Below are 56189 nucleotides of genomic sequence, written 5' to 3'. Positions count from 1 at the left end.
TCGTCCGGCCGCACCGGAACCACCGGGCCGATCGGCCCGCGCACCACGGGGGCGCCGTCGACGCGCGTGATCTCGTCGACCGCCGCGTCCAGGAAGGCCCGGTCCACCGGGAACCGGTCCGCCACCACGTCGGCGAGGTGCGCCGCCTTGCGCCGGTCGACGGCCAGCAGACTCGTGAGCGGGAGGAACAGCGCGAGCCGCAGACACGCCAGCGCGTACCGGTCCACGGCCGTGCCTCGTCGGTCACGAGGCGCCACGAACCCCGGGTTCGCCACGGTCTGACGCCCCGGTTCGTCGACGTGGTGGGCCGCCTCGAAGTCCAGGAGGGCGATGCTGTCGTCGTCCCGGATCATGATGTTGAACAGGTGCAGGTCGTTGAAGACCACGCCCCGGGCGTGGACGTCCGCGACGGCGCGCTCCACGCGAGCGTGGACGTCGAGGGCCCAGGCGGTGTACTCGGCCAGGGTCCGCTCACTCGGGTCGGCCTCGATGAGCGGGTGCCGGCGGGCGAAGAAGGTGTTGAGCGGCTTGCCGTCGATGTACTCCAGGACGAGGAAATGGTGTTCCCCGATGGTGAGGTGGTCGAGCACCTCGGGCGTGCAGTCGAGGCCCGACAGCGTCTCCAGTGCCCGGCGTTCACGGTGCAGCCGGGTCACGGCGTCGGCACCGTCGGCCGCCAGCCCGGCGTGCGGACGTGCCTCCTTGAGGACGACCTGCTCGCCGGTGTTGTCGTCGCGGGCGAGGTAGACGCCACCGCCGTTGGAGAAGTGCAGGGCCGACTCGACGGTGTAGGGCATGCCGGCCACGGTCACGGCCGAACGGGCGTCGAGGTGCGGGCGCAGGAAAGCAGGCGGATCCACCCAGTCCGGCAGGCGGAAGACCGGACCACGAAGGTCGGGCACCAGCACGCCGTCGGGACCGGTCACGGCCGGCCGCAACTCCCCTTCCGCGTCATAGCAGTTGCGGCGGGTGAAGCCGCCGTAGCGGACGTGGACGGGGCCGTCGCCGATTCTCAGGTCGCTGAGGATGTGCGGTCCCGTCTCACCGGCCAGCAGTTCGGACAACTCCCTCACGAGCCGTTCGAACTCCGCCTCGTCCGCCGGGTACACGGTGATGAACTTGCCACTGCCGGCCCGGTCCGCGTACTTGGCGTTCCGCTGGTGCAACAGGTAGCGACTGGGTACGAACTTGAAGGCCGTGCCGTCGGCGACGCAGTACCGCCACACACGGTCGAGTACGGACTCCGCGTTGTCGAGACAGGCGGAGACGTGGATCTTCCACCCCTGAACGGGCAGTTCGGCGTCGACCGGACGCAGAGCGAGCCAGTCCCCGCTCTCGTTGCGCTGCCATCCCTGCGGTACGGGCGAGGAGGCCGTGGCGTACCGGGACCGACCGGCCCCGCTCCGGGAGGCCGTGCGGTGCGGAGCGTCGTAGAAGTACGGATCCGCATCGCAGTACACGGCATAACCCTTGTTCATGCCATCTCCCTCGCCCCGTTCGCCGACGAGAACGACGCTGTCACGCGGGCCACGGCCCTGCACAGTTGCCGCTGTCATCACTCCGATGTGCGGAACGCATGGGTAACTTGGCGACCGTCCACTCGGAGCAGCACCTGGCTGCGCGTCGCTGTTGATGGCCCCACCGGGGATGACTACGACCGGTTGGCCGGAGGTTCGATCGCTCGGGGGCCGGGCCCACCGGATTCGAGTGCGCGGCGTTCCGGGGCCTGGGACTTCACCTCGTCCAGGACCTGCTCCAGAGTGACGCGCTGCACTGTGTGTGCCATGTTCTCGCTCGCGAGCACCCTCGTGAGTTCCGCGACAGCCCGTCTCTGGTTGACGCGACCGAGGAAACGGGCGGCATCCATCCGCCTGCTGTCCGGGGCGAAGCGATCGCGGACCAGCTTGACCAGCGCCTTCTCCCCGGCTCGGCGGTCGAGTTTGGACAACGTGTACGCGTAGTGCGCCGGTGTGTGCATGCTGTCTCGGTCCAACTCGCGACGGAGCGCCTTCTCGGCCCTCCGGGGACTCAGTTCCACCAGGGTGTCGACCAGGACGGGTGCCGTGCCCAACGACTCCTCTCTGATCCGCTTCGCCAGGGCACGCGTGGCGCGGCCGCTGTCCAGCTCCGCCAGCAGCAGGGCGACCTGGACGACGTGGGGGTCGTGGTTCAACTCGTCCTCGCCGATCAGCTTTTCCAGAGTGGCCCGGGATCGCCACGCGTTGTGCAGGACCAGGGCGTGAGCGACGGTCACCCGCTCTTCTCCCGAACGGGTCCGGTCCAGCGCCCACTTGATCAGCGGCCGGGCCGGATCCCAGCGGTTCTCGGCTCTGGCGACCTCGACGAGGAACTCAGGGCCCCGGAGCTCGGCCACGTCTCGTCCCGCGACGAACGGCGGAGCCGGGAGGGTCCGCAGCTCCGGCAGCAGTTCGGACAGATACACGGCCGCCCTGAGGCGGTCGCCCCACGACATGGACTCGTCGGACGCGAGGGAGGTGAACGCCTCCACGCCCAGGGCGTGGTCCAGCAGGCCGAGGGTCGAGGCCGCGTCGAACCGGGAGCTGACGACAGCCTGGGCCGCGGGCACGGGATAGAGGTACGTGGTGGTGTCGCACACCTCACGCCACTGCGTGGTGCTGTCGGCAAAGGTCATGCCGGTCGCCACGGCTTCCCGGAGCAGCGTGACCGCCCGGTCGCGGTCCCAGGCGGCCAACTCCCATACGGCTGCCAGGCGTTCGTGCACCGCGAGCCACCCCGAGGCCGCCATCTCCTCCAGCAGCGCGAGGCCGTCGGCCCGATCGGCGTAGACGAGAGCACCGGCGGCCCAGGCGCAGCCGTGTCTCAGCGCGGTGGTATGGAGCCGGGTGAGGATCTTCGGCCGGACACGGTCGGGAAGAGAGCCCTTGTCGTGCAGCAGGCGAGCAACCAGCCCGGTCGCCCGACCCGGTCCATGCGATTGCGCAGAGGTATCCGTGAACCCGGCCACGTGCGGTGCCGTCCCGTTCCGCGCCTGCCATGCGGACCCCCGCATGCGCTGCGGACCGCTCGGCTCGAACAGGCTCAGCACCAGGTCGCCCGCGTCCTTGCCGAGTTTCGCCCACAGCCCGAACACGAACTCCACATAGGCGTTCTCCTCGGGAAGGCCGTACACCAGCCGGCTCTCGCTCATCCCCGACACCACGTCGCGGCCCTCGCGCGTGTTCGGCTCCGCGGTGCGTGCCGTGACCCGGGCCGCCAGGAACTCCTCCACTGTCTGGTGCAGGAATCTCAGGTCGTCGCCCTCGTCGATCACCAGGCCGGTGCCCCGCAGCAGTTCGCGCAGTACCTCTCGCCACTCGTCCGCCGGCAGATGCCCGGGCCGCAGTCCGGTGGTCCCGTGGACGGCCAGCTCCAGCACTGGTTCGGGCATGATGCCGGTCCGGCGTTCCCACGCGACCTGCTCCATCAACCCCCGTACGCCCTTGACGAGTTCGCTCACCGCTTCTGGGGCGTCCGGATAGCCCTCGACACGGGCCCGCAGCCCTTGGAGGGCCAGGGTGGGCCGCCGGTGCATCTTCTCCAGGAGACGGTCGATGAACCGCTCGTACAACTCTATCCGGCCACGCGGCAGTGGACTGTCGGGGCTCTCGGCGAAGATCACCACGAGCATCGTCGCCAGCAGGGGGATGCCGGCCAGGTGCAGCATGTGGCTGCGTTCCGTCGCTTGGAGGAACCGGTCGGCAAGCGCCTCCGCCTCCGGCAGCCGCAGACTGTGGAACCACTGGTTCGCGAACTCGCGCAACGCGTTCAGTCCGAAGGGCTGGATACGGAAGACGGGTACCTCCTCCCCGAGCAGGGGCTCGAGTTCGTCCCGGGGCAAGGGCCGCGTGGTGACCAGGACGCGGAAGTCCGGTGTCCGGCAGAGCGACGCGGCGGCGCCGAGCACGGCCCTGCGCAGCTCGGGGTCGAGCACCTCGTCCACCCCGTCGACCAGCACCAGCCACGGCACTCCCGGCAGTGGCGGGCCTTCGAACAGATCGGCGGGCAGCGGTGTCCTCAAACGCATGGCCGGATCTCGTTCCACGGCGCCGCGCAGCAGGTGGGAGAGGTATCCGGGCTGTGCGAGCGCGTCGGCCCGGATGCGAATCGGCACCACAGGCGGCTGTCCGCCGGCCAGCCAGGCGTCCGCGAGCCGCACGGTGAGCCGCCGGGCAAGGCTGGACTTCCCCGCGCCGGGGCCGCCCAGCAGCACTACGCTCCGGTGCTCCGTGAGCAGCGACTCGGCCGGCAGCAGCGGTATGTCACCGAGATCCGCGTGCGGTTCGACCTCCGCCCGGAGGGAGACATGCTGGCTGACGTAGACGTCCGCCAGCGGCGGCGTCCCGGCGCCCGGCACCCGGACCGCGTACGGATGGTCGTCGGCCGCCGCCCCGGCGGCCGACAGGTATGCGCGCAACGCCGGGCCCGCGTACCTCCAGCCGCCCGCGCGCAGTTGAGCATCGTCCAGCAGCTCCAGCCAGGCACAGCGGGCAGGGGTCACGGCGACGGGCTCGTCGAGGAAGTCGTAGGTGTCGAGGATCGTGCGTACGGGGACGAGCCGCGCGCCGGGCACACCGCGCTCCAGCGAGTGCGCGAAGCGGAGGACGCCGCACACGGCCCCGGTGCGCCAGTTGAGGACCGGGGCGCCGCTGAAACCGGGGGCGGCGCGGCCGTGCGTCGCGTGGTACAGGGCCACCGATTCGCCTCTGTGCACCCGATGCGAGGGCCCTTGGGCGCTGAAGGAGACGGAGTCGCCTTCCCGGTAGGCCCCTTGAGGGTGTCCGTACGACCACAGGTCGTCCCCCGGCTCGATCGCCTCGGCCAGGCAGGCGACCCGATGGTCGAACTCCTCGGGTACCCGCAGCAGTGCCAGGTCGGCGCCCGATCCGTCCGCACCCGCCGGCCGAAACCACTCCGGCACCGCTCGCAGCGACACCTCCCGGCCTTGCCGGCGCGCGACGACCGGCGCGTCGACGGAACCCACCACATGAGCGCAGGTGAGCACCAGCCCTGGCGCCACGAAGAAGCCGGAGCCCTCGGCGCCGTCCGCGCCCGTGAGCGCGAGTACGACATCGGACAGCGCATCCACGAGATCGGACCTTGTCACGTGCCGATTGTGACCGCGAACGTCCCGTCACGCACCTAATATGCGGGCATACACCAGGAGTTGGGGGAGCCCATGACGGACGAGATGATTCCGGTGTCGCTCCCGGACGGGAGCAGACTGCTGGTTCGGGCCGAACGGACCGAACAGGCGGCCGGGGGCGGGGACGACGAGCGTGAGATCGCCGCACGCCCGCCGAGCATCGACCAGGTCACCGCAGCGGTCGGCGGCTTCGCCGAACGTATCGGCGACGCCCTCAGGAACTCCGGGCCCACGCGATTCACCGTCGAGTTCGAATGCGAGATCGGCTTCGACACCGGGGGGCTCTTCGCGATCCTCGGCAAAGGCAGCGCGAAGAGCGCCTTCCGTGTCGTCATGGAGTGGGACCAGAAGGACCAGAAGGACCAAGTGGATCAGCGGAGTTAGGGCTCGTCGCCACGATGTCGATCGCGACACGAAGCGGTGTCTCCGCGTGTCCTAGCAGTTCCCGGGTGATCACTATCGCCTCGATGGTGCCCACACCCCGCTCGGCCAGCAAGGTCTGGACAGCCTCCATGCCCTCGCCCTCGAGGACCGGTCGGGACTCCTCGACCAGCGCGGTCCAGCGTGCGGCCTGCTCGGGGCGTAGTCCCGTGATGTGGTCGAACATGACCTCATCTTCCCGCTCCGCGTCGATGGGGTGCGGTGGGGGTGGGGGAAGGGAACGGGAGCGCGGCCACCCGAGACGTCACCCCGCCGTCATACGCAGCCTGATCGTCCGGGATTCAGGGCGCAACGCGAACTCGGGCCACACGTCCGGCCCGCAGGCCCGCGAGCCGAGCCCGTGCTGGGCCGCGTCGATGATCAGGTGACTGCTCGTCGACTCGGGCAGTTCGAAGGGGTGTTGGGCCCGGGCGATCTCCTGCGGTGTGTGACGGCTGAGCGTGAAGCCGGGGCGCCGCCCCTGCGTGTCGGGGATCGCCACGACGCGCAGCACCACGCCGGCGCCGCTGGCCAGTGTCAGCTCGCGCAGTTGGGAACGGTGCCCGGTCTCCTGCGGGCGCGGGTAGTCGACGGCGAGGTCGCCGATGCCGTCGGAAAAGTGACCCGTACGTGCCGCGCGGAGACTGTCGGGATAGGACTCCAGCGGACCCAGGCCGAACCACGCGGCACGGTCCACGGGCGCCGCCCCGTCGGGCAGTTCGAAGCGGACCCCGATTCGGGGCCACACCGTACGCCAGCCGCTGGACGGCGAGATCTCCACCCGCAGTTCCAACTCCCCGTCGTCCAGCGTCCAGTTGGACTCCACGGTCACCGACAGGGCGGTGTTCGCGGCGGAGACCTTGTCGACGGTGCGCAGCGCGTCCGCGGTCTGCTCCACGCTGACGCGCCGTGTGGTCAGCCGGTCGAGGCCGTCGGCACGCCAGAGGTCGGCGTTGGACACCCCGGCGATGCTGGCGTCACTGTTCTCGACCCCGTCGGACGGGCTCTCGTCGTTGTCGGTCGGCGCGCGGAACAGCTCAAGGCGCGGGCCGGTCACGGCACGACCGGCGAGACGGGTGAGGGATCCGTCGACGAACTCGGCGATCCCGAGCGAGAGCGTGCCATCTCCCGGCCGCCAGCCGGTTCGTGGCCGGACGGCCGGGACGGGACGGCGTATCGAGCAGTCGAGTTGAGTGGTCGCGACCACATGCCCGGCCGGCGCCCAGGCGGTGTCCGTGGCCAGCACCGCGTCGACCGTGAGCCAGGTCTCCGCGTCCGAGGCCACCGCGATCCGCGGCATCGCCACCCACCCCGCCTCACCGGCCGTGACGACGGGCACGTCCAACTCGCCGGAATCCACCGGCGTTCCGTCGTGCTCGACGGACCAACGGAAGTGCAGATCCGCCGTGTCGGCCGAGTGCCGCAGGTTGGTGATCGCGAGCTTGTCGCCGTCGAAGGCGAAACGGACCGGCTGCACGACGGCCTTGTACTCGTGGAGGCTGGGCGAGGGCACGTCGTCGCTCAACAGCATGCCGTCCATCACGAAGTTGCCGTCGTGGACGACCTCGCCGAAGTCACCGCCGTAGGCGTAGTACGGAGTTCCGTCCGGGGCGGTGGCCAGGATGCCGTGATCGCGCCACTCCCAGACGAAACCGCCGTGCAGCCGCGGATACTCGTGCACGAGCGCCTCGTACTGGTCGAACGCGCCCGGCCCGTTGCCCATCGCGTGCGCGTACTCGCACAGCAGGAACGGCTTGGTGCGCTGCCGGGCACCCTGCGCGGGGGTGCAGCCGAGCAGCGGGGCGCGCGAACCGTCGGTGCCGATCTGCTCGGCCTCCGGCACGGAGGCGTACATGCGCGAGTACACGTCGGTGTACTCGCCCGTGTAGTCACCCTCGTAGTGCACGGGGCGTTCGGCGTCGCGGGCGTGGACCCAGGCCGACATGGCGGCGAGATTGGCGCCGGTGCCCGCCTCGTTGCCGAGCGACCAGATCACGATGCTGGGGTGGTTCTTGTCGCGTTCGACGGTGCGCTCGATGCGGTCGAGGTAGGCGGCGCGCCAGGTCGGGTCGTCGCTCGGGTTGCCGACCCAGCCGACCTTGTCGAAGCCGTGTGTCTCCAGGTCGCATTCGAGGACGACCCAGAAGCCGAGTTCGTCGGCGAGGTCGAGCAGCCGTGGGTGCGGCGGGTAGTGGCTGGTGCGGATGGCGTTCACGTTGAACCGCTTCATCCGGGCCAGGTCCTCGCGGGCGTGCTCCTCGTCGAAGACCCGGCCGCGCTCGGGGTGGGCCTCGTGACGGTTCACTCCGTGGAACACGACCCGGCGGCCGTTGACCAGGAACTGGTCACCGCGGATCTCGACCGTGCGGAAACCGACGCGCAGTGCGATGCTCTCCGCGGCCGTGGACACGGTCGCGTCGTACAGGCGGGGCCGCTCGGCGGACCAGGGCTCCACGAAGGCGATGTCCAGGGCGGCCACCTCGGCCGGCGTCGCCCAGACCTGTTCGACGCCGAGCTCGGGGATGCGCAGGGTGACCGGGAACGCCGACGCGTCGGCGGTGACCTCCGCCTCGACTCGCCCGCGCCCGTCGTCGAAGCCGGTCCGCAGCCAGACGTCCTCGATGCCCCCGGCCGGCCGGGCGAGCAGGGTGACGTCGCGGAAGATGCCCGGCAGCCACCACTGGTCCTGGTCCTCGACATAGCTGGCGGCGGACCACTGGTGCACGCGGACGGCGACGATGTTGTCGCCCGTGCGCACGGCGGTCGTCACGTCGAACTCGTGGGCCAGCCGGCTGCCGCTGGCACTGCCGATCTCCACGCCGTTCACCCACACCCTGAACAGCGACTCGACCCCGTCGAAGCGCAGCACGACCCGCTCGGCGTCCGACCAGTCGGCGGGCATGTCGAAGTGGCGCCGGTAGTCGCCGGTGGGGTTCTCGTCCGGGACGTGCGGCGGGTCGATCGGGAACGGGAACTGGATGTTCGTATAGATCGGACGGCCGTAGGCGCCGTCTCCCTCGAGCACCCAGTGGGAGGGCACGGGGAGGTGGCCCCAGCCGTGGTCGGCGAAGCCTTCGGCTGCGAAGTCCTCCGCCGCCGACGCCGTGGGTGACAGACGGAAGCGCCAGGGCCCGTTCAGCGAGAGCGAGGGGGCGTCGGAGTGCAGCCACGAGCGCGCCGGGCGCAGTGCGCCACGCGCCGGTGCGGTGTCCGAAACATGGGGGGAGAGCTCGGGGAGCAAGAGGTCACGACACTTTCTTCGTTGCACGATGCGGAGCGAGATTCGGGGTCATGGCCGGCTACCGGAGCACGACGGTGCGGATCTCCCATGGCCCCAGGGCGAGTTCGAGCTCGTCCGTGGCCTGGGTGCGGGAGATCGGGCGGCCGAGCAGATCGACGGTGGTGGCCTCGGTGAAGGCGCCCGACACGCGGACGGTCGTCGCGTCGTCGCTCATCGCGGTCAGCCGGACCTCCGTACCGGGCCCGTGCTGCGCGTCGGTGACGCGGCGGATGCTCGACACGAAGACGTCCTTGCCGTCGACCCGTACACCGGTCTCGTCGGGGGGCAGTTGGCCTCCGGCGTCCCCGGTGCCTCGGGTCACGAGGACGTCGTTGCGGAACCGCTCGGCGAGAGCGACCGCGTCGGCGCCCTGCCAGCCGGTTGCCGAGGGGACGACGGCGAAGCGGTTCTCGACGCGCATGCCGAGATCCTGCGCACCGGGTACGGGGATCTCGCTCGCCGCCGGTTCGTCGCGGAGGGGATGGATGTTGACGCTGATCGAGCCGATCGCGCGCAGCAGGGTGACGGCGAGTTCGGAGCCGCCGTCGACGAGTTCGTACTCACTGGAGTGGTCGAGCAGGACGTTGGCCGGTCCTGCCGACACGAACGAACTGGCCGGGAAGGTCGGCAGCGGGTACTCGCCCCAGCCGCCCTCGGCGGTCAGCCCGCGCTCGGTGACCGCGAACTGCCCTGCGGACGCCGAGGAGTTGACGGGTTCGGGCAGCGGCACGTGGAAGCGCAGCCGGTGGTCGGCGGACTGGTTCAGGAAGGACGTGGACACGCGTACGAACGGCTCGCCCGCGCGGACCTCAACGACCGTCTCCACCGGTGTCGCCACGCTCCGCTCGCCGCGCAGGTCGCGGTCGGAGGAGAGGGCGGTCGGCCAGTCGTAGACGCGGGTCACGCGCAACCGCGCACGCAGGGGGCCGGTCTCGAGGAGGTCGACGCTGACCTCCGACGGCTCCGACACGAGGAAGTCGCGCGCCGGGGGAGCGTAGTTGTAACTGTCGCCGCGGTCCCCGCCGTCGACGAGTCGGCCGACACCGCGCAGCACGGTGCCGTCGGACCCGGCCAGGTCGAGGGTGCCGTCGGCGGCGACCGCGACCTCGACCAGCCCGTTCGCCAGCCGCAGATCGGTCGCCGTGGCGGGCGCGTACGGCAGCAGCGCGCCGGAGGCGTCCGCGCTCGGCGTGACCCGGAAGGCGGCCAGGCCGGAGGCGGGAACGCTCACGGGCACGAGCGCGGTGGCCCGCGCCTCCTCCAGCGTCAGCACCCGCCACTCACCGGGATGCGCGGCCGCCGCGGCGGCGACCTCGCGGCGCAGGATCAGCAGGTCGAACGGTCCGCTGGTCGGCACCTCGGCGAGGTGGAACACGAGCGAGTTCGGGGTGAGTTCGTAGTGGTCGATCAGCCGCCCGAACAGCTCACGCCGGTGGATGCGGCGCAGCACCCGCTCCAGCTGCGAGGCGTCCATGCGCTCGTCACTGAGGACGGTCGGCGCCTCGGAGACCAACTGCACGGGATACGTCGATCCGTCGGCGTCCGTCGCGATCAGCGCGGTGCCCTCCGGCGGCGCCACGACGTCCACCTCGACCAGAGCCGTACGCGCCGACGGCAGCGGATTGGCGACCAGATGACCGTCGCTCGGCACCAGGGCGGCGGGCTCGGTGAGGGCCGCGTCCCGGACGGCACGCGCCGTCTGCGCGGCCTCGGCGAGCCTTGCGGCGACCTGGTCGCAGGTCTCGTCGGTGCCGGAGCCGACCACCGAGTCATGGGCCGTCGACTCGATGATCTTGTGCCAGGCGAGGGAGAGGAACGGCGAGTCGTCGCGCCCGGACCACAGCGCGTTCATCCGCTCGGCGTGGTCGATGACGCGCTCGGCGGCGGCCATCCGCTGCTTGAGCCCGAGCCGTACGGACAGCACGCCGGGGAGGATGTTGCCTCGCACGTGACTGCGCAGTTCACCTGTCACGGTGGCCGTCACCTCGTCCCGCACATGCTTGCGGATGTACTCGTCGAGCGTCGCCACCGTGATGGGAATTCCTTCCCCGGAAGCGGTCCGCAGCCACGACACCAACCGCGGGTCGGGCGCGTTGTGGTCGGTGCCGGCCATCGCCAACACCGGGTCCGTGCCCCAGCGTTCGGCGGTCATCTCGGCGTACTCGCCGAGCGCGCGACCGATCTGGTCGGGCACCAGCAGCACGTCGAGGCCGTTGTCGTAGCCGTCGAAGAGGAACTCGGTACGCACCTCGGAACCGTCGGGAGCGCGCCAGCGGAAGGCGTGGCCGTCGACGGAGCCGGGCACCCCGCGCCACAGCGCCGCGTGCTCGATCCCGGCCCGCGCCAGGATCTGCGGCATCTGCGCGACGTGGCCGAACATGTCCGGCAGATAGCCGATGGGCATGGCGCCGCCGAGGCGCTCCGCGGCCGCCCAGCCCATCTGGAGGTTGCGCACGATGGTCTCGCCGGAGCAGAGGAACTCGTCGAGCAGGATCAGCCACGGCCCGACGGCGAGCCGGCCCTCGCCGACCAGGGCCACGACACGGTCGCGGTGCTCCGGTCGCATCTCCAGGTAGTCCTCGACCGCGGCCATCTGCCCGTCGACGGTGAACCGGAAGTCAGGGTTCGACTCGGCTGTCTCCAGCACGGTGTCGAGGGCGGTGACCAGTCGGTGCCGGAAGACCTGGAAGGGCTCGTACCATTCCCGGTCCCAGTGGAAGTGGGGAACGAAGACAGCCGAGTTGGGCATGGCGTGGGACACCTTCTGTGTGGGGGTCACTTGAGTGAGCCGGCGGCGAGGCCGGTGCGCCAGAACCGCTGCAGGAGCATGAACAGGATGATCACCGGCACGATCGACACCAGCGAACCGGTGATCACGGACTCCTGGAGGAGCGGCGACCGGGCGGTCTGCCCGTTCCAGGTGAAGAGGCCGAGCGTGATCGGGAACAGCGATTCCTTCTGGAGCATCACCATCGGAAGGAAGAAGTTGTTCCAGATGCCGACGAACTGGAACAGGAAGATGGTCACCAGCGCCGGCGACATCAGCTTGAAGGACACCGAGAAGAACGTGCGGAACTCCCCGGCGCCGTCGAGGCGCGCGGCCTCGAGGAGTTCCTGCGGCACGGCGGCGTTCGCGAAGATTCTCGCGAGATAGACGCCGAACGGGCTGACGATGCTGGGCAGGAAGACCGCGAAATAGGTGTTGACGAGTCCGGTCTCGGAGAACAGCAGGAACAGCGGCAGCGCCAGCGCGGTGGAGGGGACCAGCACACCGCCGAGAATGACCGAGAACAGGAACTCACGGCCGCGGAAATGGAACTTGGCGAGCGCGTAGCCGCACAGCGCCGAGATCAGGGTGCCCACGGCCGCGCCCAGCACCGCGTAGATGACGGTGTTGAGGATCCACCGGCCGAAGATGCCGTTGTTGAAGGAGAACAGGTTGCGCAGGTTCTCGAACAGGTTGAAGTGCGAGAACACCAGGCCGTTGGTGGAGGCCAGGTCGCCCTGCGGTTTGGTCGCCGCGACGATCAGGAAGTACAGCGGCAGCAGGAAGTAGATCGCCAGCAGGAACATCAGGGCCATGACGGCCGGACGGCTCACGCGGCTGTCTTTGACAGCGGGTCGGTTGCTCACAGTCCCGCCCTCTTGGAGGTCAGTCGCATGAACCCGAAGCTCAAGACGAATGTGATGACCGCGATGACCACCGAAATGGCTGCGGCCTGCTGGTAGTTGTTCCCGACCGCCACGGTGTACGCCAGCATGTTCGGGGTGAACGTGCTGGAGATGTTCGAGGAGATCTGCCGCAGCACCGCGGGCTCGGAGTACAGCTGCAGCGTCCCGATGATCGAGAACACCGTGGTCATGACGATCGACGGGGCGATGATCGGGACCTTGATGCGCCAGGCGATGGCCCAGTTGCCGGCCCCGTCGATCCGCGCGGCCTCGTAGAGCTCCTGCGGGATGGACTGCAGGGCCGCGAACATGATCAGCATGTTGTAGCCGGTCCACAGCCAGGTCGAGATGTTGGCCGCCGACCACAGCACGGCACTCGGGCCGAGGAAGTCGGGGTGCAGACCGAGGTTGTTCAACAGGTCGACGACCGGGCTGAGTTGCGGCGAGTAGAGATACGACCACATGATCGCCGCGATGACGCCGGGCACCGCGTACGGCATGAACGCGGTGATGCGGAAGAAGCTCTTCAGCTTCAGCAGGGGAGCGTCCAGCAGCAGCGCCATGATCAGCGCGAGGAACAGCATGACGGGCACCTGCACGATGCCGAACAGCCCGATGCGGCCGATGCTGGACCAGAACTCGTCGTTCTGGAACACCTGCGCGTACTGATGAAAGCCGCCGAACGTCGTGTACGAGGTGCCGTACTGGCCGCCGGAGCGGCGCACCACGCGGAAGCTCTGCCACAGCGCGTAGCCGACGGGCACCAGGTAGAACAGGATGAACGGCAGGAAGAAGGGCGTGAGGAACGCGACGATGGTGCCGGCCCGGGGGCCGCCGACGTCCAGACGTGGACGTCGGCGGCCCCCGGACGGTGCTGACACCGCGTCGGCGGGACGGGTGGTGATCTCGGTCATTCCGGCGTCACTTGCCCGCCGTGGCCGGGATCGCCAGGTCCTTCATGGACTTCAGCGCGGCGGCCTGGGCGGTCGCGAGCGCGTCGGACAGGGTGCCGTCACCGCCCGCCGCCTTGGCGATCGCGTCCTGGAGCGCCAGGTTCACCGTCTTCTGCGTGGGACCCCAGGAGAAGTCGGTGTCGATCTTCTTGGACGAGTCCGCGAAGACGTCGAAGATCTTCTGGTTGTTGTAGTACGGCACACCCTTGGACAGCGCCGGGAGCTTCAGCCCGTCGTTGGCCGCCGGGTACAGACCGCCCAGCTCGTTCTCCATCGCGAGCGCCGCGGGGTCGGTGTTGAGCCAGTTGTTGAACTCGGCCGACTCGTAGAGGTGCTTGCTGCCCTTCATGAACGCGACGGTGGAGCCGCCCCAGTCGCCGGACGTACCGTTCGATCCCCAGGTCGGCATCGGCACGATCGACCACTTGCCGGCCTGCTTGGGCAGGTTGTCCCGCAGGCCCGTGTAGCCCCAGGCGGCCCCGATCTGGGTGGCGATCTGGTTGTCCTGGTAGGCGGCGTACATCTGCGTCGACCCGTTGGCGACGTCGGTGCGCACGAGCTTGTCGGAGATCAGCTTCTGCCAGTAGTCGGCGACCTGCTTGCTCTTGTCCGACTCCACGGTGACGTGCCACTTGTCCCCGGAGTAGCTGTACATGTTCGCGTTGTTCTGCCAGAGGAGCCCGTTGAACCACTCGGCGTTGTTCGGGTCGAAGAACGTGATGGTGAGCTTCGGGTCCGCCTTGTGCAGCTTCTGGGCGGCGGTGAGGTACTCGTCCCAGGTCGTCGGGACCGCGACGTCGTACTTCTTGAAGAGGTCCGTGCGTACGTACATGGCCATCGGACCGGTGTCCTGCGGGAGGGCGAACACCCCGGTGTCACCGAAGCTGGCCTGCGACCAGGTCCACGGGACGAACTTCGACTTCGCGGCGGCGGCCGTCTTGCAGGCCGAAGCGTCCACGAAGGCGTCCTGGGAGCGCAGGGTGGGCAGCTCGTCGTAGCCGACCTGGGCGAGGTCGGGCGCCTTGCCGGCCTTCAGCGCGTTGCCGATGGCGCCGTACTGGTCGTTGGAGATGTTCTTCGTCTGGACCTGGATGTTCGGGTGTGACTTGTTCCAGAGGTCGACGACCTTGTCCATGCCGTTGACGGTGTTCCAGTACTGGAGGGTGACCTTGCCCTTCGCGGGCTCGCAGGAGGCCGCGGACGACTTGTCCGACGAATCGTCGGAGGACGAACATCCGGCGAGAAGGACGATGCTTGCGCCCGCGGCGACGACGGCGAGGCGGGTACGTGTGATTGTGGTGCTCATATCTTCCGTTCCAGAGAACGACTAGCGACGGTGCTAGGCGGGTCGACGTTGACACCTCAGGCGGATGCCTTCTGGTTGGAATCCTGTTGGAATCAGGGACCGTGAGCGGTAACGTGAGCGCTCACGGGAGCGGTAACGGGAGCGTTCACGAAGCACTTGTTCTGAATTGATTGGGAGTGTGCGCTTCGGTACCACCGAGTGTCAAGACTCTGGAGTGACACGGGCGCCCGTACACACGGTCGCACCACAACTTGAGCCCGGGGCATACTCGGTGCCCCTGCCGAGGCACGCGCGTCGGCAACAAGCGGAGGTGAGAGATGGCGTCGTCGGGGAGTGGACCCCGCAGGGTCACGATCGACGATGTGGCCCGGAGCGCCGGAGTCTCCCGGCAGACCGTGTCACGGGCACTCAACGACAAGGACGAGATCGGCGTCTCCACCAAGCAGCGCGTCCTGGACGCCGCCCTCGCGCTGGGATACCGCCCGAGCCGCTTCGCCCGCGGCCTCGTCCGCCAGGACACGATCAGTGTCGGACTCGTCATCCCCGACCTGCTCAACCCCTTCTTCACCGAGGTCGCCGCCGCCGCACTGGACGCGGCACGGGCGCGCGAGTGGCACGTCGTCGTCTACGACACCGGCGACCGCGTGGAGGAGGAGCGCGGCACCCTCGAAGTGATCGCCTCGCAGGTGGACGCCGTGGTCGGCTACCTCAGCCTGCCGGAGGACGAGATCGACAAGCTGACCCGAGGGCTGCCCGTGGTGCTCATCGACCGCGAACACCGCACCGAACGCTTCAGCTCGATCCGGATCGAAGGCGAGGACGGCGTCCACGCCGCGATCAGGCATCTCGTCAAGACCGGGCACCGGCGCATCGGCATGCTCGATCACGCCGAGCGGTCCAAGCCGAGCATCCGGCACCACTGGTTCGACGCCGCGATGTCCGCCTGCGGACTGGACGCCGACGCGGTGAGCCGCGCGGACCAGAGCGTCGAGGGAGGCGAGGCCGCCCTGCGCGAACTCCTCGCCGCCCACCCCGACGTCACCGCCGTGTTCACCTTCAACGACATCATCGCCATCGGTGCCCTGCGTGCCGCCCGCCGTCTCGGCCGGGAGGTACCCCGGGACCTGGCCGTGATCGGCTTCGACGGCCTCCGCCTCGGCTCACTCGTCGAACCGCCCCTGACGACCGTCGCCCTGGACACCCGCGGCCTCGGCGCCCTGGCTGTCGAACAGGCGGCCCGGCTGCTGACCGGAAGCGGTCCGCTCAGTCATGACGAACTAGCGGTGGGGGCGGAGCTGCGGCTGCGCGAGTCGGCGTAGCCGGCTCGCGCGCCCTCGCTACTTCAGGAAATCCCGCAGGACAGCGACCATCTCTTCGGCGGCTTCGAAAGGCCAGAAGTGGCCGGAGTCGAAGAGATGGACACCGCTTCCCGGCGGGAGCATCGCCGCGATGTGCGGATCCGTGTAGAACTCGCGGGGCTGCAGCGGGTCGTCCGCTCCCTGGAGCAGCAGGACGGGGCACGTCCACCGGGGAATGAGCCGGGTGCGCCGCTCGATCCATTCCTGGCGGAACGACGAGGAGTTGAAGTACCGGGGGACGGCGGTGCTGATGCCGTCGTAGCCGAACTCCTGCACGGTCCGGACCAGGTCCGATGTCTTCACCGCGCGCTCGGCGAGCAGGGAGTAGGCGGTGACCACGAACCGACGGGCATCGGCGAGGGTGGCCGGAGCCTCGGGCGAGGTGAAGACCGCCTGCTGCGGGTGGAGGTCGGGGTGGAGATGCCAGAGGTGCTGCTGTCCCCGGCCGTAGCGGACGACGCGGTGACCCGCCCGCGCCACGAGATGGTCGCCCACCGGAGTTCCCCGGTCGTGCGTGACCAGGCTGAACCGACCGATCCCGAGCTGGTCCAGCAGGGCTTCGAGCTGGCCGGCGACTCCCTCCTGCCGGAAGTCCCCGGTGCCCTTCTCCGACTGGCCGTAGCCCTTCAGGTCGATGGCCAGGCAGCGGTGGTCGGCGCCCAGGGCCTCAAGGGCGTAGTGCCACTGCCACCAGGAGTCGGGCACGCCGTGGAGTAGGACGACCACGGGGGCATCCGCGGGGCCGGCTTCGACGAAGTGCCAGCGCACGGTCTCGCCGTCACCGGGAGCGTCGACGAAGCGGTGAGTGACGGTGACGTCTCCCAGTCGCTCTTCGCGGCCGTCCTCGTCGGGCACGCGTGGCGGAGTCTCGGGTAGTTCGGCCACGAGTTCGTCCACCTTGGACAGTCTGCCGACCGCCTCGTCCATCACCGTACGGATACGGGCCGGCGGCGCTGTGTAGTCGTACGGAATCGCGTCTTTCGACATCGCGAAGCCCTCCAGAGTGATCCGGCTCGGGTGGCTGCCCGGCCAAGGCCGCAGCTCCTGAACGAAGCGAGCAGGGCAGGCGTGGGCTCCGAGCGCCCGTCCCTGAGCACTCGAATTGACCACTGGATCAAAGTTGATAGAAACATCAGAGTGGTGCGGCGTCAAGAGGTCATAGTTGCCCGTCGGTGTGCAATTATCGGACTGTGCTCCTCGCTGCCGCGCCCTGCCGGCGGCCCGAATTCCGACCCTCCGTGGAGAAGCGCAGTGAACCTCGGCGAATCAGACGACCTGACCATTCCCCACCAGGGACACCCGACGGCCCTCCTCGGCGGCCGGTACGAACTGCGCTTTCTCCTCGGCTCCGGCGGTATGGCCGAGGTGCATCTCGCACACGACCTCCGGCTCGACCGTGGCGTGGCCGTGAAGACCCTGCGCGGCGACCTGGCCCACGAACCGGTCCTCCAGGAGCGGTTCCGGAGGGAGGCGCAGTCCACCGCGTCGCTCAACCACCCGTCCATCGCGGCGGTGTACGACACCGGCGAGGACATGACGCTGGGCGGTCAACTGCCGTACCTCGTCATGGAGTATGTCGACGGGACCACCCTGCGGGAGACCCTGTACTCAGGGCCTTCGCCGACCGTCGAGCGGGCCCTGGAGATCACGGCCGGGGTCCTGCGGGCCCTCGACCACTCCCACCGGCACGGCATCGTGCACCGGGACATCAAGCCGGCCAACGTGATGCTGACCTGGGCCGGAGAGGTCAAGGTGATGGACTTCGGGATCGCCCGGGACGAACGGGACGTCGGCATGACACAGACGTCCGCCGTGATCGGCACCGCCCTGTACCTCTCGCCGGAACAGGCGATGGGGCGGGAGACCGACGCGCGCTGCGACCTGTACTCCACCGGCTGCCTGTTGTACGAACTCCTCACTCTGCGGCCGCCGTTCACCGGCGAGACGCCGATGGCGGTGATGTACCAGCACATCCAGGAGGTCCCGAGCGCGCCGAGCCTGTACAACCCCGGCATCGGCCCGCAGGTGGACGCGATCGTGCTGCGCGCCCTGGAGAAGGATGCCGCGAGCCGCTACCAGTCGGCCGAGCACATGCTCGCCGACATAGAGGCCTACCTCGGATCGGGACCGTCCGCGGCGGGTATCGGACTCCCGCAGCCGGCGAACGACCTGCCGGACGTCGATGCCGACCGGGAGGAGCGCCGACGTCGCAAGGGAAGCCTCCCGCTGATCTCGGCGGGCGCGATCGTCGTCGTACTGGCCCTGATACTGGGCTGGTTCATGTTCGGACAGGGCGCGCCCGCCGACGGCAAGGCCGATGTGCCCGACCTGGTGGGCCGGACGCTGGAGGAGGCCCGGCGCACGGCGGCCAACGTCGACCTCACGGTCACCGTCGACAGACGGGAGCCCTGTGCCGACCAGCCGAAGGGCCACATCTGCGAACAGAGCCCGAAGGACGGGGAGCTCACCAAGGGCGAGGCGGTCGCGGTCACCGTCTCCACCGGAGCGCCCAAGGTCGAGGTGCCGGACGTGACGGACAAGGACAAGGGCGACGCGTCACGGATCCTGGAGGACAAGGGCTTCGCCGTGAAGCTGCGGTACGTCGAGTCCCAGGACGATCCCGGAACGGTCCTCACGCAGAGCCCGGGCGGGGGCGAGCGGGCCGAGAAGGGGACCGAGGTGGTCCTCCGGGTGGCGAGAGAGGCGGAGCGGGCCACCGTCCCCGACCTGTCCGGCGCGACCGTGGACGAGGCCAGGAAGCTGCTGGCCGAGCAGAACCTGAAACTGGGCAGCACGACCGAGGTGGAGAGCGGAGCGGAGTCCGGGACCGTGGTCGGACAGAGCGTCGCCTCGGGCGAGGAGGTCGAGCCGGACACGTCGGTCGACGTCAAGATCGCCAAGTCGGTGCAGACGGTCGAGATACCGGCCGACATCACCGGCAAGACCCTCGCCGAAGTCCGGGACGAACTGGGCGCACTCGGCCTCCAGGTCGCCGTCGCCACCGGCTACTCCCAGGCGGACGACGCGGTGGTGACGTCGAGCACCCCGCAGGCGGGCAGTGAGGTGGAGGCCGGCAGCACCGTGGTCCTCTCCACGCAGGACCCCGACACCGGCGACTCGGACGAGGGCACGACGACGGGCGGCGCCACCGGGGGTGCCACGGAAACGGCGACCCCTCAGTTGCTGCCGCCGCTTCCGCTGCCGAGGTGAGGTGAGCCTGTGACCGACAGCGTGGCCCGTACGGCACTGCCGTACGGGCCACGCTGTCGGTTCGCGGGGGTCAACAGGCCGCCGACAAACCGACGTTCGCCCCCGCCACGACCATCAGAACCGTGGCGGGCAGGGCTCGCACCAGAGGGTCCCCGTGACGCAGGTGCGCCACGGCGGCGGCGCCCATGAGCAGCGCGAGTCCCGTCGCGGCGGCAGCGCCCAGCGGGGCCCGGACCAGCCCCACCAACAACCCGCCGGCCCCCGCTACTTCCAACGTGCCGACGACACGGTAGAAACCCGGAGACAGCCCGAGGTGAGCCGCCGCCTGGCGCATGGCGCGTACGGCCGCGATCTTCGCCACCCCCAGGGGCAGGAAGACCAGGGCCAGTACGGCGGCGGTGATGATCTGTGCCGTTCTCATCCCGCGGTGCCTCTGCGACTGCGGCGCTCGGCTCCCAGCCGGGCGTAGTAGTCGATGAGACCGGGGTCGTCGATCGCGGCGGGGTTGACGACATCCTCGGCGGAGGCGCCCTGGAGGAGGCGTTTGACCGGGACTTCGAGCTTCTTGCCGGTCCGGGTGTGCGGCACGGCGGGGACTTCGAGGATCTCGTCGGGGACGTGACGGGGTGAGGCGCCGGCCCGGATCGCTTCCTTGATCTTCGCGCGGAGGGCGTCGTCGAGGGACACTCCGGCCGCGAGGACCACGAACAACGGCATCCAGTAGCCGCCGTCGGGTTCCTCTGCGCCGATGATCAGCGCCTCATTGATCTCGGGGAGGCGTTCCACGACGTCGTGGATGTCGGCGCTGCCGAGGCGTACGCCGTTGCGGTTCAGGGTGGAGTCCGAACGGCCGTGCACGATCACCGAGTTGTGCCCCGTGACGGTGATCCAGTCGCCGTGCCGCCACACGCCGGGATACGTCGAGAAGTAGGCGTCGTGATAGCGCTCGCCGTCGGGGTCGTTCCAGAAGGACAGCGGCATCGACGGCATGGGGCGGGTGACGACCAGCTCGCCGACCTGGTCGACGACCGCGCGGCCCTCGGCGTCGTACGCGGCCAGTGCCACACCCAGATTCGGGGCCGAGAGTTCCCCCGCCCACACGGGAGTAGTGGGTGCGCTGCCGGCGAAGCCGGCGACGATGTCGGTGCCGCCGCTGGTGGAGGCGAGCAGGACGTGCGTGCCGACGTGGTCGCGGACCCACGGGTAGGCGGAGGCGGGCAGGGCGGACCCGGTGCAGCCGACCACCCGGATCGCCGACAGGTCGTGCACGGACGGGTCGATGCCGAACTTGGCCATCCCCAGCAGGTATTGGGGACTCGTGCCGAAGACGGTGACGCGGTGCCGGGCCGCCAGTTCCCAGAGGGTGTCGGGGCGGGTGAGCGGGGCGGGACTGCCGTCGTAGGTGCAGGTCGTGGCGCCCGTCAGGAGCGTGGAGGCGACGAGGTTCCACATCATCCAGTGGGTCGTGGTGTACCAGAGGAGACGGTCGCCGGGGCCGAGGTCCGAGTGCAGGCCGAGGGTCTTGAGGTGTTCGAGCAGGACGCCGCCGTGGCCATGGACGATGCCCTTGGGCAGGCCGGTCGTGCCGGAGGAGAAGACGACCCACAAGGGATGGTCGAACGGCACCGGAGTACAGGCGAGTTGCTCCGTGCGAGTCGCCGCGTCCTCCCACGGGACCACCAGTGACGGGTAGGTCCGCAGGGGCCACGGCAGGCCCACGTGGTCGACCAGCAGGGTGGCCTTCAACGTCGGCAGTGCGGTGGCGAGTTCGAGGGCCGCGTCGCGACGGTCATGGGTGGTGCCGTTGAAGAGGTAGCCGTCGGCCGTGATCAGGACGGTGGGTTCCAGCTGGGCGAAGCGGTCCGCGGCGGCCTGGGGTGCGTAGTCCTGTCCGCACACCGACCACACCGCACCGAGGGAGGCGGCGGCGAGGAACGCGACGATCGCATGCGGGGTGTTGGGCAGGTAGCCGACGACCCGGTCGTCCTTGCCGACACCCAGGTCGCGCAAGGTGGCGGCGACGGAGGCGACTTGGCCGCGCAGTTGCCTCCCGGTCACCTCGTAGCCGACGCCGGTCTCGTCGAGGGCGAGGATCGCCGTGTCGTCGTCGGAGAGGTCGCGCAGCGCGTGGTGGGCGTAGTTGAGGGTGGCGCCGGTGAACCAGCGGGCGCCCGGCATCCGTTCCTCCGCCAGCACCTGCTCGTACGGCGTGTCCGCGTCGATGTCGAAGTACTCCCACACCGCACTCCAGAAACCCTCCAGGTCGGTGACCGACCAGTGGTGCAGGGCGGCGTAGTCCGCGTCCGCCGCCACACCCCGGTGCTGCGCGGCCCAGCGGGCGAAGTCCACGATGCGGCTGGCCGCGGCGGCCTCCGGGGTGAGGGTGAAGAAGGGGTCCGGGTACGGCGTGTTCATCGCGTGGTGCTCCTCAAGAGGCTTTTCTCGACAGACCGTTGGGAAGGCAGGGGGCTTCGGGTGGTGTGCAGCAGGGACGCCCAGGCGGCGGCGTCCGTGAAGGTGTCGCCGCCGGCCGGGACGACATCCATCACGACGCGGTCGGGCCGCAGCAGCACGGCGCTCGCCCGTCCCTCGCGCAGCCAGGCGGCGAGACGGTTGTCGTCGCCGAGGCCGGTCACGGAGACGGTCCGGGCGCCGAGACCGTCGGCGACCGCCCGCAACGAGGGCGAGAGCGGTACGGCGGTCAGCACGGCGAAGGAGTCACCGAGGAGTTCGTCGAGGCGGGCGTGCCGTCCGTCGATGTCCACGAACGGCTGCGGACAGAAGCCGCCCACGAGACCGTGCCGCCCGAGGCCGAGGCCGTGTCGGCCGAACCGGACGCGGCGTCGTACGAGTGGCCCGGTGGCCAGTGCCGGGCTGAAGTCGCGGGCGGCGGCCGAGGTCAGTCCGGGGATGCGGACGGCCGCGCCCAGGACGCCGCGGCGGAGAGCGGCGGCGCTGTCCTGGCCTCCGGTCATGGCCCAGCCCAGCGCGACCGCGAGCCGGATCACATGGCGGGCGTGCGGTGTGCGCTCCGCCTCGTAGGTGTCCAACAGCCGTTCGTCTGCGCCCTGTTGCAGGACCAGAGCCAGCTTCCAGGCCAGGTTGTAGGCGTCGCGCAGACCCGCGCACAGTCCCTGTCCGACGAACGGCGGGGTGAGGTGGGCCGCGTCACCGAGAAGGAAGACGCGCCCACGGCGCCAGCGGTCGGCGATGCGAGCCCGGAAGGTGTACTGGGCCTGCCGTACCACCTCGAAGTCGGCACCGTCCGCCAGGTCCACCCATGGGGCGAGCAGCTCCCGCAGCCGCTCGTGATCCGGCTCCGCGCCGTCCTCCAGCCGGAACTCCCAGCGGTAGCGGTCCTCGCCGATGCGCATGAACGTCCCCGGCCGGCGCGGATCACAGATCTGCTCGACGCCTTCCCAGCAGCGGACCGGGAGGCTGGTGCGTACGTCGACGACCGTCCAGCGTTCCTCGAAGTGGAGGTCCTCCCAGGCGGAGCCGATGGCTTCGCGGGTGATGCTGTTGGCGCCGTCGCAGCCCAGGACGGCGGCCGCCCGCAGCAGGTGCTCGCCCTCGTCGTCGCGATAGCTCACGCGGACCGGACCGTCGCCGTCCTGCGCGACGCCGAAAACCTCCACCCCGTCCCGCAGTTCGGCCTCGGGTGTGTCGGCCAGGGCTTCGCGCAGCACGCGCTCCAGTTCGGGCTGGTCGAACATGCTGGTCTGCGGGAATCCGTGCACCCCCTGAGCGGCGCGCGGGAACTCGGCCATCACGCGGTGCCGGGCGTCCAGCAGCCGCAGTCCCCGCGCGGGCCGGGCGATCGCGGTGAACTCCTCCTGGACCCCCGCGGCCTGGAGGATCCTGATCACTTCGTCGTCGGTGGCGACGGCGCGCGGCAGGGGATAGACCTCCCGGTGGCGTTCGAGGACGACGGTACGGATGCCACGCCGGGCGAGCAGGAGGGCGGCGGTCACGCCCACGGGCCCCGCCCCGACGATCACCACGGGCAGCTGGTCGGGGGTGGTGTCCGGTGGCCCGGCGGCTTGGTCGACAGTCATGTGCGGCTCACTTCATGTCGGTTTCGGTGTGGGTCAGTTGGCGTCGGTCACCTCGGTGCGCTGTTCGCCCAGGTCGATGCGTCCGTCCGGCGTGGCGATGGTCGCGGTGATCAGGTCCCCTCGGTGCAGGTAGCGCGGGTTGCGGGCCTGGGTCCTGAAGAACGCCTTCCACTTCGCCGCGGGCGGCAGCAGCGCGCCGATCTTCTCGACCGCCTTGGGCGGGGCCTTGAGGGCCGTGCCTCCGGGGGTGCCGGTCAGCAGCAGGTCGCCGGGGTCGAGAGTCTGGAAGCGGGCCAGCAGGGTGAGAGCCTGCGCGGGCCGGACGATCATGTCGCTGAGGGTGCGGTCCTGTCGCAGATCGCCGTTCACGTTCAACTTCAGCCGCAGGTCCAGGAGATGGGCGAAGTCCTCCGCCTCCAGCAGGGAGAGGTAGGGCCCGGTGGGCGTGAAGGTGGGGTACGACTTGCTCTCGTAGAACTGCGTCTTGGTCAGCTGCACGTCACGGGCGCTGACGTCGTTGGTGACGACGAGCCCGGCGACGTACGACGGCAGCGCCCGCTCCTCGACGACGGTGCCGATGGGCAGCGGTGCGCCCATGACCAGGCCGAGTTCGACCTCGTAGTCGAGGAACTGCACGTGGGCCGGACGGACCACGGCGTCGTGCGGGCCGCTGACCGAGCCGGACGCCTTGCGGAAGAAGGCGGGCGGGATGTCGCCGGTAAAGCCCGAATCGCGGGCGTGGCTGCGGTAGTTGACCATCTGGGCGACCACGCGGCAGGGCGTGGTGACGGGGGAGAGGGCCACCATGTCGGCCACCGGGGTGCCCGCCTCGCCGCTGTCGGCGGCTTTCCGGACGGCGGCGCGGTCGGCCAGCAGCTCGGCGGTGGTGCGGGCCTTGGTGTCGACGGGGACGGCGCGCGCGTCGCGCACCACCCACCAGCCGTCGGCGGTACGCAGGACGTTGGTGCTCATGTCGGTGCCTTTGTCGAGGAGTTGGGGGAGTCGGGGGAACGAGGGGTCGGGAGCCGGGGGTCAGGAGTTGGCGGCTCTGAGGAGGCCCAGGAGGCGTGCCGGGTCCATCTCGTTGTCGCCGCGCAGGGCCTGGATCACGTCGCGGATGCGCGCGGGGGAGGGGCTCGCGCCGAGGAAGTCGCGGGTGGCCGGCGGACCCCACTGGGCCAGACCGCTGGTGGACATGGGTGCCCAGCCGGGTTCCAGGTCGTGGGAGAAGAGGTCGCCGTCGGCGAAGTGCTCCAGCATGAGGCGGTCGGGATCGCGCCAGTAGTCGAAGAGCTGGCTGCCCTGGATGTGCCGCCCGATGCCCCAACTGCGCTTGTAGCCGCGCTCGTTGAGGTACTCGCCGCCGGCCGCGATCGCGTCCAGGTCGGTCACCTGGTAGGCGGAGTGGACATAGCCGTTGGCGGGGCCGAGGTGCATCGCGAGGGTGTGGTGGTCGACGGCCACGCTGCCGCGGTCGCAGCGGATGAAGGCCATCGTCGGACCGCGGTCGCGCTGCCCGTCGAAGAACAGGAAGTCGGACACGATCATGCCGAGCGTGTCCAGGTACCAGTCCAGGGCACGGCCGAAGACCCGTGTCTCCAGCACCACATGGCCCACGCGCTGGATCCGGGCCGGCTCCCGGGGCGGACGCTGCGCGAGGTTCGTACGACGGTGATCCGTGCCGAAGTTGAGCAGCAGCGGCCGCTGCTCGGACAGGGCGGGCAACTCCTCGCGGCAGTGCACCACGCGCACGGGGAAGCCCGACGGGTCGAGGAGGCTCACTGCCCTGCCGCCGCCCGGGACGTCGGCATCGCGTACCTCCGTCCCCGTGGCGCGGGCCAGCCGGTCCAGGTCGGCCCGCTCCGCCGCGCGGAACGCCGGGCCGATGAAGCCGCTGGTGCGGCCCTTGCGGATCACCATGCACGGTGAGCCGGCGAAAGTGCCGCGCAGCCACAGCTCGCTGGGTGTGCGGGCGGCGATCCCGAAGCCGAAATCATGGGCGAAGACCTCGGCACGGTCCAGGTCGGGCTTCTGGAACTCCAGCCAGGCGAGGTCGGCCACCTTGATCACGGGGTTCCGGGAGCGCCCGGGGTGCTCGCCGCGCAGCGCACCGTGTTCGCTGTGGAGGTCCTGGTGGGCCGTCCTGAGATCGCTGGCACCGACCGCGTCGACGCGGGTTTCGGACATGGTGTCCTCCAAGCAACATTGTCGTAATGATGAAATCATCAACTTTGACTCTTCGGGCGTCAAGGGGTGGATCGAGTAAGGTGATGAAATCATCAGAGTCGCGCCGACCTGCGAACCGGCCGGTGGACTGACCGGTTCATCAGAACTGCGGCAATGTGGAGACCGTTGCTAGACTCGCGCGCATGCCGACGTCAGCCCTGCCCCGCAATCGCTTCGAACGGCGTCGTGCCGAGACCCGTCAGGCCCTGGTCAGAGCGGCCCGGCAGATCCTGGCCGAGACCGGCGACACCAGCGCGAGCATCCAGGTCATCGCGGAGCGCGCGGACGTGGGCTTCGGCTCCTTCTACAACCACTTCGAGTCGAAGACGGAACTGTTCGACGCGGCGGTGAGCGACGCCCTCGAAGAACTCGGCCAGACGTTCGACGAGCATCTTCGGGGCATCGACGACCCGGCGGAACTCGTCGCGGCGGGCTTCCGTCTCAGCGCGCGCCTGGCCGACTCCCGGCCCGAGATGATGCAGATCCTGCGCCACCGCGGCCTGGGCCATATCCATTCCGACTCGGGCCTGGCCCCACGCGCCCTGCGGGATCTGGAGGTCGGTATCGCCTCCGGCCGCTTCACCATCACCGACCCGATGGCCGCGGTGACCGTCCTGGGCGGCTCCCTGCTGGCCCTGCTGGAACTGCGCTTCGCCCGCCCGGACCTCGACGGCGACGAAGCGGCCTCCAACCAGGCCGAACTGCTGCTGCGCATGCTGGGCCTGCCACCGCAGGACGCCCACGACGTCGCCCACTCCACGCTGCCCGACCTGGACTGACGAGCAACCTGACGGCGTTCCTGACGTCACGCTCCCCGCTCATCGCCGTTGATCTCCGTGTCCCGCACTCGTCGGCGTATGACGGGGGAGCAGGGACGGTGGCGGTCTCGGGTGTGTCAGCGCACCTCGAAGCTCGCGCCGAGCCCCATGCCGGTGATCCATTCCGGTACCGGCTCGTACGCGGTCCACACCAGCGGTGCCCGTACCGCGGCCTGGCCGATCAGCCAGGTGCGGATCTCGTGACCGCCGCTGCCCGCCTGTTCCTCCAGACCCGCGTCGCCGAGGGCGGCGACCGGCTCGAGTTCTCCGGTCCCCAACTGCTTGAGGAACCAGCGGTCCCAGGCGCTGTTGACGTGGGCGTGCGGGTCGCCGCCCATCGCCCGCACCCGGGGTTCGCGCGCGGCCGCGAAGCCGCGGGCGTCCTCGCGGCCGTGGATCACCGAGTGCCGTCGGTCCTCGGCCATCGCCGGATCGCGGGGGTCGTTGCTGGGCAGCCAGTGGGAGAGCCCGCCGCTCGCGATGACCAGTACCCGGCCGGCGCCGCCGCTGTCGCTGTCGCGAAGAGCGTCACCGAGTGCCCGGCCGAAGGCGATGCAGCGTTCCATGGTCGGCAGCGGGGGTGCGGCGGTGTTCACGACGAGCGGCACCATCGGTGTCTCGGTGCCGCCGCAGACCATCTCGTAACTCTGCACGAGGCCGTGGTCGACGGTCAGCGAGTAGGACAACGACAGGTCGAAACCCGCATGGGTGAGCCCTTCGTACACCGACCAGGCCAGTTCGCCGGCGACGGGCAGGGGGCCGGCCCGGCTGCCGAAGTCGCCGAATCCGACGGCGTGTTCGACGCCGATGAGGAACGGTGGCATCGCGTCGTAGAAGTTCGCGTGGAAGTGGTCGGGGCCGATGACCACGACCGCGTCCGGTGCGAGCTGCGCCACCGTCCGGGAGAGGCGGGCGGCCTCGGCGAGGAACCGGCCACCGGGCTGTTCGGGGCCGTCGGGCGGCAGCAGGGTGGCGAACGGGGAGTGGGACAGGGCGACCAGGCCGACGATCTCGCTCATACCGGGTCCTTGCCGAGCAGCAGGAAGTCACGGTGGGCGCGCAGGAATTCGGACGGCTTCTCCCACTGCGGCCAGTGGCCCGCGCCCTCGATGACATGCAGGCGCGCGTCGGGCAGCCAGCTCTGGAGCATCGCCGCCTCGTCGAGCCCGCCGGTCGGATCGTGGTCGGTCCACAGGAGGAGCGTGGGCGTGGTGATCCGGCCGACCCAGGACGGGTCCCAGGCGAAGTCCTTGCGTACGTCGGGGTCTTGGAGCACCAACGTGTTCTCGATCGCGCGCAGGAAACCGGGGCGGCCGTAGACGGCGCGGCGCAGGTTCACCAGCTCGTCGGTGACCATCGAGGTGTCGTGGAAGAGGAACTCGACCCGGCGGCGCACGGTTTCGTCGCTCGGGTCCCGGACGGCGGCCAGGGTGCTCTCGCGCATCCGGACCATCACCTCAGGCTTGTTGGCGATGTTCCCGGGGGTGTTGAGCACGAGCCGTTCGACGCGCTCGGGGTGGTACGCCGCCGTCCACGCGGTCACCCATCCTCCGAGCGACTCGCCGGACAGGTGCGCCGAGTCGATCCCGAGCGCGTCCATCAGGCCGATGAGGTGATCGGAGAGCACGTCTATCGTGTAGGGCCGGTCCGGCAGGTCGGACCAGCCGTGACCGACCATGTCGTAGGCGGTGACGCGGAAGTCGGCGGCGAGTCCGGCGATGTCTCGGGCGTAGGCCTCCAGGTGCCCGCCGGTGCCGTGCAGCAGGATCAGGTCGGGGCCGACTCCCGCGCGCAGGACGCGGGTACGGACGCCGGCGACATCGACGAAGCGCAACTCGTGCGCCACGTCGGACAGTTCGCCCCAGACGCCGATGTGGGCGGGCAACGGGCTCATGCCTGCTCCTCCTTGAATCGTGCGCGGGCTTCGGCGACCGTGGCCAGGCCCGCGCTCTGCCGCCGTCCGACGCCCAGCAGGTTCAGCAGGCGGGAGTTCTCGATGGTCAGGAACTCGACCGGCTCGGTCTCCGAGTCGTTGTAGTGGCGGTGCCAGGTCCAGGGCGGGGTGTAGATGAAGTCGCCGGCGGCCCAGGGTTCGGTGTCGTCCTCGATCTCGCTGTGGCCGTTGCCGCTGATGACGAAGTGCACCGTCTCGTGGTGGTGGCGCTGCATGTCCGAGCTGAGGCCCGCCGGGATGGTCTGCCGGAAGAGTTCGAAGGTGGCCGTCGGCAGCAGACCGGCGATCGCCAGCACGGTGGGGTTGTGCACCTGGTCGGCCGGCAGGGGCGCGAGTTCGTCGGCGTGCACGACGACCGGCCGTGCCGCGCCGGGCTGCACGGTGTCGTGGAGCGAGCCGAGGAAATCGGCCATGGTGAAGCGGGATCCCGATGCCGCCATCAGATCGTCTCCGTCCTTCCGCCGTCGACCGTGAGTACGGTCCCGTTGATGTACGCCGCGTCGTCGGAGGCCAGGAACGCCACGGCGGCCGCGATCTCCGCCGGCCGCGCGGCGCGTCCGGCCGGAATGTGCGCGAGGTCCTGCGCGTCGAGTTCGTCCAGGCCGCGGTGCGCCGCGCGTGCCCGGTTGGTGAGGATCTGCGTACGCCGCTCGGTCGAAGTGGCGCCGGGAGCAACGCAGTTGACAGTCACCCCCTCGGCCGCGAACTCCAGGGAGAGCAGCTTGGCGGCGGCCGTGACCGCGGAGCGCAGGACCACGGACGCGGCCAGGTCGGGCTGGGGCTGACGTACCGCGGTGGACGTCACGAACACCACCCGCCCGAAGCCCCGCCTCGCCATGCCCGGCAGCGTCAGCCGTGCCCACCGCAGCGGGCCGAGCAGCAACAGCTCGGACGCCTCCCGCCACCGCGTGTCGTCGAGGTCGAGGATCCCGCCGGGCGGCGGACCACCGGCGTTGAGCACCAGGACGTCGAGGCTCCCGTATCGGTCGTCGACCTCTTCCATCGCCGCCGTGGCCGATGCCGGATCGGCCATGTCGCTCACCAGGGCGTGCACCTCGCTCACCGCGTCGCCGCCCACGGTGTCGCGGAGTCGGGCGGCCGCGGCTTCGAGGGTGTCGGCACGCCGACCGGTGATCACCACCCGGTCGCCCGAACCCGCCAGGCGCTCCGCGATCGCGTGCCCGATACCGCCGGCACCGCCGCCGACCAGTGCTGTCCGCATGATGGTGGCATCCTCCCGAGACCTCGCCTTGTCCGCCGGGCGGGGACGGCCTTAGCGTGACCGGCATGACCCCCGGGGAACAAGGGACGAGTCCCACTGCGCGGGACGGCAGGGCCGAGGCCTCGGGCCTGGAGCGTGCCGCGGCGATCCTCGGCGCCTTCGACGCGGCGCACCGCGAGCTGACCCTGTCCGCGCTCGTGGCCCGCTGCGGACTGCCCCGGTCGACCACGCACCGCACCGCGGACCGGATGATCCGGCTCGGCTGGCTGGACAAACCCCAGGGCCACTACCGCATCGGCAACCGGCTGTTCGAGATCGCGAGCCTGGCACCCATCCGGCTCGAACTGCGCGAGGCCGTACTGCCCTACCTGCAGGACCTGCACAGCGCGACCAGGAACACCGTGCAGCTCGGTGTCCTGGACGGCACGCAGATCCTGGTCGTCGAGAAGATCACCGGACACCGCCCCATGCCGATGCTCTCCCAGGTCGGCGGGATCGTCCCGGCCTACTGCTCGGCGCTGGGCCGGGCCATCCTCGCCTACAGCGAGACCGCGACCATCGACGCCGTGCTCGACGCCGGAATGCCGCCGCGCAACCCGCGCACGCTGACCTCCAAGGAGGCCGTAATCCGGGAATTGACCGCCGTGCCAGCCAGGGGCTGGGCGGTGGAACGCGAGGAGGGCAACATCGGCGTGAGCTGCGTCGCCGCCCCGATCTTCGGCCCGGACGGTGGGGTCGCCGCCGCGCTGTCCGTCACCGGGCCCACCGCCCTGGTCCGCGCCGACCGAGCCGGGCCCGCGGTCCGGCTCGCCGCCGCTGCCGCCTCCCGGGCCTACAGCACCCGCCGTTGAACGCGCCCACAGCACCCGCCGCTGAAATCGTCCCAGCCGATGGGACGGTCGATTGCGCATCCGCCGCGCCGAACCGACGCTGATCGCAGCGGACCAGCGCCGCGGTCGGACGGCCGCGGTGGCGACCGGAAGGAGACGACGGTGACTCTAGGCGGTGGCTACATGCTGCCCTCCCGCGAGGGGCACAAGATCGCGGCGATCGGGCTGGGCATCACGCTGAAGGCGGACGGTGCGGCGACACGCGACGCGTACTCGCTGTTCGAGTACACCGTCCCGCCGGAGACCGACGGGCCGCCGCCCCACCTGCACACCCGGGAGGACGAGTCCTTCATCTGCCTGGCCGGACGGCTCGACGTGCACCTCGGCGGCAAGGACTTCGTCCTCGAACACGGCGACTATCTGTACCTGCCGCGCGACGTGGTCCACGCCTTCCGCAACCCCTATCCGGAGGAGTCGCGCGTCATCTCCGTCGTCTCGCCCGCCGGCCTGGAGGGCTACTACCAGGCGCTCGCGGAGATGCCGCCGGGACCGAAGGACATCGGAGTGATGAAGAAGATCATGGCCGACTTCGGCATCGAGCTCCAACTGCCGCCCGAGGTCGCGTGACCATGAGAATCGCCATCATCGGTGCCGGAGTCGCGGGCCTGGTCACCGCGAAGGTGCTCACGCAGGCCGGGCACCGGATCGACGTGCTCGAGAAGGCCCCGGACGTGGGCGGCGTGTGGAGCCGAACGCGCCGCTATCCGGGAGTCACGACGCAGAGCCCGAAAGCGCAGTACTCGTTCTCGGACTTCCCCATGCCCGCGGACTTCCCGGAATGGCCCGACGGCGCGCAGATCCAGTCCTACCTCGCCGACTACACCGCTCACTTCGGACTCGAACCCGCACTGCGCCTGAGTACCGAGGTGATCTCGGCCGAGCCGACCGACGAGGGCACCTGGAGCGTCGAGTCCCGTGACGCCACAGGCGCGCACACCACGGAGATCTACGATCAACTCGTCGTCGCCAATGGGGTGTTCTGCGAGCCGGCCGTGCCGAAGTTCGCCGGACTGACGGAGTTCATTGCGGCCGGCGGTCAGGTGTGCGCGGGCACCGAGTTCCACGACGCCGAGCAGGCCCGCGACCGCAACGTCCTCGTCGTCGGCTACGGCAAATCGGCCTGCGACGTGGCGGTGCCGATCAGCGCCGTCGCCACCCGGACCGACGTGATCGCACGCCAACTCCTCTGGAAGGTCCCGCGGAAGATCGGCGGCCGGCTGAACTTCAAGATGCTGCTGCTCACCCGGCTCGGCGAAGCGCTGTTCCGCTACATCCGTCCGCGCGGCCTCGAACGCTTCCTGCACGGCCCCGGCAACGGCCTGCGCCGCCGGATGATCAACTCCATCGGCACGGTGTCGATACGCCAACTCGGCCTCAAACGCCTTGACTTGGTGCCCGGGGGAGCGATGGAGGACATCGTGCGCGGCGCCATCGGGCTCGCGACCGAGGGGTTCTTCGAGGCCGTCACCGCGGGCGACATCACCGTCCACCGGGACCGCACCATCGAGCAACTCCACGTCGTGGACGGCGAACCCGCAGCCCGTCTGTCCGACGGCACAGTGCTCCCCGCTGACCTGATCGTCTGCGCCACCGGCTTCACCCAAGGCGTCCCGTTCCTGCCCGAGGAGGTACAGGACCAACTGCTCGACGAGCGCGGCAACTTCATGCTCTACCGGCAGATCCTGCCCCTCGGGATTCCCGGCCTGTACTTCAACGGCTACAACTCCTCCTTCTTCAGCCCGCTCAACGCGGAGATCGCCGCACTGTGGATCGCCGCCGACCTCGCCGGCGCGGTGGAGACACCCGACACCGAGACCATGAGGCACGCGGTCGTCGAGCAACTGGCCTTCATGGACATCGCCACCGACACCCACCACTGCCGTGGCACCAAGATCATCCCGTTCTCCATGCACAATGCCGACGAAGTACTGGGAGACCTTGACCTCAACATCAACCCGCTGATCCGCGCGGTGCACTGGCTCGGCCCGGTCGATCCGGCCGCGTACCGACGGCTGACCCCGACGCTGCTCAAGCGCCTGACGCCGGCCGAGCCCGGAGACCGAGACCGACCACGCCTTCGCCTGCTGTCCAACCCGGGCGGTGCGGCACCGGGTTCGGGGCCGGCGAGTACGTCACCGGAGAGCCATGTGAACGCCGAGGCTTGACGGCGATGTCGTACGGCACTCCGGACTCCGGCGTCGAGCAGCGTCATTCCCGGCACGGGCCACGCCTCCCGCCTGCGACGGTACAGCCGCGTGCGCTCCATCTCGCTGCGTACACTGCTGGCTCGTATGCCCGTCTGTGATGGCTACGCGCACACTGCCGGTTTCCCGTTCGACTCGAAGGACTGAGCCGTGCCCGACCGACCTGAGATCGTCTGCATCTGCGGCTCTGCCCGGTTCGTGGACGAGATGAGCGCGGCGAACCGTGATCTGACTTTCGCAGGTGTCATCGTCGTCGCGCCAGGCGTCTTCCCGCGCGCCGAGGATCACGAAGCGGACGAGTTGATCACCGATGAGCAGAAGACCGCGCTGGGCGCCCTCCACCTGCGCAAGATCGACCTGGCTGACCGGGTTCTGGTCGTCAACCCGGGCGGATATATCGGCGAGTCCACGAGCCGGGAGATCGCATACGCCCACGCCACCGGCAAGCCGATCTCGTTCACCGAACCTTTCCGAGCCTCTGGAGCATTCGGGCTTGAGAAGTGAGATAGCGGGCGGATTGTCGGTGACCTCACGGACGGTTGGGTCGGGCGGGGGCGATCTGGAAGGTGTTCGGGCCGATTACGTGAGAACCGGCTCTTATCTTGGTCGCCATCTTGGGCGGCCAAGCGGTCTCGTAGTTCCAGATGAGCCCCGCCAGCCAGCTCACTTCGGCATCGGTCAGACCCGCAGTGGTCAGGTCGGTGTCGGACGCGTCCAGCGGGATCTCTTCGAGGTGGTGGATGATGCGCTTACCGAGGGAGATGAGATCTTCCACGCTCTGTGTATCAAGGTCTCTGCCGACACCAGACATCAACTTGTCCGCTGCGTCGACGGCTCGGCGCAGGGCGCGGAGCAGGGCCGCGTCGGAGAAGGCGTTTGGGTCGCTTCGAAGTACAGGTGCTCCGGCCGCGCCCGCAAGGCTGTCGAGCTTGTCGCTCAAGTCGTCGTCAAGGCGCTGGAGTTCGCTCGCGAGATCGTGCGCGAGATCACGGGCGTAAGCGAACTCGGGATCGCTGCTGCTGATGGCGTCCATGCGGGGGATCACCAGTCCGGAGGCCGTGGTGACCTCCATGCCCTCTTCAAATCGTCTGACCACGACGTGCGCCCACACGCGTACCGTGATGATGTCCCTGGTCAGCCCTGGGTCTCTGACCGCCCTTAGGGTGCTGACGCTGGTCGTGCGGGGCTGCGGATGCGCCGGTTTGGGCAGGGGCTCTTCTGTCGCACCGGTATTCGGGGCGTCCATAGGCGCGGCGTTGCGGGCGAACACCAGCCGGCCCGCGTGACCGGATGCTCGGCTGGTCGGTACTGGCTTGCCGTCTCGGGCGAGCGCCTCGGCGGTCTCATGGAAGATCGGTTCGATCGTCAGCTCCGGTCCGCGACCGGGAATGCCTCGTTCGACGACGTCGGCGAGGTACTTGGTGAAGTAGGTCTGCGGCGCTGTGAGCGCGTTCTCGGTTTCGAACCAGGCACGGGAGAACTCGCCCGCGGCCGCCAGCGTGTACGCGCCTGTTCCGCGGGTGAGGTCGGACAGATCACCAGCCGACAGGGTGGGCCGGGCGGCCAGTCCGGCGTAGCAGCAGTCGAGGATCACGATCTTCACGCTGGCGCGGCTGAGTCGCAGGGCGTACCGGACGCTGTCGAACGCAAGGCTGGTGGTCCGCCGCAGCTCGGCTTCCGTCCGGGAATCCACGAGGGCCAGGCACAAGCTGTCGTCCGGGTCCACCTGTCCATGGCCCACGAAGTAGAACAACGCGACGTCCTGAGCCGCGAGGAACAACTCCACCAAGGCGTGCGGGAGACGGCCGGGGTCCCGCTCGTCGGCGAACACCGAGACACTGTCGGCGGGCCAGCCGCACAGGTCGCCCGTCAGCAGCGACCGCATACGCGCCAGGCTGTGTCTCGCCGCGGGTACCGGCGGCAGATGACCATAGCTTCCCGTGCCGATCAGGACGGCGCGCGACCGTGCCAGGTCCAGGCCGCCGTCAGGCATCCGGGGTCTTCTCGATGGCCTTCTCGATCACGGGCGGCAGTTCGTCCAGATTCTCGGCGTTGAGCGTGTACTCCGTGCCGTCAGCGAGCTTCACGGTGAGCGTGAAGCTCGAGCGCCGGGACCGGATGAACTCCGGCAGCGTTCGGATCGCCACCGCCAGCACCCCGCCACTACCCGCCAGAATCGTCAGGACGTCCGCGGCGCCCTGCTCACCAGGCTCAGGCGATCGCGCGGCCTGCTCGACACGCACCCCTGGGACTCGCTCGACCCATCCCCTCAGCGAGCGTTGCTGCGAGGGGTCGGAAAGCCTGACTTCGAAGCCGTGTTCCCGCTGCGCATCCATACCAGCCATCGCCGTCCGTCTCGACCGAACTGCCCCGCCACCCGAATCGTTCCAGGAACGGCCCCTACCGTGAAGCGTGAACTGGCGCCGGCCTTGGTGCGGCGAGTTCGGGGTGTTCGTGCTCGCAGGTGTCGTCGATGCCGTAGGTGTCCCAGGCGGGGAACGGGTCGACGGGCTGGAGGCTGTCGCCGTCGGTGAGGAGGCAGTTGGTCAGTGCGGCGTGCAGGGTGTCCGGTTGCAAGTGCGTGCCGATGAAGACCAGTTCCTGACCGTCGGGGCTGTCGAGGTCGCGGGCGGCGGAGGGTTCGAAGCGGGCGACGGAGCCGGCCTGGGACCACAGACCCGTCACCCGCGGGCGGCTGGACAGGGTGAAGAAGCCCTTGGAGCGCAGGATCTGTCCGTATGCGCCGCTGTCGAGTTCCTCGGTCACGAGCGTCCACAACCGGCCTGGGTGGAAGGGTAGTTGGGAGCGGAAGACGGTCGAGGAGATCCCGTACTCCTCCGTCTCGGGGACGTGGTCGCCGTTGAGTTCCCGCACCCAGCCAGGGGCCTGTTGCGCACGTTCCAGGTCGAAGAGCCTGGTGCCCAGTACGTCGCCGATCTGCACGCGGCCGTGGACGGCAGGGACGACGCGCGCGGCCGGGTTGAGGCGGGTGAGGGTCGCCCGCAGCCGGGCGGCCGACGCCTCGTCGACGAGGTCGAGCTTGTTGAGGACGATGACGTCGGCGAACTCGATCTGGTCCATGAGCAGGTCGCTGACGGTGCGCTCGTCGTCCTCGTACTGGTCCAGGCCGCGTTCCACGAGCTCGTCCCCGCTTGCCAGTTCGGGCAGGAAGTTGGCGGCGTCGACGACCGTGACCATGGTGTCCAGGCGGGCGATCTCCCCGAGGGCGGCGCCGTCGTCGCGGGCGAAGGCGAAGGTGGCCGCCACCGGCATGGGTTCTGAGATGCCCGACGACTCGATGAGCAGATAGTCGAAGCGGCCCTCGCGGGCCAGCCGGTCGATCTCCTCCAGCAGGTCGTCGCGCAGGGTGCAGCAGATGCAGCCGTTGGTCATCTCGACCAGGCGTTCCTCGGTACGGGACAGGGCCGCCTCGCCGCCGCGCACCAGGGCGGCGTCGATGTTGACCTCGCTCATGTCGTTCACGATGACCGCGACGCGCAACCCCTCGCGGTTGCCGAGGACGTGGTTGAGGAGCGTGGTCTTGCCCGCGCCGAGGAATCCGGACAGGACGGTGACGGGCAGCCGGTCGTAGGAGTCGTAGGAGCCGTAGGACATGAACGGTCAGCCCTCGGGGCGCAGCAGACCGCGCTCGTACGCCTTCGCCAGCCGCTGGGGCACCAGGTACGCGACGCCGTCGATGGTGATCGGAACGAGCGCCGGCGTGGTCGCCTTCCACTGGGCGCGGCGGTGGCGGGTGTTGCTGCGAGACATCTTCCGCTTGGGAACGGCCATGGGAATCCTCCTGCTCGATGGGTCGCGGGTCGCGAGAAACGCTACATGAAAATGGATACCATTACTAACTTGAACGGCATCGTGGGCAGAGCCCGGTGAGTTCGACGGTGTGCTCGACCTCCGCGAAGCCGGAGATCTCGGCCACCCGCGCGGCCCAGCCCTCGACCGCCTCGGAGTCGACCGGGGTGCTCAACCCGCAGCCACGGCACAGCAGATAGTGCTGGTGCTCGGGGAACGGGCGGTGGCGAAAGAGGCGCTCACCACCCCGGTCGCGTACGACGTCGGCGCGGTCGGCGTCGACGAGGGCCGCCAGGGTGCGGTAGACGGTGTTGAGGCCGACGCGCGCGCCGCGATTCTTCAGTACGTCGTGCAGGGCACGGGCGCCGACGAAGCCGCCGTGGTCGATCAACGCCCTGACGACGCTGGTGCGTTGGGCGGTGCGGCGGCCGATGAGGTCCAGGTCGTCGGCCGGTGCGCTCATCACGCCTCCGCGAGACCGATGCGGACGCGGGGCCGACGTACGGAGATGAGGACGACCGCGTAGACGGCCGTGGCGACGGCCATGATGGCGAAACTGGGCGGCAGTTGGGGTACGTAGTAGCTGAGGGCGAGTCCCGCCCACATCTCCGCCACCGCGAGACCCGTGGACAGGGCCAGGGCCTGGTAAGGCCGGTCGGTCAGTCGCTGCGCCGCGCCCGCGGGTGCGGCGAGCAGGCCGAGCAGCAGGAGCGAGCCGACCGCCTGGGTGACCTCGGCCGCGCAGGCGCCGACCAGGACGAGGAACGCGAGGCTCACCAGGCGTACCGGCACTCGGCGGGCCGCCGCCACCGCCTCGTCGACCGAGGCGAAGAGGAGAGGGCGGGCGACAGCGAGTACGGCGAGGCAGATGACGCCCCCTACGATCGCCGCCAACTGCGCCTGGCCGCTGGAGAGTCCGAAGATCGAGCCGAAGAGGACGCTCACCCCGGCAGTGCCGTTCCCGGTGTTGCGGGACGTGGTGTAGAGGGTGAGGAAGAAGACGCCCAGGCCCAGGATCCAGGAGAAGAGACTGCCGATGGCGACGTCGTCGGCGCGGCCGCGGCGGCCCAGCGCGCCGAGCACCACGGCGAAGAGCACGGTGGCCGCGAACAGACCCAGCCGCAGGTCGTAGCCGAGCGCGAGGGCGGCGAGTGCCCCCGTGAACGCCACATGGCTGAGCGCGTCGCCAGTGAACACCTGGGCGCGCAGCACCAGGAAGTACCCCACGAGACCGGCCGCCGCGGCGATCGCGGTGCCGGCCAACAGCGCGTGCACGAAATAGGGGTGGGTGAAGGCGCTCATACGACAGCCCCTGCTCGCACCACGCGATATCGGCCGACGGCTGTGGAGAGCGTGCGCGCCGTGCGGGCAAGGGCGTAGACGGCGAACGCGAAGGTGGTCACGTAGAACCCGATCGGGTACGGCGAGTAGTAGGCGGCGATCAGCCCGGTCCACGTCACCGCGATCGCGATGACCACCGACAGCGCCAGGCTCGTGCCCGGCCGGGCCGTGAGCTGCTGCGCGGCCGCGGCAGGCATCACCAGCAGGGCGAAGACCAGCAGGGTGCCGGTGATCTGACTGGCCTCCGCGGTCGCCGCCCCGAGCAGGACGAGGAAGAGCACGGACAGGGTCCGCACCGGCACCCCGCGTCCGGTGGCGACGCTCTCGTCGACAGAGGCGAAGAGCAGCGGCCTGCCGATGGCCGCGAGCACGCCGAGGGCGAGAGCCGCCACGATCGCCAGCACGGTCACCTGGTCGGTCGTGATGCCCAGGAAGCTGCCGAACAGAAGGGAGTTGACCCCGCCGAGGAAGCCTTTGTAGAGGGCGACGAAGAGGAAGCCGCAGGCCAGCAGGAAGGCCTGGACCGTGCCGGTCAGCGCCGACTCCTGGCCGCTGCCGCCCTGCCCGGAGCGCGGGATCGCGGCGATCACCAGGGCGCCGCCGACACAGAAGGCGAAGTAGCCGAAGCCCGCGCCGATGCCCAGCAGCGTCGCGCAGGCCGCGCCGGGAAAGCTGACCACGGCCAGGGTGTGTCCGGCGAAGCTCTGCCGCCGCAGCACCATGAACCAGCCCATCACCGCGGCCAGTACGGCCACGACGGTACCGGCCCGGAAGGCGTTGACCATGAAGGGGAACGCCCAGATCTGCTGGAGGTCGGTCACCGGGTTCCACGACCAACCGGCGCTCGTATCGGCCCAGTTCACGGGGCGCCTCCCGTGGCGTGCCGGTCGGTGTGGAGGGCGGGCGCCTCGGGCTGGCCGACGACGACAAGACGCCCGTCGCTGGTGCGCAGGACCTCCACCGGCACGCCGTACAGCCGCGTGAGCGTCTCGGTGGTGATCACCTCCTGCGGGCGGCCCGCGACCGCGCCGCCCTCGGCGATGTACACCACCCGGTCCAGCCACGCGAGGATGGGGTTCACGTCGTGCGCGACCATGACGACGCTGACGCCTGCCTCCCGGCAGATCCGCCCGATGAGTCCGGCCACCGCGCCCTGATGCGACAGGTCGAGACTGTCCAACGGCTCGTCCAGGAGCAGCAGTTCGGGATCGCGCACCAGTGCCTGGGCGATCAGCAGGCGCTGTTGCTCGCCGCCCGAGCACTCACCGATCGGCCGGTGGGCGTACGCGCTCGCGCCGACCAGTTCGACGACCTCGGCGACACGGTCCCGGGCGGCCCGCCGCCTGGCACTGAACCGCGCGGGCACCGGCACCGGTACGCCCCAGCGGTCGCCGTCCAGGCCGAGGCGCACGATGTCGGTGCCGCGGATGCGCAGGCTCGCGTCGAAGCTGCGGCGCTGGGGCAGATAGCCGATGCGGTGGCCCGCCCTGCCGGGCGCCTCGCCCAGCACGCGGACCTCCCCGGCGGCGGGAGGCAGGATGCCCAGCAGCATCTTGACCAGCGTCGACTTGCCGACCCCGTTCGGGCCGAGGACGGCGACGAACTCCCCGGTGCCGACGTCCAGATCGACGCCCGACCACAGAGTGCGGCCGCCGACGCGCACAGCGGCGCCGCGCAACGACACGACGGGGGAGTGCGGCGGTTGTGGTGCGGCCGGCTGCGGGGGGATCCGGTGCCGGACCGGATCGCCCGGTCGGGAGGTGGCCGGATTCACCGTGCTCACCTGCCCGTCGCCTGCCCCAGGGCCTTCTCGATGCCCTGCAACTGCCGTACCTGCCACGCCTGGAAGGACGCCCCGGCCGGGGTGAGGGTCTCGGTCACGGTGGCGACCGGAATGCCCTCGGCCTTGGCGGCCTTGACCTGGGCCTGTACGTCGGGGGTGGCGTTCTGGCTGTTGTAGACGTAGACCTTGATCTGCTTCTGGCTGATCTGCCGGTCGATCGTCTGCTTGTCCTTGGCCGTCGGGTCGGTGCCCTCGCTGATGGCGTCCAGGAAGGACTCGGGGGTGAGCATCTTCAGGCCGAGTCCCTCGGCGAGCGGGGTCACGATGGACTCCGAGGCGCCGATCGGCGTGTTCGCGTACTTGGCCTTGATGTCGGCGATCAACTGGTTGTACGGCGCCAGGGTCTTGGTCTCGAAGGTCGTCTTCCGGGCGTCGAAGTAGGCGGCGTCGGCCGGGTCCAGTTTCTTGTAGTCGGCGGTGATCTTCTCGATGACCTGGTGGACGTTGTCCGGCGAGTACCAGCGGTGCGGGTTGCCGCCCGGCTTGATGCCCACGAGGTCGCCGACCTTCAGATCGGTACGGCCGCTCTCGGGGTTGGCGGACAGCAGCTTGTCCGCCCAGGCGTCGTAGCCGATGCCGTTGACGATCGTGTACTCGGCGCCTGCCACCAACCGGCCGTCGGCGGCGGTCGGTTCGTAGTCGTGCGGGTCGGCGTTCGGGTTGTTGATGATGCTCTTGACCTGGGCGTGAGCGCCGCCGAGCTGGGAGGCGATGCTGCCCCAGAAGTTCTCCGCCGCGACGACCTTGATGGTCTTGCCCGCCGTCGTCGACCCGGAGTCGGCGGTGTCGGCGGAAGAGGCGGTGGAGCAGCCGCTGGTGGCGGCCAGCGCCGCGACGGCGACCAGGCCGCCGGTGAACAGTCGGGCGGGGCGGGATATCGGGATGCCGGCAGTACGCACGACGGGGTCTCCTTGACGGGCTGATGGACCTCACACGCAGGACGGGGCCCGGTGGAGCGGAACACTCACGACCGTAAATGGAAACGATTGTCACTAGTAGAGGGTCGGTTGATTCAAATGAAAATCATTACGGTTACTTGACCTCAAGTCGGTGATTCAGGATTCCCTGAATTCAGGATCATGTGTACTGTCGGGCCGTGCTGACTGTTGCCTCTGACATCGACGTGCTGGCCAGGTTCGGACGCGCGCTCGCCGACCCGATCCGCTGCCGGATCCTGCTCGCCCTGCGCGCGGCCCCGGCCTACCCCGCCGATCTCGCCGACGCCCTCGGCGTCTCCCGCACCCGCCTGTCCAACCACCTCGCCTGTCTGCGCGACTGCGGGCTGGTCGTCACCGTGCCCGACGGCCGCCGTAGCCGGTACGAGCTCGCCGACGAACGCCTCGGGCGCGCGCTGGACGACCTGCGCGCCGCCGTGGTGGCCGTCGAGACCGACCGCACGTGCGCCGAGGCCGACGAGCAGGGGTGCTGCTGATGACGGCGATATCCCTCGGGCCTTCCCCCGCCCGCCGCGATCTGCTGGCCCGGCGGATACGTCTGCTGGTCGCCGCGACGATCACCTACAACGTCGTCGAGGCGGCCGTCGCCCTGACCGCCGGCACCCTCGCCTCGTCCACCGCCCTGATCGGCTTCGGGCTGGACTCCGTCATCGAGGTCTCCTCGGCCGCCGCGGTCGCCTGGCAGTTCTCCGCGAGCGAGCACGCCGTGCGCGAGACGCGCGAGAAGACGACCCTGCGCATCATCGCCGTCTCGTTCTTCGCGCTCGCCGCCTATGTCACCGTGGACGCCGTGCGTGCCCTGACCGGCACCGGTGAGGCCGAACACTCCGTCCCCGGCATCGTGTTGGCCGCCCTCTCCCTCGCCGTGATGCCGTTCCTGTCCGCCGCACAGCGCCGCACGGGCCGTGAACTCGGTTCCGCCAGTGCGGTCGCCGACTCCAAACAGACTCTGCTGTGCACCTACCTCTCTGCCGTGCTGCTGACCGGTCTGATCCTCAACGCCACCCTCGGCTGGTCCTGGGCCGACCCCGTCTCCGCTCTCGTCATCGCGGGCGTCGCCGTCAAGGAGGGCCGTGATGCCTGGCAGGGCAAGGGCTGTTGCGCGCCCTCCGGTGGCGCGGCGGTCGCGGCCGACGACGCTGAACCGAGCGATGCGTGCGGCTGCCGTACCGGGTGCGACTGCTGCACCTGACCCTCCACCGATACGGGGATGGGGAGGAGCCCGGGGATGGGGAGGAGCAGGAACAACTACGAGCAGGAACAACTACACGGTGTCTTCAGTGGAGTTGGTCCACGCGCTCTCGCGCAGCAGGCGCAGCCCGTTGAGGCCGACGATCACGGTGGAGCCCTCGTGCCCGGCGACGCCGAGAGGCAGCGGAAGGGTGCCGATCAGGTCCCAGGCGACGAGCGCGGCGATGAACACGCCGGCGATGGCCAGGTTCTGGACGACCAGGCGGCGGGCCGCGCGCGACAGCCTCACGACGGCGGGGACGGTGGCCAGTTCGTCACGGACCACAACGGCGTCGGCGGTCTCCAGGGCGAGGTCGGAACCGGCCCTGCCCAGGGCGATGCCCGTGTGGGCGGCGGCCAGCGCGGGCGCGTCGTTGACGCCGTCACCGACGACCAGCACTCTGCGGCCTTGCTCCTCCCACTCCCGCACGGCCGCCACCTTGTCCTGCGGCAACAGGTTGGCGCGCACGTCGGTGATGCCGACCTCGGCGGCCAGGTGGCGTGCGGCGCGCTCGTTGTCGCCGGTCAGCAGGACGGGGGTCCGGCCGGTCAGGCGGGTGAGCGCGGCGACGGTGGCGGCGGCGTCCGGCCGCACCCGGTCGGCGATTCCCAGCACGCCCACGGGCACACCGTCGCGCAGGACGACGACCGCCGTACGCCCGGCCTCCTCCAGCTCCCGCACCACCTTCTCGTAGGGCTGGGCGGAGGCGGAGACGGAGTCGACGTCAGGGTCGGCGTCGGCGATCGGCAGACGGGCGGGGGAGCCGACCCGGACCGTGCGGCCATCGACCGTGGCGGTGACGCCCTGGCCGGGAACAGAGGCGAAGTCGTCGGCAGCGGCCAAGGGCAAGCCGTGTTCGCGGGCGGCCGCTACGACCGCGCGGGCCAGGGGATGTTCGCTGGCGTGCTCGGCCGAGGCGGCGAGACGGAGCAGCGCATCCTCGTCCAGACCACTGCCGTACAGCGGGCGGATGTCGGTGAGTTGGGGGACGCCCTCGGTCAGGGTGCCCGTCTTGTCCAGCGCGACGGCGTCGATCTGCCCGAGGCGTTCCATCACGACGGCGGACTTGGCGAGCACGCCGTGCCGTCCGGCGTTGGCGATCGCGGACAACAGCGGCGGTATGGTGGAGAGCACCACCGCGCACGGCGAGGCCACGATCATGAACGTCATCGCACGCAGCAGGGACGGCCTCAGTTCCCCGCCGAACGCGAAGGGCACCGCGAAGACGGCAAGGGTCGCGAGGACCATGCCCACCGAGTAGCGCTGCTCGATCTTCTCGATGAACAACTGCGTGGGCGCCTTGGTCTGCGAGGCCTCCTCGACCATCCTCACGATCCGTGCGATCACCGAGTCCGCCGGGTCGCGCTCGACACGTACGCGCAGGATGCCGGTGCCGTTGACGGTCCCGGCGAACACCTCGTCACCGGCCTGCTTGGCCACCGGCAGCGGTTCGCCGGTGATGGTGGCCTGGTCGACTTCACTCGCTCCGTCGAGCACCTGGCCGTCGGCGCCGACACGCTCGCCGGGCCGGACCAGGACGATGTCCCCGACCGCCAGCCACTCGGCCTCGACGCTCTCCTCGCTGCCGTGGGGCAGGAGCCGGGTCGCCGTGGTGGGCGCGAGGTCGAGCAGGCCGCGCACGGAGTCCGCGGTCCGCGCGGTGGCGATGGCCTCCAGCGCACCGGAGGTGGCGAAGATGACGATCAGCAGCGCACCGTCGAGAACCTGGCCGATCGCGGCGGCACCGAGCGCCGCGACGACCATCAACAGGTCCACGTCCAACGTCCTGTCCCCGAGCGCCTTCACCCCCGCCCAGCCCGGCTCCCAACCACCGGTGACATAGGCGGCGGCGAACAGCGGACCCCACGACCAGGCGGACGCGCCCGCCAGGTACAGCGGCAGAGCGATCAGGAACAGCAACAGGGCCGCAAGTGCCCACCGGGCTTCCGTCAGCATGAGGATGCGGGTGCGCCGTCGCGGAAGGGCCGGTCGTGGACCTGTGAGGGTCGGCGCCGGTCGCCGATCCAGGACAGAAGGCATGGCAAAACAACCCTTCACGGGCGGACGAGGCAACGGCTCCTCACCATACAGGAACATATGAACAGGTCTTCAAGTGTCATGAGTACGATGGCCGCATGGGCCACGGAACCGACGCCACCACCAGTGCCACCACGCGCGAGCGGCTCGACGCGGTCGGCACCGCCGACGTCGCCGCCACCCTCCAGGCCCTCGCGACCCCCTCGCGGCTGCACATCCTGGCCCGGCTCCAGGAAGGCCCCTGCTCGGTCGGAGACCTTGCCGACGCCGTCGGCATGGAGGCCTCGGCCTGCTCCCACCAACTGCGCCTGCTGCGCAACCTCGGCCTGGTCACCGGCGAGCGGCACGGGCGCTCGATCGTCTACGCCCTCTACGACAACCACGTCGCCGAACTCCTCGACCAGGCCCTGTATCACGTCGAGCACTTGCGACTGGGTGTCCGAGACGCATCACCGGCCGATCTGCCCGAGACGGTCGCCGCGGACTGAGACCGGCGACGGGTCGTGCTCGCGGACATAGACGGTAACTCGCGCTCCGCTGACCCGAGTTGTTCCGTACTCGCGGAAGTGGCGTCGCAGGGTGCTCGCTTTCGCTTCGTCCTCCGGGGTGGTCGGCGAGTGCGCGCCCGCCGGTAGGCGAACCACGACGATCCGGTCGAACTCCAGCATGCGTGCCGCGATCTCCCGGGCGGGAACCTCGACACCGGCAAGGGTGTCGGACGAAGCGGGGTCCTGTGCCAGGGCCAGATCCGTCAGCAAACGGGTGTCCTCGGGCATGGCCGCGGTCCAGGCCCGGTACCGGTCGGAGAGGTAGAGCAGCCCGTCGCCGGGACGGCCGTCCTTGTGTATGGCGGCGCCGACGGCGGTGACGTTGTTGGTCCGGCTCTGGGGCGTCCTCAGCGACAGGCTCGGCTGGACGAGCGCGGCCAGTACGGCGACCGCCGCGATCCATGCGTACCGGGATGTCCACCGTCGCTTCAGGAAGTGGTCCATCCAAGCGCCCATCAGCAACGCGATTCCGATGCTGCTGTAGAGCACGTACCGGTCGACGAACAGGGGCTTGACCAGTGAGGCGATGAGCAGCAGAAGGCTCGGAAGGACGACAATCGGGACCGCCAGCACTGACAGCCGCACGGGACCTCTCGCCGCCACGGGTGCCAGGGCACATGCCACGCCCACGACCGCCACGGCCAGGACATCGGGAAGCCGCACCGGTCCCTCGATCCAGGACACCTGCCCCGACTGCCCCGCACTGCGGATCGCCAGCGGCAGCAGCCCGGCCACTACGCCCGCGGCAGCCACGCTCCACGCCCTCAACACCGCTCGTGGAACACGGGAGATGACCAGGGTGACGCCGTGTGCGACCAGGGCGAGGACCGCGAACTCATGGAGCAGACAGGCCAGCAGCATGGTGGAGCCGTAGACCGCCCACCGCCACCGGGTGCGCTGCGGGACGCTGACCACGAGCGCGTAGGTCGCCCAGGTGACCAGGGCGCAGACCATCGCGTACGAGCGGCCTTCCTGTGCGTACTTCTGCACCTGAGGAAGGAGCGCGAACACCAGCCCGGCCAGCAGCCCGGCACGGGGTCCCGCCAGGCGCAGCCCCAGCAGCCCAACTCCGCTCGCGGCCAAGGACATTGCCAGTACGGACGGCAGCCGCAGCGTCAGCAGCCCGCCGCCGAAGAGACCGAAGATCTCATGCATCACGGCGTAGTGGAGGGCATGGACCAGATCGACGTGCTGGGCGGTGCGCCATATCTGTGAGAGGTCGCGGTGCGCGAGCTGATAGGTGATGGCCTCGTCCCCCCACATGGTGTTCCTCCGGCGGATACCCCAGAGCCCCAGAGCGATGGTCAGCGCCAAGGGCGCTAGGACGACAACGGGCTTGGCCGGGCCGGGCGATGGTCGAGGGGCAGGGAGGGCCGGAGGGGAGACCGTCCTGGTCGCGACGGGGTGACGTTGATCAACGGACATCGGCGACAGGGCCTTTCAGCAGCGGCGAAGAAGCGCCGCCAGCGTGCCGGGACCTCGATGACCGGAGGCTGATCCAACCTGACCGGACGATCAGGAAGGCGGGCCGGTGCTGTGCGAGGCTGCACCGCATGCGCATCCTGGTGGTCGAAGACGAGGTCGACCTTGCCCACACCCTGCACACCGGTCTGACCGCCGAGGGCTACAGCGTCGACGTAGCCCATGACGGCCGGCAGGGACTGTGGATGGCCCGGACCGGTGAATACGCCCTTGTCGTCCTGGACTTGATGCTGCCCGGGCTCAACGGCTACAAGGTCTGCGCCCAGTTGCGCCGGGAGGGCAACGCGACGCCCATCCTGGTGCTCACCGCCAAGGACGGGGACTGGGACCAGGCGGAGGCCCTGGACACGGGGGCCGACGACTACCTGGCCAAACCCTTCTCCTACCTGGTGCTCGTCGCTCGGTTGCGGGCGCTGGTCAGACGGGCCGTCACGGTCGCTCCGCCCGTCCTTGCCGTGGGCGACCTCTCGTTGGACGTCGCAGGGCGGGTCTGCCGTCGGGCCGGGGCCCGGGTCGAACTCACGCCCAGGGAGTTCGCCGTGCTGGAGCTGCTGGCCCGTCGGGCGGGCCAGGCGGTCTCCAAATCGGATCTGCTCTACCACGCGTGGCCCGACGAAGCCCTGGATCCCAACCTGGTGGAGGCGCGGGTGAGCGCACTGCGCAAGAAGGTGGACTCCGCGTTCGGCCGACGGTCCCTGGAGACCGTACGGGGTACCGGCTACCGACTGGTGGACGACCGTGAACGCGACTGAGCCGCGCCGCCGTTGGCGGAAGACCCTGAACGCAACGGAACCGCGGCGCCGTTGGTGGCCGCGTTCGGTACGCGCCGTCGCGGCTCTGGCCGCCGCCTCGACAGCCGCCGTCATCCTGGCCGGCATCGGCTGGTGGGTCCACCATGACGTCTACCACCAGAACATTCAGATCGCCCGAGAACAGGCCCTGCATCAGCTCTGGTCTCTCGCCGACCAGTTGAAGCAAGGTGTGGTTCCGGTTCCCAGCAGCGCCGTGCCGTTCGAGGTCGTCGCCACCGGTCGGCGCACCGCTGTCGCCTACGGCGGAGGCATGAGCGACTTCGATCCCGGCACCCGTCACGTGCTGCCCACTCCGACCGGCCCGAGCTCGCCCAACTTCGTGCGCCTGCCGGTGAATCGCGACTACAACTCCGGAATCAGAGGCTCGATGGCCGGCGGAACCTATGAGGTCATGTCCGCCGATGTCAGAGCCGATGAACTCAGCAGCGACAAGGTCGCCGCCCTGGGCGTGGCCGCCGATGCGAAGCTACGGGCCTATGTGGTGGTGCTCCCGGAAACGGCCGAGGAAAACACCAGGATCACGGACCGTCTGCTGCTGCGGGCCGGGCTCGTCAGTCTCGTACTGATCGCCGCTGTCACCTACTTCGCCGTCCGCATCGCGCTGCGGCCGGTCGAAGCCATCCGCGTCCTCACCGCCTCGGTCACCGCGAACGACCCCCGCGAACGTGTCACCGTGCCCGCCGCGGGACACGAGATCACCGCCCTGGCCACCACCATCAACACCACCCTCCAACGCCTCGACAACGCGGCCGCCCAGCAACGCCGTTTCGTCGCGGACGCCGCCCATGAACTGCGCAGCCCCCTCACCACACTGCTCGCCAGCCTGGAAGTCGCGCTCGCCTACCCGGAACGCACCGACTGGCCCGCCGCGGCCACCACCGCCGCACGACAGACTCGCCGCCTCCAGGCCCTCGCCGAGGACCTGCTGCTCCTCGCCCGCCTCGACACCCGCACCCACGCGACCGATCCGGACACCGTCGACCTGACAGCCCTCGCCTCCCGGCTGACCGAGCATCACCCCCTAGGCGAACGGCTGTTGACCCTCACCTGCGACAGCACCGCCCCCGCACCCGCACACGGAAACCCCGACGAGTACGAACGGCTGCTGCGCAACCTCATCGACAACGCCGCCCGCCACGCCGCACACCGCATCCAGATCACCGTCCGGAACCAGGACGACTGGGTCGTCCTCACGGTGCACGACGACGGACCGGGCGTGCCCACCGAGGACGCCGAGCGCATCTTCGAAAGGTTCGTCCGGCTCGACGACGCCCGCTCCCGCGACCAGGGCGGCACCGGCCTGGGCCTCGCCATCGCCCGCGACCTGGCCCACCGCCACCGAGGCACCCTGACCCTCACCCCTCGCACCCTCGGAGCCTGCTTCCGACTACGCGTTCCCCGAGCCCCCACCCCGGCCGAGAAATGACGCGCCTCACTGCGGAAGACCGGCGCGGACCGTGGCGAGATCCGACGTCATGGTGAATGTCATTCACCTGTGGTGAATAGTGTTAACCTTCGAGTCATGGCAGTCAAACGGCGTCCCACCGGCACCCACCACGGAGACCTGCGCAACGCGCTGGAGGAGGCCGCGCTCGCCCTGGTCGGTGAGCGGGGCCCGCACGGATTCACCCTTGCCGAGGCGTGTCGCCGGGCCGGGGTGAGCGTGTCCGCGCCGTACAAGCACTTCGCCGACCGGGAGGCTCTCTTGGCCTCGCTGGCCTTGAAGGGCTACCAGGAGCAGCGGCGCCGTTACCGCGACGCGCTGGCCGCGCACACGGCGCCGGCCGAGCAGTTGGCGGCCTTCGCCGTCGCCTACGTACGGTTCGCCGCCGAAGAGCGGGCCCTCTTCGACATCACGTTCCTGGCCGGCCTCGACAAGAGCCGCCACCCCGAACTGGCCCGCGCGGGCAGCGCGTTGCACGACGACCTCATGCCCGTCACCGGCGAGATCGCCCCTGACCCGGACGCGGCGTTCGAGCTGCTCGTCCAAGTCGCCGCAGCGGCCCACGGACTGGCCCTGTTCCAGCAGCAGGACATGCTGCCCGACCCCTGGAACACCGACGCGTCCGCCGAGGAACAAGCCGCGCAGGCGGCCCGCGCCCTCGCCGGCCGGCACGCCCACTAGCTTCGGAGCCCCCCATGTCCACCCCGAGCAGCGACTTCCAACAGGCACTCGACCGCATCGGCAAGGGCAAGCACGTCAGCTTGACCACCTTCCGCCGCAACGGCCAACCGGTCCCCACCCCCGTCGGCAGCCTCGTGCACGACGGAACCCTCTACGCCCTGACACCACCGGACACCGGAAAGGCCAAGCGGATCCGCAGCACCCCGCGGGTGACCATCGCCCCGTGTGACATGAAGGGCACGGTTCCCGCCGGAGCCCCCACCGTTTCGGCCACGGCCCGACTCCTCGACCCCGCGGAGACGGCCCGTGTCCAGGACCTGATGAAGCGGCGCTTCCTCATGTACCGCATGGTCCGCATCCTCGACCGCGCCCTGGGCCGCGAGCGCCGGCTCGTCGCCATCGCGATCGGCCCTTGAGCGGCGCGCGCCGCACGGCAGGGTCCATGTGCAGAGCGAAGCTGCGGTTCTGCGGCAGTGGTCGCGACAGGTGTCTCCTGGCCCCCGGATCGCCGGTCCGGCTCGTCCGAGTCCGCCGTCACAGGTTCAGCAGCAGGTCCCGGACCGCGGCGGGCTGAGACAGAAACGGGTGGTGGCCCGCGTCGAGTTCGACCACTCTGCCGGCCCGCCGGGCGAACTCGTACTGAAGCCGCGGCGGGGTGCCTCGGTCCTGAGCGCAGACGAGATACGTCGAGGGCACTTGCTGCCACGCGGCCGCACCGACCGGCTGTCCGGTCACCTGCACGCTCTGCCGGGCCAGATGGGCCGCGGCCTCCGCCTGGACCTCGGGGTCGCAGTCCTGGAGGAACGTGTCCACGAGCAGCTCGGGGCGGACCCCGAACGTGCCGGCGACCGGATCGATGTCGAGAAAGGGAGCCGGGCCGCCGTCCCCGAACTCCGACAGACTCTGTCCCACCTCGGGCAGGTAGCTGGAGACCAGCAGCAGGTGACGCACCGACCCGATGCCCGAGGCGGCTTCCGCGGTGACGATGCCGCCGTAGCTGTGGGCGACCACGACGGTCGGCTCGTCGCTGTCCTCCAGCACCTGGCGCACAGCGGCGACATCCTCGGGCAGCCCCGGACCGCCGGCTCCGCCGGGCGGGCCCGCCTCGCCGCAGCTCGGCAGCGCAGGCGCCACGCTCGTCACTCCTTGTTCCCGAAGCAGCTCGGCGGTGCGGTGCCACCACCACGACCCGTCCCGTACGCACGCCCCATGCACGAACACGACCCTCATTGCTGCCTCCACGTCTGCCGTGACCACTCGTGCCGACGATAGACGTAGCAACTGTTACGTGAAAAAGTGCGGGCCATGGGGAGACGACCGCAACCGCACATCAGGGAAGGCTTGCTCGACGCCTGCGCCGATCACGCCCTCACGCACGGCCTCCCCGACCGGCTCGAACCGCTGGCCACCGCCACCGGGACCTCGGCCCGCATGCTGATCTACCACTTCGGCACGCGCGACGCCCTGCTCCGGGCCATTCTGGGGCGCGCTCGGCAACGCCAACTCGACCTGTTCGGCGACCTCCTGCGCGCACGGGACGACGAGCCGTACACGGCCACCCTGAACCGGGCCTGGACCTCCATCACCGGCCCGGACGGACAGCCGTACCTGCGGATGTTCGGTCAGTTGCGCGAGAGTGCGGAGCAGCAGTTGTGGCCCAACTTCCGGCGCACCGCGACGACCGACTGGCTCGGGCCGCTGGAGGACGGCCTGCGCGGCATCGGTCGGCCGGATCTGGCGACCCTCGTTCTCGCTGTCATCCGTGGGCTGCTCATGGACCTCGACGCCACGGGGGACGGCGCACGCGCCGATCGGGCCTTCCGCGATTTCCTCGACGCGGTCGAGCTTCTGTCCAGCGGCGACCGCTGACCGACGAGGATCCCGCAGGGGAGGAAGACTGCCCGTTCGGGCAGGACTCCCGCGCCGTCTCGATCAGCCGGGCCCGCGACGAACACGAATGCGATGATGCGGCCATGGCACAGACACCGCAGGACTCCTCAGTCACCGCGGACGGCATGACCGCCGCGCAGGCCGTCGACCGGATCGAAGCCGCCGCGCACCCGCGTCCGCACGATCGTCGGCTGCACGCCCGCGGAGCCGTCTACGACGCGCGCTTCGTGCCCAGCGGGCAGATCGCGAAGTGGACGACCGCCGCCTGCCTGACCGCCGAGTCCGAGGCGGTCATCCGGTTCTCCAACGGCTCGGGCAACTTCGACGCCGACGACCGGGCCCGTGGCGTACGCGGCATGGCCGTGAAGTTCCTCGACGCCGACAAGAGCCTCATGGATCTGGTGGCCGCCAATTTCCGGGTCTTCCCCAGCCATAATCCCGAAGGATTCATCGACCTTGTCGAAGCGCTGGGCAAGGCGGGAACGGAGGGCGGATTCGCCGACCGCGCCAAGGGCAGACTGGCCGCGGCCGGCAAGTTCGCGACCGTCCTGGCCCAGCACCCGGAAAGCCGGGGCGCGCTGAAGTCCTTCGCCGGCCAGCAGGCCCCCACCAGTTTCGCCACCACCCGCTACGACGGCCTGCACGCCTTCGTCCTGGTGGACGACTCGGGTGTGCGCCGGCCCTTCCGCTACCGCCTGGTGCCCCAACTGGGCGAAGTCGAACTGGATCCCGCGTACGCCGAGACCCTGGCCCCGGACTTCCTGATCGGCGACCTCGACTCCCGCCTCGAGACCGGACCCGTCACCTTCACTGTGGTGTACCAGTTCGCGGAGCCGGGCGACCCCACCCACGATCCCTCGCAGGCGTGGCCCGAGCACCGACCGCTGATTCCGGCCGGCCATCTGCACGTGACGGCCCGCTCGCCGCGTGAGGACCACTGGCAGCGGCAGGTGTTCGACCCCACCCGCCTCGCCCCGGGCGTGGAACCCTCCGACGACACCATGCTGGCCTTCCGCCGCCACGCCTACTCCGTCTCGGCCGAACGCCGGCTCGCTCCCTGACCCTGCCCCCCGTTGAGGCGATCGGTTGGGGTGCGGTGGTCCGGATCAGCTCCTGCGGACCGCCGCCGCACGTTCCTTGAGCGCCTCGAGCAAGGCATGCGACGCGTGGTGGGACGGCGTGCCCGGCGCGGTGTAGACGCCGATGTACCGCTTCGCGGTGGGGGTCAGGACCAACGCGCGGGTGTCGGGGCGGTCCTCGACGGCGAGGGCGGGGATGAACGCGATGCCGACGCCTGCCGCGACGAGCGCCTGCATGAAGGGGAAGTCACCGGCTCGGCACGCCACTTTGGGCCGCAGCCCGTGCGCGGCGGCGAGCGCGTCCAGTGCGTTGCCCGGAAGGTCCCACATCTGGATCCACGGCTCGTCGGCGACGTCGTCGAGCCGCGCGGTCGAACGCCGGGCCAGGACATGGTCGTTGGGCACGACGAGCCGCAACTCGTCCTGCACGAGAGGGTGATACTCGTACCGCCGCCCGACATCGGCCCAGTCCGGAGGCGGTTGTTCCGTGTGGAAGTGGTAGACGAGGGCCATGTCGGTGCTGCCGTCGTCGAGCGCGGAGAGTGCCTGCTGCGGCTCGGACTCGATCACGGTCGTATCGACGTGCGGGCCCCGGCGGCCGGCGAGGGCGGCCAGAGCAGGGGCCAGCAGGAGCATGCCGGCGCTGGCGAAGGTGGCGACGGTCAAGGACGGTGGTCCCTGTTCCCGCAGCTGGGCGAGGGTGCGTTCGGCGCGGTGGAGTTCGCCGTGGATGGTGTCCGCTGTGCGGAGCAGCGCCTGCCCGGCCGCGGTGAGCGTGACGCCCCGGGTACTGCGCTCGAAGAGGCCGGCCTGGGCGGCGCGTTCCAGGGCCGCCATCTGCTGCGAGACCGCCGACGGCGTCAGACGCAGGGCCTGGGCCGCCCGCGCGAAGCTTCCCCAGTGGGCGACTTCACGGAAGACGGCCAGCCGTTGAGCCTCGATCATCAGCCCTCCTTACGACCGGTTTAGCAATACCCTACTTCTGCTTACGACGCGACGCTGTCAGCCTGGCTGAATGATGTTGAGTGCGCGAGAGCGTTCCGGGGCCGCCCTGGCCCTCGGCGCGGTGTGCCTGGTCGGCGGCTCGGTCGCCGCGGCGGGCCGGCTCCACGACTTCCCGCTGATCGGCGGGCAGGCCGCGCGCTACGGCCTGGCGACGGTGTTCCTGATCGCCTGGGCGCGCGTCCGCAAGCACACCTTCGTCCGCCCGAGCCCGACCCAGACGGTGTGGATCGTCCTTCTGGCCGTCATGGGTATGGCGGGGTACGGCGTCGTCCTCGTGTACGCCACATCGCTGACGGCACCGGGCAACGTCGGTGTCGCCGTCGGTGCCGCCCCGCTGGTCATCGTCCTGGTCCGTTCCCTGCTGTCACGGTCACGCCCCTCGCGGGGGCTGGTGAGCGGCGCGGTGTGCGTCGGGGTGGGCTGTGCCGTGGCCCAGGTGTCGGCGGGTGCCGGGGTGGAGTGGGACGTACGGGGGTTCGGGTGGTCGTGCCTGGCCGTCCTGGGGGTCGCCTCGGTCACGTTGCTGGGGGCGTCGCCAGTAGGGCAGTTGGGCGCGCTGACGGTGACGACGTACGCCTGCGGGATCGCGTCGGTGCTGCTCTTCGTCGTGGCGTGGATCGAGCGGACGGCCACCGGGACTCCTGTACTCCGGGCCCCGACGGCCGTGGAGTTGTGGGCCCTGGCCTTCCTCGCCCTCGGCGTGACCGCTGTCGTCTTCCTGCTCTGGTACGCGGCTGTCGAGCGGCTCGGTGCCGGGCGGGCGGGGTTGTTCAACGGCCTCATCCCCTTCGCCTCCCTCCTCGCCCTCTTCGTGACCGGAGCGGGCGGCGCCGAGACGAGCCAGATCGCCGGAGCCGCCCTGGTGCTTGTCGGTGTCGTCATCGGGCTCCTTGCGGCGAAGCGCGACAACGAACCGTCAGCCGAAGGGAGTTGCCGCGCTCGCCGATGGCCGCGCCTGGCCGGCAGCCGTGATCTGCCCGCGCCGTAGCACTACTGACGGTTGGTCAGGCGCCAACCCTGGGCGCGTTCGTAGTCGTACCAGAGGGAGGCGTAGCGTCCCTCGGCGGCGAGGAGGTCGGTGTGCCGGCCCTGCTCGACGATGCGGCCGCTGTCGAGGACGGCGATGTGGTCGGCCGTGGCGATGGTGGACAGACGGTGGGCGATCACCAACAGCGTTCTGCCGGCGCCGAGTTCACGCAGGGCCTCGTGGACCGCGTTCTCGTTCTCGGCGTCCAGGGCCGAGGTCGCCTCGTCGAGCAGCACGATCGGGGTGTCCTTGAGCAGCGTGCGGGCGATGGCGACCCGCTGGCGCTCGCCGCCGGAGAGCAGCGAGCCGCCCTCGCCGACGCGGCTGGCGAGGCCGTCGGGCAACCGCTCGGCGATGATGTCGACCCGGGCCCGGCGGGCCGCGTCGCGGACTTCGGCGGCGGTGGCGTCGGGGCGGCCGAGGCGGATGTTCTCCTCGATGGTGGCGTCGAGCAGATGCACGTCCTGGAACACCAGCGACACCATGTTCATCAGGTCGTTCCCGGCCAGTTCGCGGACGTCGACGCCGCCGATCCGCACGGCGCCCGCGTCGGTGTCTGCGAAGCGGGCGATGAGTTTGGTGACGGTGGTCTTGCCCGCTCCCGAGGGTCCGACGAGGGCGGTGGTGGATCCGGCAGGGACGGTCAGGTCGAGACCGTCGAGGACGGGGGCGTCGGAGCCGTCGTAGCGGAAGCGGACCGAGTCGAGCTCGATCGACGCTTCGAGATCGGTGGTGGGGTGCGGGTGTGCTGGCTCCGGCAGGGGCGGGGTGCCGAGGAGGGTGTCGATGCGGTCTATCGCGGCGCGGGTGGCGCGCAGGGCGGAGGCCGCGGAGGCGATGACGGCAAGGGGCTGGAGGAAGTGGACGCCGAGCACCAGCAGAGCGGTGATGCGGGCGGGGGTGATCTCGTTGTCGGTGGCCAGCAGCAGACCGACGACGAGGACGGCGGTGAAGGCGAGTTGAATGGCGAGCTGCCCCAGATGCAGGCCCGGCAGGGCACCCATCACCTCACGGCGGGCCGCGCGGTGCTGGCTCTGGAGGGCCTCCTCCAGCTGCCGATGACCGCTGGTGGCACGGCCGTTGGCGCGCAGCACGGGCTGTGCGCCGGCGAACTCCACGAGCTGGGCGCTCGCTTCGGCGGCGGCCTTGTCGTGCTCGGCCTCGGTACGGTCGGTGAGCCGTCCGGCCAGCGCGAACACCAGCAGCACCACGGGGACGGTGACCAGCACGGCGACAGCGATCCGCCAGTCGTAGCAGAGCAGGAAGACGGCGATGGTGGCGGGCGTGAGAACGGCCCCCAGCAGCGTCTGGGCCAGGTGCACGATGCTGGTGACGGTGTTGACACCCTGCCCGAGCAGGCGTTCAAGCTGCGCGGTACGGGTGGCGTCGAACCAGCCCAGCGGCAGCCGGACGACGTGGGCGCCGATCCGCTCGTACAGGGCGCGGCGCCAGGCCGAGGAGAGCTGTAGCGCGCGCAACTCCTTGTCGTAGTGGGCGTACCAGCCGACGGCGACGGCCCCGGCGAGCGGCAGGAGCCACCAACCGGCTTCGCCGGTACGGCCGTTGAGCAGGGCGGACAGGAGCGGCATGAGCAGTCCGAAGGCGGCGCCCTCGCTGATCGCGTAGAGGGCGGTGGCCAGCAGGAAGCGGATCAGCAGCGGACGCCCGGCGCCGCCGACGATCCGCAGGAGTGCGGTGGTCATGCCTGGCTGCTTCCGTGTTGGGCGCGCCACATGCGCGCGTAGCTTCCGTCGGCGGCGAGCAGATCCTCGTGCCGCCCGCGTTCGGCGATCCGTCCGTCGTCCAGGACCAGGATCTGGTCGGCGGCGGCGATGGTCCGCAGCCGGTGCGCGATGACCAACAGGGTGCGCCCGCCCGCGAGTTCGGCGAGAGCGTCCTGCACGGCGACCTCGGACTCGGGGTCCGCGAAAGCCGTCGCCTCGTCGAGCACCACGATCGGTGTGCCGGCGAGCAGGGTGCGCGCGATGCTCACACGCTGCGCCTCGCCGCCGGACAGTCGCGCGTCCTCACCGACGACCGAGTCGTAGCCGCGGGGGAGCGCGGTGATCCGCTCGTGGACGGCGGCGGCCTTCGCCGCGGCCTGTACGGTCTCGTCGCTCGCGTCGGGCTGGGACATCGCGATGTTGTCGCGGACGGACCGGCGCAGCAGGACGACGTCCTGGAAGAGGAAACCGAGGGTGCGGTACAGCTCGTCGCGGTCCAACTCCCGTATGTCGACGCCGTCGAGGCGGATCGCGCCGCCGGTGA

50 protein-coding genes (2 of these 50 only partly in view) are annotated in these 56189 nt (G+C 70.1%); 18 read left to right on the top strand and 32 right to left on the bottom strand.

Going from position 1 to position 56189, the window contains the following annotated elements:
* Both lanKC and ACWD5F_RS06665 read right to left on the bottom strand, forming a co-directional pair.
* A protein-coding gene (gene lanKC / locus ACWD5F_RS06670) for a class III lanthionine synthetase LanKC (protein ID WP_451251748.1) crosses the window boundary here: on the bottom strand, positions 1 to 1478 show its 5' portion. It extends 1132 nt beyond the left edge of the window; 1478 of the gene's 2610 nt are visible here — the first part of the coding sequence; the start codon lies at positions 1476 to 1478; the stop codon falls past the left edge of the window.
* A 173-nt stretch (positions 1479 to 1651) separates the two neighbouring features.
* Positions 1652 to 5125 carry a trypsin-like peptidase domain-containing protein gene (locus tag ACWD5F_RS06665; protein WP_451251746.1) on the bottom strand — a complete coding sequence of 1158 codons (3474 nt, stop codon included), beginning with the start codon at positions 5123 to 5125 and terminating at the stop codon, positions 1652 to 1654.
* A 72-nt stretch (positions 5126 to 5197) separates the two neighbouring features.
* On the opposite strand from ACWD5F_RS06665, the gene ACWD5F_RS06660 reads away from it, so the two are divergent.
* Positions 5198 to 5548, top strand: coding sequence for a CU044_2847 family protein (locus tag ACWD5F_RS06660; RefSeq protein ID WP_451251744.1), 351 nt, complete (start codon positions 5198 to 5200; stop codon positions 5546 to 5548).
* Positions 5549 to 5849: 301 nt separating this feature from the next.
* Here the strand turns inward: ACWD5F_RS06660 and ACWD5F_RS06655 are convergent, their stop codons facing one another.
* From ACWD5F_RS06655 to ACWD5F_RS06635, 5 genes are read right to left on the bottom strand one after another with little or no spacing between them, the layout of a single operon-like run.
* Complete coding sequence (locus ACWD5F_RS06655; RefSeq protein ID WP_451251742.1) at positions 5850 to 8825, bottom strand: glycoside hydrolase family 2 TIM barrel-domain containing protein; 2976 nt, start codon at positions 8823 to 8825, stop codon at positions 5850 to 5852.
* A gap of 58 nt (positions 8826 to 8883) precedes the next feature.
* Positions 8884 to 11613: a glycoside hydrolase family 38 N-terminal domain-containing protein gene (locus ACWD5F_RS06650; protein ID WP_451251740.1), complete on the bottom strand. Its 2730-nt coding sequence runs from the start codon at positions 11611 to 11613 to the stop codon at positions 8884 to 8886.
* 26 nt (positions 11614 to 11639) lie between these two features.
* Positions 11640 to 12446 carry a carbohydrate ABC transporter permease gene (locus ACWD5F_RS06645; RefSeq protein WP_451252281.1) on the bottom strand — a complete coding sequence of 269 codons (807 nt, stop codon included), beginning with the start codon at positions 12444 to 12446 and terminating at the stop codon, positions 11640 to 11642.
* 47 nt (positions 12447 to 12493) lie between these two features.
* Positions 12494 to 13450 (bottom strand): carbohydrate ABC transporter permease, encoded by a 957-nt coding sequence (locus ACWD5F_RS06640; RefSeq protein ID WP_451251738.1) that lies wholly within the window; start codon positions 13448 to 13450, stop codon positions 12494 to 12496.
* Between the two features lie 7 nt (positions 13451 to 13457).
* Positions 13458 to 14795: an ABC transporter substrate-binding protein gene (locus tag ACWD5F_RS06635; protein WP_451251736.1), complete on the bottom strand. Its 1338-nt coding sequence runs from the start codon at positions 14793 to 14795 to the stop codon at positions 13458 to 13460.
* A gap of 317 nt (positions 14796 to 15112) precedes the next feature.
* On the opposite strand from ACWD5F_RS06635, the gene ACWD5F_RS06630 reads away from it, so the two are divergent.
* Entirely contained in the window at positions 15113 to 16114 is a 1002-nt protein-coding gene (locus ACWD5F_RS06630) for a LacI family DNA-binding transcriptional regulator (protein WP_401714987.1), read from the top strand.
* Between the two features lie 18 nt (positions 16115 to 16132).
* Here ACWD5F_RS06630 and ACWD5F_RS06625 read toward each other — a convergent pair whose 3' ends face one another.
* The gene (locus tag ACWD5F_RS06625) at positions 16133 to 17140 is read right to left on the bottom strand and encodes an alpha/beta fold hydrolase (RefSeq protein ID WP_451251733.1); all 1008 of its coding nucleotides are present in this window, start codon (positions 17138 to 17140) and stop codon (positions 16133 to 16135) included.
* A gap of 264 nt (positions 17141 to 17404) precedes the next feature.
* Between ACWD5F_RS06625 and ACWD5F_RS06620 the strand changes: the two genes are divergently transcribed.
* Entirely contained in the window at positions 17405 to 19363 is a 1959-nt protein-coding gene (locus tag ACWD5F_RS06620) for a PASTA domain-containing protein (RefSeq protein WP_451251731.1), read from the top strand.
* A 70-nt stretch (positions 19364 to 19433) separates the two neighbouring features.
* On the opposite strand, the gene ACWD5F_RS06615 is transcribed toward ACWD5F_RS06620, so the two are convergent.
* The 5 genes from ACWD5F_RS06615 to ACWD5F_RS06595 are packed head-to-tail and all read right to left on the bottom strand — an operon-like array spanning position 19434 to position 25608.
* Positions 19434 to 19784, bottom strand: a complete 351-nt coding sequence (locus ACWD5F_RS06615) for a DoxX family protein (RefSeq protein WP_451251729.1) — start codon at positions 19782 to 19784, stop codon at positions 19434 to 19436.
* Positions 19781 to 21778 carry an acetoacetate--CoA ligase gene (locus ACWD5F_RS06610; RefSeq protein ID WP_451251727.1) on the bottom strand — a complete coding sequence of 666 codons (1998 nt, stop codon included), beginning with the start codon at positions 21776 to 21778 and terminating at the stop codon, positions 19781 to 19783. Before ACWD5F_RS06610 ends, ACWD5F_RS06615 begins: the two co-directional genes overlap by 4 nt.
* Complete coding sequence (mhpA, locus tag ACWD5F_RS06605) at positions 21775 to 23421, bottom strand: bifunctional 3-(3-hydroxy-phenyl)propionate/3-hydroxycinnamic acid hydroxylase MhpA (RefSeq protein ID WP_451251725.1); 1647 nt, start codon at positions 23419 to 23421, stop codon at positions 21775 to 21777. The genes ACWD5F_RS06610 and mhpA overlap by 4 nt, the downstream gene beginning before the upstream one ends.
* 33 nt (positions 23422 to 23454) lie before the next feature.
* Positions 23455 to 24393 carry a fumarylacetoacetate hydrolase family protein gene (locus ACWD5F_RS06600; protein ID WP_451251723.1) on the bottom strand — a complete coding sequence of 313 codons (939 nt, stop codon included), beginning with the start codon at positions 24391 to 24393 and terminating at the stop codon, positions 23455 to 23457.
* A 60-nt stretch (positions 24394 to 24453) separates the two neighbouring features.
* Positions 24454 to 25608, bottom strand: coding sequence for a VOC family protein (locus ACWD5F_RS06595; RefSeq protein WP_451251721.1), 1155 nt, complete (start codon positions 25606 to 25608; stop codon positions 24454 to 24456).
* 182 nt (positions 25609 to 25790) lie between these two features.
* Between ACWD5F_RS06595 and ACWD5F_RS06590 the strand changes: the two genes are divergently transcribed.
* On the top strand, positions 25791 to 26426 hold the full coding sequence (locus tag ACWD5F_RS06590) for a TetR/AcrR family transcriptional regulator (protein WP_451251719.1): 636 nt from the start codon (positions 25791 to 25793) through the stop codon (positions 26424 to 26426).
* Positions 26427 to 26542: 116 nt separating this feature from the next.
* Here the strand turns inward: ACWD5F_RS06590 and ACWD5F_RS06585 are convergent, their stop codons facing one another.
* From ACWD5F_RS06585 to ACWD5F_RS06570, 4 genes are read right to left on the bottom strand one after another with little or no spacing between them, the layout of a single operon-like run.
* Positions 26543 to 27484 (bottom strand): DODA-type extradiol aromatic ring-opening family dioxygenase, encoded by a 942-nt coding sequence (locus ACWD5F_RS06585; RefSeq protein WP_451251717.1) that lies wholly within the window; start codon positions 27482 to 27484, stop codon positions 26543 to 26545.
* A complete protein-coding gene (locus tag ACWD5F_RS06580) occupies positions 27481 to 28359 on the bottom strand; it encodes an alpha/beta fold hydrolase (RefSeq protein ID WP_451251715.1) in 879 nt (292 codons plus the stop codon). The genes ACWD5F_RS06585 and ACWD5F_RS06580 overlap by 4 nt, the downstream gene beginning before the upstream one ends.
* Entirely contained in the window at positions 28356 to 28859 is a 504-nt protein-coding gene (locus ACWD5F_RS06575) for a cupin domain-containing protein (RefSeq protein WP_451251714.1), read from the bottom strand. The genes ACWD5F_RS06580 and ACWD5F_RS06575 overlap by 4 nt, the downstream gene beginning before the upstream one ends.
* The gene (locus ACWD5F_RS06570) at positions 28859 to 29641 is read right to left on the bottom strand and encodes an SDR family oxidoreductase (RefSeq protein WP_451251712.1); all 783 of its coding nucleotides are present in this window, start codon (positions 29639 to 29641) and stop codon (positions 28859 to 28861) included. The genes ACWD5F_RS06575 and ACWD5F_RS06570 overlap by 1 nt, the downstream gene beginning before the upstream one ends.
* A 65-nt stretch (positions 29642 to 29706) precedes the next feature.
* Here ACWD5F_RS06570 and ACWD5F_RS06565 point away from each other — a divergent pair, with 65 nt between their 5' ends.
* From ACWD5F_RS06565 to ACWD5F_RS06550, 4 genes are all read left to right on the top strand, one after another.
* Positions 29707 to 30492, top strand: a complete 786-nt coding sequence (locus ACWD5F_RS06565) for an IclR family transcriptional regulator (RefSeq protein WP_451251710.1) — start codon at positions 29707 to 29709, stop codon at positions 30490 to 30492.
* Positions 30493 to 30633: 141 nt separating this feature from the next.
* Positions 30634 to 31098 carry a cupin domain-containing protein gene (locus tag ACWD5F_RS06560; protein WP_451251708.1) on the top strand — a complete coding sequence of 155 codons (465 nt, stop codon included), beginning with the start codon at positions 30634 to 30636 and terminating at the stop codon, positions 31096 to 31098.
* A 2-nt stretch (positions 31099 to 31100) separates the two neighbouring features.
* Positions 31101 to 32696 carry a flavin-containing monooxygenase gene (locus tag ACWD5F_RS06555; protein WP_451251706.1) on the top strand — a complete coding sequence of 532 codons (1596 nt, stop codon included), beginning with the start codon at positions 31101 to 31103 and terminating at the stop codon, positions 32694 to 32696.
* 189 nt (positions 32697 to 32885) lie between these two features.
* Complete coding sequence (locus ACWD5F_RS06550; protein WP_451251704.1) at positions 32886 to 33239, top strand: hypothetical protein; 354 nt, start codon at positions 32886 to 32888, stop codon at positions 33237 to 33239.
* A 25-nt stretch (positions 33240 to 33264) separates the two neighbouring features.
* On the opposite strand, the gene ACWD5F_RS06545 is transcribed toward ACWD5F_RS06550, so the two are convergent.
* From ACWD5F_RS06545 to ACWD5F_RS06505, 9 genes are all read right to left on the bottom strand, one after another.
* The gene (locus ACWD5F_RS06545) at positions 33265 to 34728 is read right to left on the bottom strand and encodes a caspase family protein (protein ID WP_451251702.1); all 1464 of its coding nucleotides are present in this window, start codon (positions 34726 to 34728) and stop codon (positions 33265 to 33267) included.
* A complete protein-coding gene (locus ACWD5F_RS06540) occupies positions 34721 to 35071 on the bottom strand; it encodes an effector-associated constant component EACC1 (RefSeq protein WP_451251700.1) in 351 nt (116 codons plus the stop codon). Before ACWD5F_RS06540 ends, ACWD5F_RS06545 begins: the two co-directional genes overlap by 8 nt.
* 64 nt (positions 35072 to 35135) lie before the next feature.
* Positions 35136 to 36350 (bottom strand): GTP-binding protein, encoded by a 1215-nt coding sequence (locus ACWD5F_RS06535; RefSeq protein WP_451251698.1) that lies wholly within the window; start codon positions 36348 to 36350, stop codon positions 35136 to 35138.
* Positions 36351 to 36356: 6 nt separating this feature from the next.
* A complete protein-coding gene (gene rpmF, locus ACWD5F_RS06530; RefSeq protein ID WP_124003158.1) occupies positions 36357 to 36527 on the bottom strand; it encodes a 50S ribosomal protein L32 in 171 nt (56 codons plus the stop codon).
* Positions 36528 to 36591: 64 nt separating this feature from the next.
* Positions 36592 to 37008 (bottom strand): Fur family transcriptional regulator, encoded by a 417-nt coding sequence (locus ACWD5F_RS06525; RefSeq protein ID WP_451251695.1) that lies wholly within the window; start codon positions 37006 to 37008, stop codon positions 36592 to 36594.
* Positions 37008 to 37847, bottom strand: a complete 840-nt coding sequence (locus ACWD5F_RS06520; protein WP_451251693.1) for a metal ABC transporter permease — start codon at positions 37845 to 37847, stop codon at positions 37008 to 37010. The genes ACWD5F_RS06525 and ACWD5F_RS06520 overlap by 1 nt, the downstream gene beginning before the upstream one ends.
* Positions 37844 to 38749 carry a metal ABC transporter permease gene (locus tag ACWD5F_RS06515; RefSeq protein ID WP_451251691.1) on the bottom strand — a complete coding sequence of 302 codons (906 nt, stop codon included), beginning with the start codon at positions 38747 to 38749 and terminating at the stop codon, positions 37844 to 37846. The genes ACWD5F_RS06520 and ACWD5F_RS06515 overlap by 4 nt, the downstream gene beginning before the upstream one ends.
* Positions 38746 to 39660, bottom strand: a complete 915-nt coding sequence (locus tag ACWD5F_RS06510; RefSeq protein WP_451251689.1) for a metal ABC transporter ATP-binding protein — start codon at positions 39658 to 39660, stop codon at positions 38746 to 38748. Before ACWD5F_RS06510 ends, ACWD5F_RS06515 begins: the two co-directional genes overlap by 4 nt.
* 5 nt (positions 39661 to 39665) lie before the next feature.
* A complete protein-coding gene (locus ACWD5F_RS06505) occupies positions 39666 to 40628 on the bottom strand; it encodes a metal ABC transporter solute-binding protein, Zn/Mn family (RefSeq protein WP_451251687.1) in 963 nt (320 codons plus the stop codon).
* Positions 40629 to 40825: 197 nt separating this feature from the next.
* Here ACWD5F_RS06505 and ACWD5F_RS06500 point away from each other — a divergent pair, with 197 nt between their 5' ends.
* Positions 40826 to 41161: an ArsR/SmtB family transcription factor gene (locus ACWD5F_RS06500; protein ID WP_451251685.1), complete on the top strand. Its 336-nt coding sequence runs from the start codon at positions 40826 to 40828 to the stop codon at positions 41159 to 41161.
* A complete protein-coding gene (locus tag ACWD5F_RS06495; RefSeq protein ID WP_451251683.1) occupies positions 41161 to 41877 on the top strand; it encodes a cation transporter in 717 nt (238 codons plus the stop codon). Before ACWD5F_RS06500 ends, ACWD5F_RS06495 begins: the two co-directional genes overlap by 1 nt.
* Positions 41878 to 41949: 72 nt before the next feature.
* Here the strand turns inward: ACWD5F_RS06495 and ACWD5F_RS06490 are convergent, their stop codons facing one another.
* Complete coding sequence (locus ACWD5F_RS06490; protein WP_451251682.1) at positions 41950 to 43956, bottom strand: heavy metal translocating P-type ATPase; 2007 nt, start codon at positions 43954 to 43956, stop codon at positions 41950 to 41952.
* A gap of 95 nt (positions 43957 to 44051) precedes the next feature.
* On the opposite strand from ACWD5F_RS06490, the gene ACWD5F_RS06485 reads away from it, so the two are divergent.
* On the top strand, positions 44052 to 44441 hold the full coding sequence (locus tag ACWD5F_RS06485; RefSeq protein WP_451251680.1) for an ArsR/SmtB family transcription factor: 390 nt from the start codon (positions 44052 to 44054) through the stop codon (positions 44439 to 44441).
* Here ACWD5F_RS06485 and ACWD5F_RS06480 read toward each other — a convergent pair.
* Positions 44403 to 45926, bottom strand: coding sequence for a glycosyltransferase family 39 protein (locus ACWD5F_RS06480; RefSeq protein ID WP_451251678.1), 1524 nt, complete (start codon positions 45924 to 45926; stop codon positions 44403 to 44405). The genes ACWD5F_RS06485 and ACWD5F_RS06480 overlap by 39 nt on opposite strands.
* 128 nt (positions 45927 to 46054) lie before the next feature.
* Between ACWD5F_RS06480 and ACWD5F_RS06475 the strand changes: the two genes are divergently transcribed.
* The 4 genes from ACWD5F_RS06475 (at position 46055) to ACWD5F_RS06460 (ending at position 49336) form a co-directional block, all read left to right on the top strand.
* Positions 46055 to 46735 carry a response regulator transcription factor gene (locus tag ACWD5F_RS06475; protein ID WP_451251677.1) on the top strand — a complete coding sequence of 227 codons (681 nt, stop codon included), beginning with the start codon at positions 46055 to 46057 and terminating at the stop codon, positions 46733 to 46735.
* Between the two features lie 25 nt (positions 46736 to 46760).
* Positions 46761 to 48221: a sensor histidine kinase gene (locus ACWD5F_RS06470; protein ID WP_451252279.1), complete on the top strand. Its 1461-nt coding sequence runs from the start codon at positions 46761 to 46763 to the stop codon at positions 48219 to 48221.
* A 96-nt stretch (positions 48222 to 48317) separates the two neighbouring features.
* Complete coding sequence (locus ACWD5F_RS06465; RefSeq protein WP_451251675.1) at positions 48318 to 48920, top strand: TetR/AcrR family transcriptional regulator; 603 nt, start codon at positions 48318 to 48320, stop codon at positions 48918 to 48920.
* Positions 48921 to 48934: 14 nt separating this feature from the next.
* Positions 48935 to 49336: a PPOX class F420-dependent oxidoreductase gene (locus tag ACWD5F_RS06460; protein ID WP_451251673.1), complete on the top strand. Its 402-nt coding sequence runs from the start codon at positions 48935 to 48937 to the stop codon at positions 49334 to 49336.
* Positions 49337 to 49454: 118 nt separating this feature from the next.
* On the opposite strand, the gene ACWD5F_RS06455 is transcribed toward ACWD5F_RS06460, so the two are convergent.
* Positions 49455 to 50150 (bottom strand): alpha/beta hydrolase, encoded by a 696-nt coding sequence (locus ACWD5F_RS06455; protein WP_451251671.1) that lies wholly within the window; start codon positions 50148 to 50150, stop codon positions 49455 to 49457.
* Positions 50151 to 50225: 75 nt separating this feature from the next.
* Here ACWD5F_RS06455 and ACWD5F_RS06450 point away from each other — a divergent pair, with 75 nt between their 5' ends.
* Positions 50226 to 50789, top strand: a complete 564-nt coding sequence (locus tag ACWD5F_RS06450; protein ID WP_451251669.1) for a TetR/AcrR family transcriptional regulator — start codon at positions 50226 to 50228, stop codon at positions 50787 to 50789.
* Positions 50790 to 50893: 104 nt separating this feature from the next.
* Positions 50894 to 51871: a catalase gene (locus tag ACWD5F_RS06445; protein WP_451251667.1), complete on the top strand. Its 978-nt coding sequence runs from the start codon at positions 50894 to 50896 to the stop codon at positions 51869 to 51871.
* 45 nt (positions 51872 to 51916) lie between these two features.
* Here the strand turns inward: ACWD5F_RS06445 and ACWD5F_RS06440 are convergent, their stop codons facing one another.
* On the bottom strand, positions 51917 to 52834 hold the full coding sequence (locus ACWD5F_RS06440) for a LysR family transcriptional regulator (RefSeq protein ID WP_451251665.1): 918 nt from the start codon (positions 52832 to 52834) through the stop codon (positions 51917 to 51919).
* 70 nt (positions 52835 to 52904) lie between these two features.
* Between ACWD5F_RS06440 and ACWD5F_RS06435 the strand changes: the two genes are divergently transcribed.
* A complete protein-coding gene (locus ACWD5F_RS06435; RefSeq protein ID WP_451251663.1) occupies positions 52905 to 53882 on the top strand; it encodes a DMT family transporter in 978 nt (325 codons plus the stop codon).
* Positions 53883 to 53884: 2 nt separating this feature from the next.
* Here the strand turns inward: ACWD5F_RS06435 and ACWD5F_RS06430 are convergent, their stop codons facing one another.
* Together ACWD5F_RS06430 and ACWD5F_RS06425 are read right to left on the bottom strand one after the other, a co-directional pair.
* Positions 53885 to 55624 carry an ABC transporter ATP-binding protein gene (locus ACWD5F_RS06430; protein WP_451251662.1) on the bottom strand — a complete coding sequence of 580 codons (1740 nt, stop codon included), beginning with the start codon at positions 55622 to 55624 and terminating at the stop codon, positions 53885 to 53887.
* A protein-coding gene (locus ACWD5F_RS06425) for an ABC transporter ATP-binding protein (protein WP_451251660.1) crosses the window boundary here: on the bottom strand, positions 55621 to 56189 show its final stretch. Its footprint extends 1201 nt past the window's final position; only the last 569 of its 1770 coding nucleotides appear in the window; the start codon falls outside the window, past its right edge; its stop codon occupies positions 55621 to 55623. The genes ACWD5F_RS06430 and ACWD5F_RS06425 overlap by 4 nt, the downstream gene beginning before the upstream one ends.

The organism is Streptomyces sp. NPDC002499, assembly GCF_053595415.1.
This window is presented reverse-complemented; position numbering and strand designations above follow the sequence as displayed.

Bases quoted from the DNA above. Each gene is read 5' to 3' on its own strand.
- ACWD5F_RS06575 (WP_451251714.1), bottom strand. From the start codon at position 28,859: ATGGCGGCATCGGGATCCCGCTTCACCATGGCCGATTTCCTCGGCTCG.
- ACWD5F_RS06525 (WP_451251695.1), bottom strand. From the start codon at position 37,008: ATGAGCGCACCGGCCGACGACCTGGACCTCATCGGCCGCCGCACCGCC.
- ACWD5F_RS06535 (WP_451251698.1), bottom strand. From the start codon at position 36,350: ATGTCCTACGGCTCCTACGACTCCTACGACCGGCTGCCCGTCACCGTC.
- ACWD5F_RS06650 (WP_451251740.1), bottom strand. From the start codon at position 11,613: ATGCCCAACTCGGCTGTCTTCGTTCCCCACTTCCACTGGGACCGGGAA.
- ACWD5F_RS06455 (WP_451251671.1), bottom strand. From the start codon at position 50,150: ATGAGGGTCGTGTTCGTGCATGGGGCGTGCGTACGGGACGGGTCGTGG.
- ACWD5F_RS06495 (WP_451251683.1), top strand. From the start codon at position 41,161: ATGACGGCGATATCCCTCGGGCCTTCCCCCGCCCGCCGCGATCTGCTG.
- ACWD5F_RS06645 (WP_451252281.1), bottom strand. From the start codon at position 12,446: ATGGCCCTGATGTTCCTGCTGGCGATCTACTTCCTGCTGCCGCTGTAC.
- ACWD5F_RS06640 (WP_451251738.1), bottom strand. From the start codon at position 13,450: ATGACCGAGATCACCACCCGTCCCGCCGACGCGGTGTCAGCACCGTCC.
- ACWD5F_RS06625 (WP_451251733.1), bottom strand. From the start codon at position 17,140: ATGTCGAAAGACGCGATTCCGTACGACTACACAGCGCCGCCGGCCCGT.
- ACWD5F_RS06475 (WP_451251677.1), top strand. From the start codon at position 46,055: ATGCGCATCCTGGTGGTCGAAGACGAGGTCGACCTTGCCCACACCCTG.
- ACWD5F_RS06585 (WP_451251717.1), bottom strand. From the start codon at position 27,484: ATGAGCGAGATCGTCGGCCTGGTCGCCCTGTCCCACTCCCCGTTCGCC.
- ACWD5F_RS06430 (WP_451251662.1), bottom strand. From the start codon at position 55,624: ATGACCACCGCACTCCTGCGGATCGTCGGCGGCGCCGGGCGTCCGCTG.
- ACWD5F_RS06595 (WP_451251721.1), bottom strand. From the start codon at position 25,608: ATGTCCGAAACCCGCGTCGACGCGGTCGGTGCCAGCGATCTCAGGACG.
- ACWD5F_RS06600 (WP_451251723.1), bottom strand. From the start codon at position 24,393: ATGAGCACCAACGTCCTGCGTACCGCCGACGGCTGGTGGGTGGTGCGC.
- ACWD5F_RS06485 (WP_451251680.1), top strand. From the start codon at position 44,052: ATGGGCCACGGAACCGACGCCACCACCAGTGCCACCACGCGCGAGCGG.
- ACWD5F_RS06435 (WP_451251663.1), top strand. From the start codon at position 52,905: ATGATGTTGAGTGCGCGAGAGCGTTCCGGGGCCGCCCTGGCCCTCGGC.
- ACWD5F_RS06520 (WP_451251693.1), bottom strand. From the start codon at position 37,847: ATGAGCGCCTTCACCCACCCCTATTTCGTGCACGCGCTGTTGGCCGGC.
- ACWD5F_RS06490 (WP_451251682.1), bottom strand. From the start codon at position 43,956: ATGCCTTCTGTCCTGGATCGGCGACCGGCGCCGACCCTCACAGGTCCA.
- ACWD5F_RS06610 (WP_451251727.1), bottom strand. From the start codon at position 21,778: ATGAACACGCCGTACCCGGACCCCTTCTTCACCCTCACCCCGGAGGCC.
- ACWD5F_RS06465 (WP_451251675.1), top strand. From the start codon at position 48,318: ATGGCAGTCAAACGGCGTCCCACCGGCACCCACCACGGAGACCTGCGC.
- ACWD5F_RS06635 (WP_451251736.1), bottom strand. From the start codon at position 14,795: ATGAGCACCACAATCACACGTACCCGCCTCGCCGTCGTCGCCGCGGGC.
- ACWD5F_RS06545 (WP_451251702.1), bottom strand. From the start codon at position 34,728: ATGCCTGACGGCGGCCTGGACCTGGCACGGTCGCGCGCCGTCCTGATC.
- ACWD5F_RS06590 (WP_451251719.1), top strand. From the start codon at position 25,791: ATGCCGACGTCAGCCCTGCCCCGCAATCGCTTCGAACGGCGTCGTGCC.
- ACWD5F_RS06540 (WP_451251700.1), bottom strand. From the start codon at position 35,071: ATGGATGCGCAGCGGGAACACGGCTTCGAAGTCAGGCTTTCCGACCCC.
- ACWD5F_RS06630 (WP_401714987.1), top strand. From the start codon at position 15,113: ATGGCGTCGTCGGGGAGTGGACCCCGCAGGGTCACGATCGACGATGTG.
- ACWD5F_RS06450 (WP_451251669.1), top strand. From the start codon at position 50,226: ATGGGGAGACGACCGCAACCGCACATCAGGGAAGGCTTGCTCGACGCC.
- rpmF (WP_124003158.1), bottom strand. From the start codon at position 36,527: ATGGCCGTTCCCAAGCGGAAGATGTCTCGCAGCAACACCCGCCACCGC.
- ACWD5F_RS06580 (WP_451251715.1), bottom strand. From the start codon at position 28,359: ATGAGCCCGTTGCCCGCCCACATCGGCGTCTGGGGCGAACTGTCCGAC.
- ACWD5F_RS06565 (WP_451251710.1), top strand. From the start codon at position 29,707: ATGACCCCCGGGGAACAAGGGACGAGTCCCACTGCGCGGGACGGCAGG.
- ACWD5F_RS06555 (WP_451251706.1), top strand. From the start codon at position 31,101: ATGAGAATCGCCATCATCGGTGCCGGAGTCGCGGGCCTGGTCACCGCG.
- mhpA (WP_451251725.1), bottom strand. From the start codon at position 23,421: ATGACTGTCGACCAAGCCGCCGGGCCACCGGACACCACCCCCGACCAG.
- ACWD5F_RS06440 (WP_451251665.1), bottom strand. From the start codon at position 52,834: ATGATCGAGGCTCAACGGCTGGCCGTCTTCCGTGAAGTCGCCCACTGG.
- ACWD5F_RS06480 (WP_451251678.1), bottom strand. From the start codon at position 45,926: ATGTCCGTTGATCAACGTCACCCCGTCGCGACCAGGACGGTCTCCCCT.
- ACWD5F_RS06660 (WP_451251744.1), top strand. From the start codon at position 5,198: ATGACGGACGAGATGATTCCGGTGTCGCTCCCGGACGGGAGCAGACTG.
- ACWD5F_RS06615 (WP_451251729.1), bottom strand. From the start codon at position 19,784: ATGAGAACGGCACAGATCATCACCGCCGCCGTACTGGCCCTGGTCTTC.
- ACWD5F_RS06570 (WP_451251712.1), bottom strand. From the start codon at position 29,641: ATGCGGACAGCACTGGTCGGCGGCGGTGCCGGCGGTATCGGGCACGCG.
- ACWD5F_RS06460 (WP_451251673.1), top strand. From the start codon at position 48,935: ATGTCCACCCCGAGCAGCGACTTCCAACAGGCACTCGACCGCATCGGC.
- ACWD5F_RS06445 (WP_451251667.1), top strand. From the start codon at position 50,894: ATGGCACAGACACCGCAGGACTCCTCAGTCACCGCGGACGGCATGACC.